Annotated in this window: 48 protein-coding genes and 1 pseudogene (1 of these 49 only partly in view); 26 read left to right on the top strand and 23 right to left on the bottom strand. The window is 60.4% G+C overall.

All coding sequences use genetic code 11. From position 1 onward, the window contains the following. On the bottom strand, positions 1-389 hold the 5' portion of the coding sequence (locus CE491_RS24095; RefSeq protein ID WP_110950827.1) for a rhodanese-related sulfurtransferase. It extends 1,192 nt beyond the left edge of the window; 389 of the gene's 1,581 nt are visible here — the first part of the coding sequence; it begins with the start codon at positions 387-389; its stop codon lies off the left edge, out of view. Further along, positions 389-994, bottom strand: coding sequence for a cysteine dioxygenase family protein (locus tag CE491_RS24100; protein ID WP_110950828.1), 606 nt, complete (start codon positions 992-994; stop codon positions 389-391). The genes CE491_RS24095 and CE491_RS24100 overlap by 1 nt, the downstream gene beginning before the upstream one ends. Positions 995-1,195: 201 nt before the next feature. Here CE491_RS24100 and CE491_RS24105 point away from each other — a divergent pair, with 201 nt between their 5' ends. Beyond that, positions 1,196-2,101 (top strand): LysR family transcriptional regulator, encoded by a 906-nt coding sequence (locus tag CE491_RS24105; protein ID WP_110950829.1) that lies wholly within the window; start codon positions 1,196-1,198, stop codon positions 2,099-2,101. Between the two features lie 123 nt (positions 2,102-2,224). Further along, positions 2,225-3,025, top strand: coding sequence for a class II aldolase/adducin family protein (locus CE491_RS24110; RefSeq protein ID WP_110950830.1), 801 nt, complete (start codon positions 2,225-2,227; stop codon positions 3,023-3,025). Between the two features lie 112 nt (positions 3,026-3,137). Here CE491_RS24110 and CE491_RS24115 read toward each other — a convergent pair whose 3' ends face one another. Next, the gene (locus CE491_RS24115; RefSeq protein WP_110950831.1) at positions 3,138-4,226 is read right to left on the bottom strand and encodes an LLM class flavin-dependent oxidoreductase; all 1,089 of its coding nucleotides are present in this window, start codon (positions 4,224-4,226) and stop codon (positions 3,138-3,140) included. Between the two features lie 286 nt (positions 4,227-4,512). Here CE491_RS24115 and CE491_RS24120 point away from each other — a divergent pair, with 286 nt between their 5' ends. Continuing rightward, positions 4,513-5,535 carry an ABC transporter substrate-binding protein gene (locus tag CE491_RS24120; protein ID WP_110950832.1) on the top strand — a complete coding sequence of 341 codons (1,023 nt, stop codon included), beginning with the start codon at positions 4,513-4,515 and terminating at the stop codon, positions 5,533-5,535. Between the two features lie 117 nt (positions 5,536-5,652). On the opposite strand, the gene CE491_RS24125 is transcribed toward CE491_RS24120, so the two are convergent. From CE491_RS24125 to CE491_RS24135, 3 genes are all read right to left on the bottom strand, one after another. Next, the gene (locus tag CE491_RS24125; RefSeq protein WP_110950833.1) at positions 5,653-6,063 is read right to left on the bottom strand and encodes a PA2817 family protein; all 411 of its coding nucleotides are present in this window, start codon (positions 6,061-6,063) and stop codon (positions 5,653-5,655) included. 111 nt (positions 6,064-6,174) lie between these two features. After that, complete coding sequence (locus CE491_RS24130; protein WP_110950834.1) at positions 6,175-6,378, bottom strand: hypothetical protein; 204 nt, start codon at positions 6,376-6,378, stop codon at positions 6,175-6,177. Positions 6,379-6,600: 222 nt separating this feature from the next. Further along, complete coding sequence (locus CE491_RS24135; RefSeq protein WP_110950835.1) at positions 6,601-9,045, bottom strand: acyl-CoA dehydrogenase; 2,445 nt, start codon at positions 9,043-9,045, stop codon at positions 6,601-6,603. A 506-nt stretch (positions 9,046-9,551) separates the two neighbouring features. Here CE491_RS24135 and CE491_RS24140 point away from each other — a divergent pair. Next, positions 9,552-10,484, top strand: coding sequence for an ABC transporter ATP-binding protein (locus CE491_RS24140; protein ID WP_110950836.1), 933 nt, complete (start codon positions 9,552-9,554; stop codon positions 10,482-10,484). Continuing rightward, positions 10,481-11,260 (top strand): ABC transporter permease, encoded by a 780-nt coding sequence (locus CE491_RS24145; protein ID WP_110950837.1) that lies wholly within the window; start codon positions 10,481-10,483, stop codon positions 11,258-11,260. Before CE491_RS24140 ends, CE491_RS24145 begins: the two co-directional genes overlap by 4 nt. 279 nt (positions 11,261-11,539) lie before the next feature. On the opposite strand, the gene CE491_RS24150 is transcribed toward CE491_RS24145, so the two are convergent. After that, on the bottom strand, positions 11,540-12,055 hold the full coding sequence (locus CE491_RS24150; RefSeq protein WP_110950838.1) for a DUF2062 domain-containing protein: 516 nt from the start codon (positions 12,053-12,055) through the stop codon (positions 11,540-11,542). A 154-nt stretch (positions 12,056-12,209) separates the two neighbouring features. Here CE491_RS24150 and CE491_RS24155 point away from each other — a divergent pair, with 154 nt between their 5' ends. The 8 genes from CE491_RS24155 to CE491_RS24190 all read left to right on the top strand — a co-directional run bounded on the left by CE491_RS24155 (position 12,210) and on the right by CE491_RS24190 (position 19,310). Continuing rightward, on the top strand, positions 12,210-14,426 hold the full coding sequence (locus CE491_RS24155) for a DNA internalization-related competence protein ComEC/Rec2 (RefSeq protein ID WP_110950839.1): 2,217 nt from the start codon (positions 12,210-12,212) through the stop codon (positions 14,424-14,426). A 92-nt stretch (positions 14,427-14,518) separates the two neighbouring features. Further along, positions 14,519-15,193, top strand: a complete 675-nt coding sequence (locus tag CE491_RS24160; RefSeq protein WP_199885238.1) for a MotA/TolQ/ExbB proton channel family protein — start codon at positions 14,519-14,521, stop codon at positions 15,191-15,193. Further along, entirely contained in the window at positions 15,190-15,621 is a 432-nt protein-coding gene (locus tag CE491_RS24165) for an ExbD/TolR family protein (RefSeq protein ID WP_110950840.1), read from the top strand. The genes CE491_RS24160 and CE491_RS24165 overlap by 4 nt, the downstream gene beginning before the upstream one ends. Beyond that, a complete protein-coding gene (lpxK, locus tag CE491_RS24170; RefSeq protein ID WP_110950841.1) occupies positions 15,621-16,616 on the top strand; it encodes a tetraacyldisaccharide 4'-kinase in 996 nt (331 codons plus the stop codon). Before CE491_RS24165 ends, lpxK begins: the two co-directional genes overlap by 1 nt. Before the next feature lie 17 nt (positions 16,617-16,633). Then, positions 16,634-16,819 (top strand): Trm112 family protein, encoded by a 186-nt coding sequence (locus CE491_RS24175; RefSeq protein ID WP_003174668.1) that lies wholly within the window; start codon positions 16,634-16,636, stop codon positions 16,817-16,819. Beyond that, on the top strand, positions 16,816-17,580 hold the full coding sequence (kdsB, locus tag CE491_RS24180) for a 3-deoxy-manno-octulosonate cytidylyltransferase (protein ID WP_110950842.1): 765 nt from the start codon (positions 16,816-16,818) through the stop codon (positions 17,578-17,580). Before CE491_RS24175 ends, kdsB begins: the two co-directional genes overlap by 4 nt. Before the next feature lie 46 nt (positions 17,581-17,626). Beyond that, positions 17,627-18,646, top strand: coding sequence for a UDP-N-acetylmuramate dehydrogenase (murB, locus tag CE491_RS24185; RefSeq protein ID WP_110950843.1), 1,020 nt, complete (start codon positions 17,627-17,629; stop codon positions 18,644-18,646). 70 nt (positions 18,647-18,716) lie between these two features. Continuing rightward, on the top strand, positions 18,717-19,310 hold the full coding sequence (locus CE491_RS24190; RefSeq protein ID WP_110950844.1) for a nucleotidyltransferase family protein: 594 nt from the start codon (positions 18,717-18,719) through the stop codon (positions 19,308-19,310). A 172-nt stretch (positions 19,311-19,482) separates the two neighbouring features. On the opposite strand, the gene rne is transcribed toward CE491_RS24190, so the two are convergent. Beyond that, positions 19,483-22,782, bottom strand: a complete 3,300-nt coding sequence (gene rne, locus CE491_RS24195) for a ribonuclease E (protein WP_199885239.1) — start codon at positions 22,780-22,782, stop codon at positions 19,483-19,485. A 716-nt stretch (positions 22,783-23,498) separates the two neighbouring features. On the opposite strand from rne, the gene rluC reads away from it, so the two are divergent. The 3 genes from rluC to sppA all read left to right on the top strand — a co-directional run bounded on the left by rluC (position 23,499) and on the right by sppA (position 26,365). Next, positions 23,499-24,458: a 23S rRNA pseudouridine(955/2504/2580) synthase RluC gene (rluC, locus tag CE491_RS24200; protein ID WP_110950846.1), complete on the top strand. Its 960-nt coding sequence runs from the start codon at positions 23,499-23,501 to the stop codon at positions 24,456-24,458. Continuing rightward, positions 24,448-25,119, top strand: coding sequence for an HAD-IA family hydrolase (locus CE491_RS24205; RefSeq protein ID WP_110950847.1), 672 nt, complete (start codon positions 24,448-24,450; stop codon positions 25,117-25,119). Before rluC ends, CE491_RS24205 begins: the two co-directional genes overlap by 11 nt. Positions 25,120-25,372: 253 nt before the next feature. After that, positions 25,373-26,365 (top strand): signal peptide peptidase SppA, encoded by a 993-nt coding sequence (sppA, locus tag CE491_RS24210; RefSeq protein ID WP_110950848.1) that lies wholly within the window; start codon positions 25,373-25,375, stop codon positions 26,363-26,365. Between the two features lie 64 nt (positions 26,366-26,429). Here sppA and CE491_RS24215 read toward each other — a convergent pair whose 3' ends face one another. Further along, positions 26,430-27,008 carry a Maf family protein gene (locus CE491_RS24215; protein WP_110950849.1) on the bottom strand — a complete coding sequence of 193 codons (579 nt, stop codon included), beginning with the start codon at positions 27,006-27,008 and terminating at the stop codon, positions 26,430-26,432. 106 nt (positions 27,009-27,114) lie between these two features. On the opposite strand from CE491_RS24215, the gene CE491_RS24220 reads away from it, so the two are divergent. The 9 genes from CE491_RS24220 (at position 27,115) to mltG (ending at position 34,801) form a co-directional block, all read left to right on the top strand. Next, positions 27,115-27,642 carry a YceD family protein gene (locus CE491_RS24220; protein WP_110950850.1) on the top strand — a complete coding sequence of 176 codons (528 nt, stop codon included), beginning with the start codon at positions 27,115-27,117 and terminating at the stop codon, positions 27,640-27,642. Between the two features lie 13 nt (positions 27,643-27,655). After that, positions 27,656-27,838, top strand: coding sequence for a 50S ribosomal protein L32 (rpmF, locus tag CE491_RS24225; protein WP_003179396.1), 183 nt, complete (start codon positions 27,656-27,658; stop codon positions 27,836-27,838). 4 nt (positions 27,839-27,842) lie between these two features. Beyond that, positions 27,843-28,850, top strand: a complete 1,008-nt coding sequence (gene plsX / locus CE491_RS24230) for a phosphate acyltransferase PlsX (RefSeq protein WP_110950851.1) — start codon at positions 27,843-27,845, stop codon at positions 28,848-28,850. 364 nt (positions 28,851-29,214) lie between these two features. Continuing rightward, positions 29,215-30,153 (top strand): ACP S-malonyltransferase, encoded by a 939-nt coding sequence (fabD, locus tag CE491_RS24235; protein WP_110950852.1) that lies wholly within the window; start codon positions 29,215-29,217, stop codon positions 30,151-30,153. A 13-nt stretch (positions 30,154-30,166) separates the two neighbouring features. Continuing rightward, positions 30,167-30,904, top strand: coding sequence for a 3-oxoacyl-ACP reductase FabG (gene fabG, locus CE491_RS24240; RefSeq protein ID WP_110950853.1), 738 nt, complete (start codon positions 30,167-30,169; stop codon positions 30,902-30,904). Positions 30,905-31,090: 186 nt separating this feature from the next. Next, positions 31,091-31,327, top strand: coding sequence for an acyl carrier protein (gene acpP, locus CE491_RS24245; RefSeq protein WP_087265500.1), 237 nt, complete (start codon positions 31,091-31,093; stop codon positions 31,325-31,327). 106 nt (positions 31,328-31,433) lie between these two features. Continuing rightward, entirely contained in the window at positions 31,434-32,678 is a 1,245-nt protein-coding gene (fabF, locus tag CE491_RS24250; protein ID WP_110950854.1) for a beta-ketoacyl-ACP synthase II, read from the top strand. Continuing rightward, positions 32,678-33,493, top strand: a complete 816-nt coding sequence (gene pabC / locus CE491_RS24255; protein WP_110950889.1) for an aminodeoxychorismate lyase — start codon at positions 32,678-32,680, stop codon at positions 33,491-33,493. The genes fabF and pabC overlap by 1 nt, the downstream gene beginning before the upstream one ends. Positions 33,494-33,496: 3 nt before the next feature. Beyond that, the gene (mltG, locus tag CE491_RS24260) at positions 33,497-34,801 is read left to right on the top strand and encodes an endolytic transglycosylase MltG (protein WP_110950855.1); all 1,305 of its coding nucleotides are present in this window, start codon (positions 33,497-33,499) and stop codon (positions 34,799-34,801) included. 221 nt (positions 34,802-35,022) lie between these two features. Here mltG and CE491_RS24265 read toward each other — a convergent pair whose 3' ends face one another. The 7 genes from CE491_RS24265 to CE491_RS24295 form a co-directional block, all read right to left on the bottom strand. Next, entirely contained in the window at positions 35,023-36,120 is a 1,098-nt protein-coding gene (locus CE491_RS24265; protein WP_110950856.1) for a sigma-54 interaction domain-containing protein, read from the bottom strand. 228 nt (positions 36,121-36,348) lie between these two features. After that, on the bottom strand, positions 36,349-37,155 hold the full coding sequence (locus tag CE491_RS24270) for an ABC transporter ATP-binding protein (protein WP_110950857.1): 807 nt from the start codon (positions 37,153-37,155) through the stop codon (positions 36,349-36,351). A 17-nt stretch (positions 37,156-37,172) separates the two neighbouring features. Beyond that, positions 37,173-37,940, bottom strand: a complete 768-nt coding sequence (locus CE491_RS24275) for an ABC transporter permease (RefSeq protein WP_110950858.1) — start codon at positions 37,938-37,940, stop codon at positions 37,173-37,175. A gap of 3 nt (positions 37,941-37,943) precedes the next feature. Beyond that, positions 37,944-38,693 (bottom strand): ABC transporter permease, encoded by a 750-nt coding sequence (locus tag CE491_RS24280; protein ID WP_110950890.1) that lies wholly within the window; start codon positions 38,691-38,693, stop codon positions 37,944-37,946. 53 nt (positions 38,694-38,746) lie between these two features. Further along, the gene (locus tag CE491_RS24285; protein ID WP_110950859.1) at positions 38,747-39,802 is read right to left on the bottom strand and encodes an ABC transporter substrate-binding protein; all 1,056 of its coding nucleotides are present in this window, start codon (positions 39,800-39,802) and stop codon (positions 38,747-38,749) included. A 69-nt stretch (positions 39,803-39,871) separates the two neighbouring features. Beyond that, positions 39,872-40,927: an ABC transporter substrate-binding protein gene (locus tag CE491_RS24290; RefSeq protein WP_110950860.1), complete on the bottom strand. Its 1,056-nt coding sequence runs from the start codon at positions 40,925-40,927 to the stop codon at positions 39,872-39,874. Positions 40,928-41,147: 220 nt separating this feature from the next. Then, positions 41,148-42,317 carry an LLM class flavin-dependent oxidoreductase gene (locus CE491_RS24295; protein ID WP_110950861.1) on the bottom strand — a complete coding sequence of 390 codons (1,170 nt, stop codon included), beginning with the start codon at positions 42,315-42,317 and terminating at the stop codon, positions 41,148-41,150. A gap of 342 nt (positions 42,318-42,659) precedes the next feature. Between CE491_RS24295 and CE491_RS24300 the strand changes: the two genes are divergently transcribed. Beyond that, the gene (locus CE491_RS24300; RefSeq protein ID WP_110950862.1) at positions 42,660-43,388 is read left to right on the top strand and encodes a class II aldolase/adducin family protein; all 729 of its coding nucleotides are present in this window, start codon (positions 42,660-42,662) and stop codon (positions 43,386-43,388) included. 55 nt (positions 43,389-43,443) lie between these two features. On the opposite strand, the gene CE491_RS24305 is transcribed toward CE491_RS24300, so the two are convergent. From CE491_RS24305 to CE491_RS24335, 7 genes and pseudogenes are all read right to left on the bottom strand, one after another. After that, positions 43,444-44,496, bottom strand: coding sequence for an ABC transporter substrate-binding protein (locus tag CE491_RS24305; protein WP_110950863.1), 1,053 nt, complete (start codon positions 44,494-44,496; stop codon positions 43,444-43,446). Between the two features lie 47 nt (positions 44,497-44,543). Beyond that, positions 44,544-46,754, bottom strand: coding sequence for a TonB-dependent receptor (locus CE491_RS24310; protein ID WP_110950864.1), 2,211 nt, complete (start codon positions 46,752-46,754; stop codon positions 44,544-44,546). Positions 46,755-46,999: 245 nt separating this feature from the next. Next, positions 47,000-48,199: an MFS transporter gene (locus CE491_RS24315; protein WP_110950865.1), complete on the bottom strand. Its 1,200-nt coding sequence runs from the start codon at positions 48,197-48,199 to the stop codon at positions 47,000-47,002. An 82-nt stretch (positions 48,200-48,281) separates the two neighbouring features. After that, entirely contained in the window at positions 48,282-49,697 is a 1,416-nt protein-coding gene (locus CE491_RS24320) for an aldehyde dehydrogenase family protein (RefSeq protein WP_110950866.1), read from the bottom strand. Positions 49,698-49,709: 12 nt separating this feature from the next. Beyond that, positions 49,710-51,302: a GMC family oxidoreductase gene (locus CE491_RS24325; protein WP_110950867.1), complete on the bottom strand. Its 1,593-nt coding sequence runs from the start codon at positions 51,300-51,302 to the stop codon at positions 49,710-49,712. A gap of 56 nt (positions 51,303-51,358) precedes the next feature. After that, complete coding sequence (locus CE491_RS24330; RefSeq protein WP_110950868.1) at positions 51,359-53,638, bottom strand: TonB-dependent receptor family protein; 2,280 nt, start codon at positions 53,636-53,638, stop codon at positions 51,359-51,361. Between the two features lie 465 nt (positions 53,639-54,103). Further along, a pseudogene (locus CE491_RS24335) lies at positions 54,104-54,193 on the bottom strand (ExbD/TolR family protein); the annotation flags it as partial.

Raw genomic sequence — 54,193 nt, forward strand, 5'->3', positions numbered from 1 at the left:
GCCAGCGACGGCGTGTGGCGATGATGCTCCACCAGTTCGCCGAATGCCTTGCTCGGTACGTTGACATCGATGAACAGCTCGCCGCCCGCGTCGCGCCAGCCCTGCAAGCCGCCTTCCAACACCTTTACGTCGCTGTAACCCAAATCCGCGAGGCGGGCGAGGGCAGGCTGAACCAGGCCTTCGCCGTTGTCGTAGAGGGTGATCTCGGTATCGCGACGAGGGATGCGCGACAGCACTTCCAGCTCCAGTTTCGACAGCGGGATATTGGCGGCGAACAGCGGGTGGGCTTCGGCGAACGGCGCTTCTTCGCGCACGTCCACCAAGGCTACTTCCTCACCGGCCAGCAGTGCTTTGCGAATATCGGCGAATGATCGTGTGCTTTGAGTCATTAGGCTTGGTTCTCTCTGGACAGGTCCCAAATGTTCGGGAGGTAGGCGTTCGAATAGCCGGAAATGAATAGTTTTTCGCTGCCGTCGGGTTGATAGACGGCACGCTTCACGGCCCCAATGTTGGCGCCGTAGACATGAATGCTGATCGATACCTGATCGTCGAACGCGTTGCTGACCTGGTGAATGTCGTTGCTGCGCGGCGACAGCGCTTCGACGTGACCGGGCTCAAGGCGAATGGCCGGGCCTTCCTGTTCCAGGCGGCCGTCGGCACTGCGGGCAAAGCCTTGCGAGTACTCGGCGCCACGCAACATGCCGATCAGGCCCCATACCCGGTGATCGTGAATCGGCGTGCTCTGACCCGGTCCCCAGACAAAACTGACAATGGAGAAGCGCTGGCGCGAATCGGCATGCAGCAGAAACTGCTGATAACGCGTCGGGTCGGGGATGGCGTATTCGTCGGGCAGCCAGTCGTCGTAGCGCACCAGTTGGCCCAACAGTTTGCCGCCGCGGTGCAGCAGATCGCTTTCACGCGGGTTACTGTCGATCAATTCGGCCAGGGCACCGATGAAGGCCCGGAGTCTTTCAGGGTGTCGGGGTTGGGTCATTTGGATTCCGTGGCAGGGACAGGCAAATTCGGTTGACTAATATAAGCATAATCCCAAAGCTTAATATGCTATTTATTGATGATTAGGTTATAACGAAAAAGCATTTCATAACCGCTGTGCAGGTTGCCGGGCTATCCAGCCAGCGCGTTTGGAATTATGCTTTTTGCCTATCTTGTTTTCCCCTTTCCATGTGCGTACCGAATGAAAATTGATGATATCGATGCCTTTGTCGCCGTGATTCGCTGCCAGTCGATCAGCCATGCGGCCGAGTCGCTGGAGCTAACGCAGCCTGCGATCACCCGTCGGGTGCAGAATTTCGAGCAGGCGCTGGGGGTCGAGTTGTTCGACCGCAACACCAAGCCGCTCAAGCCGACAGCGATGGGGATGCAGGTCTATCAGAAGTGTCTGGCCATCCTGCGGGAAATGGACTCGTTGCGTGAACTGGTGGCCAGCGATACTCCGCCCAGCGGTCTGTTGCGCCTGGGGGTGCCGCAAACCATTGGCGATGTGGTGCTGCTCGATGCCCTCAAGCATCTGCGTGGGCAATTCCCCGATTTGCGCGCGCAAGTGGTGACCGGTTGGGGCAGTCATCTGATCGGCAAGATCGAAAATGGCGAGCTCGACGCGGCGGCGGCGCTGTTCCCGGCAGGCAAGATTTTCCCCGAAGGCATCATCGGCGAATCCATCGGCAAGATGGAGTTGGTCGTGGTCTGTGCCAAGGACCGTCTGCCGAAGAAGCCGATCAAACTGGCCGAATGTCACGACCAGGGTTTTGTACTCAACCCTGACGGCTGTGGCTTCCGCGCAGGATTGCAGCGCACGCTGGCTGATCAGGGGCTGGGCATGAAAGTCAATCTGGAGACCTTCGGTACCGAGTTGCAATTGGGCCTGGTGGCTGATGGCGTGGGCCTGGGGTTGGTGCCGCGTCCGTTGTTCGAGCGCAGTGCGCATCGGGATCTGCTCGCGGTGATGCCGCTCAAGGATTTCAAACCGGTGATGGACCTGTGGCTGATCTACCCGCGTTTTCTCGGCAATCTGCAGGCGCCGGTGGCCTCGTTCGGTGCGCTGGTGGCCGACGCGTTGAAGCAGGCACGAGAGGCCGCATGAAACCGGTTTGGTAGAAATAAAAAATATTGATAATTAGCTTAGAAGAAAATGTGATTGTTAAACATTTTCCGACGCGCATAGGCTCCCTCGATACGTCTACTCACGACCTACAGGGAGTCATGCATGAGCAATGTCAGTTCTTTGCCCGTTCAATCCAGTTCAAACGATGTGCGGAACCGGGTAAGCCCCGAAGAGTGGGAAGTGCGGGTCAAGCTTGCGGCGGCTTATCGCATCGCCGCGCTCAAGCGCTGGACAGACCACATCTACACGCATTTTTCGGCGCGCGTGCCTGGCCCTGACGAGCACTTTCTGATCAACGCCTTTGGCCTGTTGTTCGACGAAATCACGGCGTCGAATCTGGTCAAGGTCGACATCGATGGCACCATCGTCGATGACCCTACCGGCCTTGGCATCAACCACGCAGGCTATGTGATCCACAGCGCCATTCATGCAGCGCGGCCCGATCTGCAGGCCGTGCTGCACACTCATACCCGCGACGGCGTTGCGGTTTCGGCGCAAAAGAACGGCCTGCTGCTGATCTCCCAGCATTCCCTGGGTTTCTCGGGCCGCGTGGCCTATCACGGTTATGAAGGCATCGCCCAGGATCTGGGCGAGCGCGAGCGGCTGGTCGCAGATCTGGGTGACAAGAACGTGATGATCCTGCGCAACCACGGCCTGCTCACGGCCGGCCTCAGCGTCGAGCACGCCTTTCAGTTGCTCCACAACCTGGAATACGCCTGCAACATCCAGATCGCCGCCCAGGCAGCGGGCAACGCCGAACTGATCTTTCCGCCGCAGGAAGTGGTGAAGAAAGTCGAGGAGCAAGCCAAGGTCTTCAAGAGCGGCACAGGCCCCGGTGTGGTGCGGCACTGGAATGCGTTGATCCGTGAGCTGGACCGGCATGGGACGGCGTATAAAGATTGAAGATGCAACGAGCAACAGCTGGCGCCGGACACCCGTAGCGGTCCGGCTCGCCGGCGGTGGCACCATCGAAATCGCTACCGCCGGCAAGCTGTCTACAGGTAGTCGATATCCCTCACGCCACCTTGTCATTCCTTTCCCGTTCACGCTTGGCGACCAGCTCGCGGGTCAGGGGGATAAGTTTCCTGCCGTAGTCGATCGCGTCTTCCAGCGGGTCGAAGCCTCGGATCAGGAAGGTGGTAATCCCCAGGTCGTAGTAATCGAGCAACGCCTCGGCCACCTGTTCGGCAGTGCCCACCAGCGAGGTCGAATTGCCTTTGGCGCCTAACAGTCCAGCGATGCCCGTCCACAGACGTTTGTCGAGTCGCGCCCCTTGCGCCGCCGCTGCCAGCAAACGCTTCGAACCCTCATTGGCGGGTTCGCGACGCTGGGTACCGGACGCCTGCGCGAGTGCTTTCGCACGTTCCAGAATGCTGTCCGCCCGGGCCCAGGCTTTTTCTTCGGTCTCGGCCAGAATCGGTCGTAGCGACAGGCTGAAACGTATCGTGCGCCCATGCTTGGCCGCTTCGGCCCGAACCTGTTTGACGATATCCCTGACCTGCTCATAGGTTTCACCCCACAAGGCATACACGTCGGCATGCTTGCCCGCGACCTCGATCGCCGCCTGCGATGCGCCGCCGAAGTACAACGGGATGTGCGGCAGTTGCGGCGATTTGACCAGCGAATGCGCGCCTTCGAACTGGTAATACGTGCCGTGATGATCGAAGGGTTTTTCCGCCGTCCATTCCTGACGCACCACGCTCAGGTATTCGTCGGTGCGCGCATAACGCTCGTCCTTGCCGATGAAGCTGCCGTCGGCGCGCAGCTCCTGATCGTCGCCACCGGTAATGATGTGCACGGCAGTACGGCCGCCATTGAACACATCCAGCGTCGCGAACTGCCGGGCCGCAACGGTCGGGGAAATGAAGCCCGGCCGATGGGCGATCAGGAACTTCAATTTCGTCGTCACGCTGGCGGCATGGGCGGCCACGAAAGCGCTGTCTGGGCTGTTGGAGTGATAGGCCACGAGCGCGCGATCGAAACCGGCTTGTTCATGGGCCCTCGCGACTTTTTCAACGTATTCGGGCTGAACCGTCTGACCGCTGCGCGGGTGGATTTCCGAGAAGGGCTGGGTGGCGATGTAACCGATGAATTCAACGCTCATGGGTATTTCCTTGTGTTTATAACCGGGGGCGCGCAGACATTCGCGCGAGGCCAGTCAGCAACATAGGGGTAAGGCACGACGCTGTGAAATTCGATTTGGCGCTAAGCTAATTATAAAAATAACGCATTAAAAATATTATCAAGATCAAAAAAGCTGAGTATTAGCTTATTTCTATTCGACATTTCACGATGCTTTTTTATGCGCTTACGATGGTTCGGATCAGCGGACTCGCGACGTTGAGCGTGTTCGTTTTCTGTTTCTATCTGACCTTCAAGGATGTCGTCGCATGGGTTTTATCAGTCGGGATTTGGCCCGTCAGAGTGTTGCGTTGCTGTTGTCGTTCACCGTACTGCTCCTGGCGGGGTGCGATGACGCAGGAGATAAACAGGCTTCGGCCGCCGAGGCGGTCGATTGGTCGAAAGTCAAGCTGATCCTCGGTGATCAGGCCAAGGGTTTGCGCACGGTGGTCGACGCGTCCAAAGCCTTCGATGGCATTCCGTATCAAGTCGAATGGGCCAACTTCCAGGGCGCCGCGCCACTGTTCGAGGCCCTGCGCGCCGGGGCTGTGGACCTGGCGCCGGCTGGCGATACGCCGGTGCTGGCGGCGGCAACCGGAGGCACTCCCTTGCGAATTGTCGCGGTACGTCGCGGTCAAGGGCGCAGCATCGGCATTCTGGTACCGCCCGATTCGGACATCAAAACCGTCGCTGACCTCAAAGGTCGCAGCGTCTCGATCTCTTCGGCGCGAGGCAGCATTTCCCAGTACCTGCTGATCCGCGCGCTGGAAAATGCAGGGGTCAAGGAGTCCGACGTCAACATAGGCTTCGTCATGCCGACCGATGCGTTGTCGGCCTTCCATGGTGGCAAGATCGACGCCTGGGCGACCTTCGGCATCTATCAGGCCTTCGCCGAGGAAAATGGCGCGCGAGTGTTGCTGAGCGGGGAAGGGATTAATACGGGATTGACCTTCATCACGGCTTCGGACAAGGCGCTGGCGGACAAGGTCAAGCGTCAGGCCCTCAACGATGTGTTGCAGCGCCTGGCAAAGGCGTTCGACTGGGCCAGGGCCAACCCGGAGCAGTACGCGCAGGTGTTCTCCAGCGCCAACAACGTGCCCTTGCCGGTGTCGCAGCGTTTGCAGAGTTGGGGGGTGGAGTCGTTGCAGCCGATCGAAGCGTCGGACGTCACGGCGTTGCAGGGCGTGGATGACCTGTTTGTGGCCAAGAAGATATTTGCGCAGGCGGTGCAGGTTTCAGGGCTGGTGGATCGGGAGGTGTTTCCGAACGCGCATGGGGTTTTGTTGAAATAGCTTAGCTGCCTGTTGGATGAGCATGCTTGCGTAGCAGTACGGCTTGCCGGCGGCGCCTTTGAAATCGCTGCCGCCAGCAAGCCGTGCTGCTATAGGGGAAGGCCATTCACTGATGGATCAGTGCCGCGCTCCTTCCTGACCCATCGCCAGCAGTTGCTTCTCCTGATCCCAATCGAACGGTTCTTCGTTCTGCTCGGCCTCGAAGCGACGCTCTTCCAGCGCGGTGTACAGGTCGATTTCCTCGTCCGGCATGAAGTGCAGGCAGTCACCGCCGAAGTACCAGAGCAGGTCGCGGGGCACCAGATGGGCGATTTGCGGGTAGCGTTGGATCACTTGGCACAGCAGGTCCTGACCCAGGTACTGGCTCTCGATCGGCTCGCGTGGCAGCAGCTCGATCAACTCGTCATAACGCTCCAGAAACAGCGCATGACTTTCTTCGGGCACCTGTTCGGCTTCACCCAGCGCGACCAGAATGCCGCGCAGGTGCGTCAGCAGGTTGAGAGTGCGGTCGAGATTGGCGTCGGCCATGATGAAGTCCTCAGAGACAAAAACAGGCGCGAGAGTATAGATCCCGCAGCTGGGCACCGATACCCCAATGAGGACTGGCGGTGATGGCCGACGCGTGGTCGCGGCGTCAGCTCAATGCCATAAACCGGCCAGATAACGATGCCCGGCCTCGGTCAGAGCCAGGTGCGCGTACGTGTGGTCGGCGCTGGGTTGGCGGGTTACGAAGCCGATGAGCAACAGGGTTTGCAGCGTCTGGGTGGGTTTGCCGCTGTGAAGGTCCTCCCCCGAGGCGATTTCAGCGAGCAGGCAGCGATGAGTCATGCGGTGGTCGATCATGATGCGTCCCCTTGGTGTTTCTTGTTGTTACCGGGGAGTGTAGGACAGTCTTCGGGAATGTGCAGGCTAGAGCGGTGGATTCGTGATGCTGATGCTAACTCAAGGAGTAGCGCAGAACCGTAGAAGCGAATTCATTGCGAAGCAGAGGTACAGCCCATGCATGTGCGTGGGATGTACAGGCCTCTCGCGAATGAATTCGCCCCCACAGGGTTGACTCCATATTCAGCGAACCTTGCCCTCCGAAGCCTTCAGCGCCTCCTTATCGAAATCATCTACATCGATCACCTTGCGCCGTGCCGCTTGCGCTGCGCGCAGTTTCTCGGCTTCGGCCGGTTGCAGCACGCCGACGTTGAGCGCCGCGTCGATCACGTGCTCCCCGCCCGCGGCCTTGACCTGGCCGCTCTTGACCCCGTGATGCAGCTTGCTGTGTAGCGCCTTGGCGCCAGTCAGCAGCTCCGCCGCATGTTGCAGAGCGCCGACCGGATCGTTTTCCGAGGTCGGGCGATAGCAACCGGCGAGCACCGATTCCAGCGCCGGGTCGCCCTTGCTGCGTCCGATGATTTCTGCGACCTCGGCATCCAGCCTGTCCGACGGTCCTTTGTGACGACGGCCCAGGGGGAACACGATGACCCGTAGCAGCCCGCCGAGAATCCGGTTCGGGAAGTTGCTGAGTAGCTCGTCCAGTGCGCGCTCCGACTCGCCGAGCGCTTCTTCCATCGACCAGCGGAACAGCGGCACCAGCGCCTCGGGATAATCCAGATCGTGGAAACGCTTGAGCGCCGCAGAAGCCAGGTACAGATGGCTCAGCACATCGCCCAGACGCGCCGACAGACGCTCGCGGCGTTTCAGCTCGCCGCCGAGCAGCATCATGCTCAGGTCGGCAAGCATGGCGAAGGCCGCAGCCTGGCGGTTGAGCGCGCGGAAATAGCCCTGACTCAGGCGATCCCCCGGCATGCTTTCGAAGTGACCGAAGCCCAGATTGAGCACCAGCGTGCTCGCCGCATTGCGCACCGCGAAGCCGATGTGTTGCAGCAACAGATCGTCGAATTCCACGACCGCGCGGTCATGATCCTCACGTCCAGCGAGGGCCATTTCCTTCAGCACGAATGGATGGCAGCGGATAGCGCCCTGACCGAAGATCATCAGGTTACGCGACAGGATGTTCGCGCCTTCCACCGTAATGAAGATCGGCGCACCTTGCCACGAGCGGCCCAGATAATTGTTCGGGCCCATGATGATGCCCTTGCCCCCGTGCACATCCATCGCATGGGTGATGCATTCGCGGCCACGTTCGGTCAGGTGGTATTTCAGAATCGCCGACAACACCGACGGCTTTTCGCCCAGGTCCACGGCGTTGGCAGTCAGCATGCGCGCGCTGTCCATCAGCCAGGCGTTGCCTCCGATGCGTGCGAGGGACTCCTGAATGCCTTCAAAAGCCGCCAGCGGCACGTTGAATTGCTCGCGAATCTGCGTGTACTGGCCGGTCACCAGACTGGTGTACTTGGCTGCGCCAGTGCCGACTGCGGGCAGGGAAATCGAACGGCCCACCGACAGGCAATTCATCAGCATCATCCAGCCTTTGCCGAGCATGTCCTGGCCACCAATCAGGTAATCCAGCGGGATGAACACATCCTTGCCGGAGTTGGGGCCGTTCATGAAGGCGGCGCCCAATGGCAGGTGGCGGCGACCGATCTCCACACCTGGGGTGTTGGTGGGAATCAGCGCCAGGCTGATGCCCAAATCCTCTTCCTCGCCCAGAAGATGCTCAGGGTCGAACGCCTTGAAGGCCAGACCAAGCAAGGTCGCGACAGGTCCCAGCGTGATGTAGCGTTTTTCCCAGTTCAGGCGCAGGCCGATGACTTCCTCGCCTTGCCATTGGCCCTTGCAGATGATCCCGGTATCGGGCATCGCACCCGCATCCGAACCCGCCAGCGGGCCGGTGAGCGCGAAGCACGGAATATCGTCGCCGCGCGCCAGGCGCGGCAGGTAATGGTTGCGCTGCTCGTCGGTGCCGTAATGCAATAGCAATTCGGCCGGGCCGAGAGAGTTTGGAACCATCACCGTGGAAGCCAGGTCGCCACTGCGGGTCGCCAGTTTCATCGCCACTTGTGAGTGGGCATAGGCCGAGAAACCCTTGCCGCCATACTCCTTGGGAATGATCAGGGCAAAGAAGCCGTGTTCCTTGATATGCGCCCAGGCTTCTGGCGGAAGGTCCATCGCCTGGCCGATTTCCCAGTCGCTGACCAGCGCACAGAGCTCATTGGTCGGGCCGTCGATGAAGGCCTGCTCTTCCTCGGTCAGCTGGCTTTTCGGGTAGGCGAGCAGGGTATCCCAATTCGGGCGACCGCTGAACAATTCGCCGTCCCACCAGACCGTGCCTGCGTCGATGGCATCGCGCTCGGTTTCAGACATAGGCGGCAGCACTTTCTGAAACCAGGCGAACATCGGCACGCTGAAATATCTGCGACGCAGATCGGGCAAGGCCAAGGGTAGCGCCACCGCCAGCCACAGCAGCCACGGGATCACCATCCAGCCGTGGGCATGGCTGAACGCCCCCATCACCAGCAGATACACCGCCACGATACCCAGGGCAGGGAAGGGGGCGGCTCGTCGATGGGCCAGCCAGGCCACGCCAATCACCAGAACCACGATCCACAACAACAGCATAAGAATCCCTCCGAGATGACGGCGAATCGAGCGCCATCGATACCACGGGCAGCCTCTCTGGCCCGCGCATCGATAATGACCCCGTGCCCTCGGCGGAGTTCGGGCGCTGGCCGATGCGCTTGAAGGTGTGGCTCGAATACCCCCTTCGCTATCCTGTCGGATAGACTGGCGGGCTGCTGGCATATGCCTGCAATGGCTGTTTTTTGAGGCTGCTTGAGTTCGAAAGAGGCCAGCGTGGTACGCAAATCGGGGGGTTGAAGAGATTCGTTCAACGTTCGACAAGCGCTGCGGTCAGAAGCAGAACTGGCTGACAGCGTTAGATTAATAACTACTATCAATAGAACTCGCTGTACTTGCGCGGCGTCGGCAAGCAACATTGGCATCTTCGCCCGCGTTTGCAACGGATTGTTTCGACGGTAGCTGTGTCAGCGAGCCATCGCAGTGCGACAAACCGGCTTTTGTATTCGTCTATTTCCTTTCTTTCCTTTATTGGTGTGTTTTCAGTCATGAGTTCAGCTCTGTCCATTCGGCAGCTAACCAAGACCTACGGCAACGGTTTCCAGGCCCTCAAGGGCATCGACCTGGACGTCGCCGAGGGTGATTTCTTCGCATTGCTCGGCCCCAATGGCGCCGGCAAATCCACTACCATCGGGATCATCTCGACCCTGGTCAACAAGACCACGGGCACGGTGAACATCTTCGGTCACGACCTGGATCGCAACCCGGCGCAGCTCAAGCGCTGCATCGGGGTGGTGCCGCAGGAGTTCAACTTCAACCAGTTCGAGAAGACCTTCGACATCGTCGTGACCCAGGCCGGTTACTACGGCATCCCGCCGAAGATCGCCAAGGAGCGCGCCGAGCAGTACCTGACTCAATTGGGGCTGTGGGACAAGCGCAACGTGCCTTCGCGTTCGCTGTCCGGCGGCATGAAGCGTCGTCTAATGATCGCCCGCGCGCTGATTCATGAGCCGCGTCTGCTGATCCTCGACGAACCGACTGCGGGGGTGGACATCGAGCTGCGCCGTTCGATGTGGACCTTCCTTACCGAACTGAATCAGAAGGGCATCACCATCATCCTCACCACGCACTATCTGGAGGAGGCTGAGCAGCTGTGCCGCAACATCGGGATCATTGATCACGGCACTATCATCGAAAACACCGGCATGAAGACCCTGCTCAACAAGCTGCATGTCGAGACCTTCCTGCTGGATCTGAAGGATCCGATTCGCACCGCGCCGCAACTCACCGGCTACCCGTCGCGGCTGGTGGATGATCACACGCTGGAAGTGCAGGTCGATAAAACCATCGGCATCACCGCATTGTTCAGCCAACTGTCGGTGCAGAACGTTCAGGTCCTGAGCCTGCGCAATAAAACCAATCGCCTTGAGGAGCTGTTCGTGGGCCTGGTCGAAAAAAATCTGGCGAAGGTGGCGATATGAGTTCGGAGCTGCGCCCCAATCTGATCGCCCTGAACACCATCGTGTACCGCGAAGTCCGCCGTTTCATGCGGATCTGGCCGCAGACCCTGCTCCCGCCTGCGATCACCATGGTTCTGTACTTCGTGATCTTCGGCAATTTGATCGGCCGGCAGATCGGCGACATGGGCGGCTTCACCTACATGCAATACATCGTGCCGGGCCTGATCATGATGTCGGTGATCACCAACTCCTATGGCAACGTGGTTTCCAGCTTCTTCGGCGCCAAGTTCCAGCGCTCGGTGGAAGAATTGATGGTGTCGCCAGTGTCGCCGCACACGATTCTGATCGGCTACACCCTGGGTGGCATGCTGCGCGGGCTGATGGTGGGCGTCATCGTCACCATTCTCTCGATGTTTTTCACCGACCTGCAGGTGCATCACCTGGGCGTGACCATCGTGGTGGTGGTGCTGACGGCGACGATCTTCTCGCTGCTGGGCTTCATCAACGCCGTATTCGCGCGCAACTTCGATGACATTTCGATCATCCCGACCTTCGTGCTGACGCCGTTGACCTACCTGGGCGGGGTGTTCTACTCGATCAACCTGCTGCCGCCGTTCTGGCAGACCATTTCGCTGGCCAATCCGGTGCTGCACATGGTCAACGCCTTCCGTTTTGGGATCCTGGGCGTGTCGGACATCAAAATCAGCGTCGCCCTGGCCTTCATGGTCGTTGCGACCATCGTCCTGTACCTCGGCTGCGCACGGTTGCTGGTAAGTGGACGCGGCATGCGGCAATGACATCACGCCGAATCATCTGATTTAAGAAATACCGGTGGGGAGCGAGCGCTCGCGAAGGCCATTCGGCAGCCTCGTGATGTGCGACGGCTGCCAAGGCCCTATCGCGGGCAAGCGCGCTCCTGAAGCTGCGTATCGGGTTGTGCTCTGAATCGAGTAGTGGTCCGTGGGAGACGTCGGAGGTGACGACGGCAGCGAACGCGGGTCGTCAGTCGCTAACGATGGAGCTGTCCCCGAGTTTTCGCGAGCAGGCTCGCTCCTGCAGGTTTCACATCGTGCGCATTATTTCCGGCTGGCCTTGCGCCGCCTCCACTGTCGCCCCACCCACCAGCGCCAGTAGGCCATCGTCCCGAAATACCCCGCCAACCCCAACACCACCCCCGCAACCACCGAACCCAATAGAAACGGCTGCCACAGCGTCGACAGCTGCCCGCTAATCCAGTCCCAACTCATCTCCTCCGCAAAGCTGCGTGGCGGCAGGCCCATCAGCAGTGCGCCGATCTTGTAGGTGCCATAGAACACCGGCGCCATGGTCAGTGGGTTGGTCAGCCAGCACAGGCTCACGGCAATCGGCATGTTGGCGCCCACCCGGATCGCCAGAAATGCCGCGAGCATCATCTGCAAGGGCATCGGCATCAGGGCTGCGAACAAACCGATGCCCATGGCCCTGGCCACCGAATGACGATTGAGGTGCCAGAGGTTCGGATCGTGCAGCAGCTTGCCGAGAAAGCGTAAGGATTTATGTTCCCGGATGCTGTTCGGATCGGGCATGTACCGCTTGATCAGGTGACGTGGCATACAGGAAATCCGGGGCGGGGACGGGAAAATCCGGGCAAGTATGCATGGATAGTCACAGATGGAAATTCAGACATTGTGACAATTAATAAATACGCGGCCTGCTCGGTGAGCTAGTCATGAGGGTGAATTTCATCGGTCGATAAGGGAACGCCTCATGCGCACAGGGATGGTGGCGCTTGCGCTTGGAATGCTGGTTCTGCGTTTTTTACCGGTATTACCGCCGGTCTGGTTGATGCTGACGATGCCGGTGGTGGCGCTGATGGCGCTGCCGTTTCGCAGTTATCCGCTGGCGTTTTTTCTGTTCGGGTTGACTTGGGCCAGCGTGTCGGCGCAGTCCGCACTGGACGACCGTTTGCCCGAACGACTCGACGGCCAGACGCTCTGGCTTGAAGGCAAGGTCGTGGGCTTGCCCCAGAGCGCCGATGGAGTGGTGCGTTTTCAGCTGGAAGATGCCATTTCACGCCGTAGTCGCTTGCCCGGGCGGATGCGCATCGCCTGGTACGGCGGCCCCGCGCTGAACAGTGGCGAACATTGGCGGCTGGCGGTCAAGCTCAAGCGCCCTGGCGGTCTGGCCAACCCCGGCGCGTTCGACTATGAAGCCTGGCTGCTGGCTCAACGCATCGGCGCCACGGGCACGGTGGTCGACGGGCAGTTGCTCAAACGGTCATCAGAGCCTTGGCGTGACGGGATTCGACAGCGCTTGTTGGCGGTCGATGCTCAGGGGCATGAAGGCGGATTGGCGGCGCTGGTGCTCGGCGACGATTCGGGCTTGAGCCCTGCCGACTGGCAGGTGTTGCAGGACACCGGGACCGTGCATCTTCTGGTGATTTCCGGCACCCACATCGGCCTGCTGGCCGGTCTGCTTTACGGCTTGGTGGCGGGACTGGCGCGCTGGGGTCTGTGGCCGCGTTTGCTGCCCTGGCTGCCCTGCGCCTGTGTTCTGGCCTTCAGCGGTGCATTAATCTACGGTTTTCTGGCCGGATTCGAAGTCCCGGTGCAGCGCGCTTGCGTCATGCTCGGGCTGGTGCTGCTCTGGCGGCTGCGCTTCCGTCATCTGGGCGTGGTGTTGCCGCCGCTGATCGCACTGAATCTGGTGCTGATCGCCGAACCTCTGATCAGCCTGCGTCCTGGGTTCTGGCTGTCCTTCGGCGCCGTGGCGATCCTGATGCTGATTTTCAGCGCCCGCCTTGGCGCCTGGAGTTGGCTGCGCAGTTGGTCCCGGGCGCAGTGGCTGATCGCGCTCGGCTTGCTGCCGATGCTGCTGGCGCTGAATCTGCCGGTCAGCCTGAGCGGTCCCTTGGTGAATCTGATCGCGGTGCCCTGGGTCAGTGTTCTCATCTTGCCGCCGGCACTGTTCGGCACGTTCTTTCTGGCGATCCCTCCGATTGGCGAGAACTTGCTCTGGTTGGCTGGTGGCTCGATGGACGGGCTCTTTCGTTTTCTGAGTCTGACTGCCGAGATCATGCCTGCGTGGACAGGTCCTACTGTGCCGCTCTGGGTCTGGCCGCTGAGTCTGCTCGGCACATTGCTGCTCCTGCTGCCCAATGGCGTGCCATTGCGCCCGCTGGGTTGGCCAATGTTGCTGCTGTGCGTATTCGCGCCGCAGAAAAGCATCGCCGTAGGCAAAGTCGAAGTGCTGCAGTTGGACGTCGGCCAAGGATTGGCGATTCTGCTACGCACCCGTGATCACGCGTTGCTGTACGACGCCGGCCCGCGCTTGGGCGAGTTCGACATTGGCGAGCGTGTGGTGTTGCCAGCGATTCGTCGCGCCGGCGTCAGGCGGCTGGACCTGATGCTGCTCAGTCACGCCGACGCCGATCATGCCGGTGGAGCGCCGGCGATTCAGCAGGCGTTGCCGGTGTCGAGAATCCTGGGCGGCGATACCGAGCGAATGCCGCCGACGCTGGCGGTGGAGCCTTGTCGAAACGGCGAGACCTGGACCTGGGACCAAGTGACCTTTTCCACCTGGATCTGGGAGGACGCAGCAGAAGGCAACCAGGCCTCCTGCGTGCTGAGCGTCGACGCGGGCGGCGAGCGTCTGCTGTTGACCGGCGACATCGACGTCCATGCCGAACGGGCGATGCTGGAAGAGGGCTTCGATGTGCGCGCCCAATGGCTGCAGTCGCCGCATCACGGCAGCCGGACCTCGTCCTCCAAGCGCTTTTTGCAAGCGGTATCGCCTCGTGGCGTGCTCATTTCTCGCGGCCGGAACAACGCGTTCGGCCACCCGCATCCGCTGGTGATGTCACGCTATCGCTGGCTGAATGTGGAGACGCACGACAGTGCCGAACTCGGGGCCATCGCCTTGCAATTAGGGACCTTCGGCGAAGTGCGTAGCGAGCGCGCGGTCCGACGCTTCTGGCGTGAATGATTGGCGTTTATTCATCGGGTTTGGCGAGTCAGCGATGCGATGCGCCGGCCATATGTTAGAGTAGCGCCACTTTTTTTCAGGGGGTGGTTGCTGTGTGGGAGCTGGTCAAATCTGGTGGCTGGATGATGCTACCGATCATTTTGAGTTCCATCGCCGCCGTCGGAATCATCATCGAGCGTCTGTGGACCTTGCGCGCCAGCCGCATCACGCCACCGCATTTGCTCGGTCAGGTGTGGCGCTGGATTCAGGACAAGCAGCTTAGCAGCGACAAGCTCAAGCAATTGCGCGCCGATTCGCCTCTGGGTGAGATCCTCGCCGCAGGCCTGGCCAACTCTCGTCATGGTCGCGAGATCATGAAAGAGTGCATCGAAGAGGCCGCGGCAAGGGTCATCCATGAGCTGGAACGCTACCTGCCGACCCTTGGCACTATTGCCGCGATGGCGCCGCTGCTGGGTCTGCTGGGCACCGTGCTCGGCATGATCGACATCTTCAGTTCGTTCACCAGTAGCGGCATGACCGGCAACGCAGGCATGCTCGCCGGTGGTATCGCCAAGGCGCTGATCTGTACCGCGTCTGGCCTGACCGTTGCCATTCCCACCATCTTCTTCCATCGCTACCTGCAAAGCCGGGTCGACGAGCTGGTGGTCGGCATGGAGCAGGAAGCGATCAAATTGGTGGAGGTGGTGCAGGGCGATCGCGATGTCGACCTGACCGACGCCAAGCCTGACCTCAAGGCCGCCGCCCGGGGCGAGGGCCGTAAGAAGTGAAATTCCGCCGTCGTAAACCTCGGGAGACCATCGACATCAATCTGGTGTCGCTGATCGACGTGGTGTTCATTCTGTTGCTGTTCTTCGTGGTCACCACGACCTTCACTCGCGAGACTCAACTGCGTGTTGACCTGCCTCAGGCGGCCACCGGCGCCTCGGCCGACGATGTTGATAAGAAGCACGTGGACATCACCATCAATGCCGACGGCGTCTACTCGGTGAACAACACACTGTTGACCGACAGCAAGCTCGGCACCCTGATCGACGCGCTGCAGAAGGAATCGGGCGGCGACACCAGCCTGCCATTGTCGATCAGCGCGGACGGCAAGACCCCCCATCAGGCCGTGATCACGGCGATGGATGCAGCGGGCAAACTGGGTTTCGCCCATTTGCGAATGACCACCGTCGAGGCCGCATCGGCTAACTGATGGCACTGACCGACCGTTTGCTTGACGCCTGGTACAACGGCCATCCGGCGCTGACCCTGTTGCGGCCGCTGGAAGCCTTGTATCGCCGCGTGGTCGACGCCAAGCGGGCGCGCTTCGTCGCCGGGCAGGGCGCTATCTACAAGGCGCCGGTGCCGGTCGTCGTCGTTGGCAATATCACGGTGGGCGGCACCGGCAAGACGCCGCTGATCCTGTGGATGATCGATCATTGTCGCCAGCGCGGCCTGCGGGTTGGCGTGGTTAGTCGTGGCTACGGGGCCAAGCCGCCGAGCCTGCCGTGGCGTGTGCAGGCGCAACAGAGCGTCGATCTGACCGGTGACGAGCCGCTGTTGATCGTCAAGCGCACTGGCGTACCGCTGATGATCGACCCCGATCGTTCCCAGGCCGTGCGCGCCTTGCTGGCCGAAGAACCCCTGGATCTGATTCTGTCCGACGATGGCTTGCAGCACTATCGACTGGCCCGTGATCTGGAACTGGTGCTGATCGATGCCGCGCGCGGGCTGGGCAATCGCCGTTGCCTGCCTGCCGGGCCGCTGCGTGAGCCGATTGAGCGTCTGCAAAGCGTCGATGCGCTGCTGTACAACGGCGCTGGCGCTGACCGCGAAGATGGCTACGCCTTCCAATTACAGCCCTCTGCGCTGGTGAATCTGCGCAGTGGTGAGCGTCAACCCGTGGATTATTTTTCCCCCGGGCAGGCGCTGCATGCGGTCGCCGGAATCGGTAACCCGCAACGTTTCTTCAACACCCTCGAAGGACTACACTGGCGGCCTGTTCCCCATGCATTCGCCGATCATGCCGAGTTCAGCGCAGAGGCCTTGGCGTTCACGCCAGCCCTGCCGTTGGTCATGACCGAAAAAGACGCCGTGAAATGCACCGCCTTCGCGGCACCCGACTGGTGGTATCTGGCTGTGGAGGCCGTGCCATCCGCGGCGTTCGTCAGTTGGTTCGATTCGCAGTTAACCCGGCTTCTGCCATGACTCGCTCAGGATTTCTTATGGACACTAAATTGCTCGACATCCTCGCTTGCCCGATCTGCAAAGGTCCGCTCAAGCTCAGCGCCGACAAAACCGAGCTGATCAGTAAAGGCGCCGGCCTGGCCTATCCGATTCGCGATGGCATCCCGGTGATGCTGGAAAGCGAAGCACGTACACTGACCACTGACGAGCGTCTGGACAAATGACTGCGGCGTTTACCGTTGTGATTCCCGCGCGCTACGGTTCCAGCCGGTTTCCTGGCAAGCCGTTGAAAACCATTGCCGGCAAGCCGATGATCCAGCACGTCTGGGAGCAGGCGCGTAAAAGCAGCGCCGAGCGCGTGGTGGTGGCCACTGACGATCAGCGCATCGTCGAGGCCTGCCAGGCGTTCGGGGCCGAAGTGCTAATGACCCGCGACGACCACAACTCCGGCACCGACCGTCTGGCCGAAGTGGCCTCGCTGTTGGGGTTGGCCAACGACGCCATCGTGGTCAACGTGCAGGGCGACGAGCCGATGATCCCACCGGCGGTCATCGATCAGGTCGCCGACAATCTTGCGTCGCATCCTGAAGCCCGCATGTCGACCCTGGCCGAACCTATCGACGATATGACCGCTTTGTTTAACCCGAACGTGGTCAAGGTCAACTCGGACATCAATGGTCTGGCCCTGACCTTCAGCCGCGCACCGCTGCCATGGGCGCGAGACGCACTGGCCAAGAGCCGCGATCAGTTGCCGGAGGGCGTGCCATACCGTCGCCATATCGGCATCTACGCCTACCGTGCCGGTTTCCTGCATGACTTCGTCAGCTGGGGCCCATGCTGGCTGGAAAACACCGAAAACCTCGAACAGTTGCGTGCCCTCTGGCACGGCGTGCGCATCCACGTCGCCGATGCGCTGGAAGCACCGCCAGCGGGGGTCGACACTGCCGAAGATCTGGAGCGCGTACGGCGCTTGCTGGAGGTTTGATGGTCATGGCCCGCTGTATTCAGGTGCCGCTCGTGCAGGTTCTTGTATGAGCCTGCAGATTCAAACCAATGTCTCGCTCAAGCCTTTCAACACCTTCGGCGTGGACGTCCGCGCGCGGCTGTTTGCCGAGGCGCATACCGATGCCGACATCCGCCAGGCTTTGGCCTATGCGGCGGAGCACAAGGTTGAGTTGCTGGTCATCGGCGGCGGCAGCAATCTGCTGCTGACCGGCGACGTCGATGCGCTGGTGCTGCGTATGACCAGTCGCGGCATTCGCATTGTCCACGAAGACTGCGACACTGCGATCGTCGAAGCCGAGGCGGGTGAACCCTGGCATCCATTCGTTCAGGAAACGCTGGCGCGAGGGATGTCGGGGCTGGAAAACCTCAGCCTGATTCCCGGCACCGTCGGCGCGGCACCGATGCAGAATATCGGCGCCTACGGGGTCGAGTTGAAGGATGTGTTCGACAGCCTGATCGCGCTCGACCGCCAGACCGGCGAAACGCGGGAATTCTCGCTGATCGAGTGCGCCTTCGGTTATCGCGACAGCGTGTTCAAGCACCAGGTCGACCGTTGGTTGATTCTGCGGGTGCGCTTTCGTTTGAGCTTTTCCGCCAAACTGAAACTCGATTACGGCCCGGTGCGTCAACGGCTTCAAGAGCAGGGCATCAAGACGCCGACGCCGATTCACGTCAGCCGGGCGATCTGCTCGATCCGCAGCGAAAAGCTTCCGGATCCTGCGATGCTCGGTAACGCCGGCAGCTTCTTCAAGAATCCGCTGGTCACGGCTGAACTGGCCGCGCGCATTCGCGAAGCTCACCCTGGCGTAGTGGCCTATCCACAAGCCGACGGCCAGGTGAAACTGGCGGCTGGCTGGCTGATCGAGCAGGCGGGCTGGAAAGGTTTTCGTGATGGCGATGCTGGCGTGCATGCTCTGCAATCGCTGGTGCTGGTCAATTACGGCGCAGCGTCCGGGCTTGATTTGCTGAGGCTGGCAAAACGGATTCAGGCAGATATCCTCGAGCGTTTCGGGGTCTCGTTGGAAATGGAGCCTAACCTCTATTGAGGTGGGCTAGACGTTCTGGCTTGGCCTTTGCATTTGCGCTGTAAGACAAATCCCGAATCAGAGGCAGAGCATGAGTCAGACCCTATGCGCCATTGTCCTCGCCGCCGGTCAGGGAAGCCGTTATCGAGCGGTAGCCGGTGCTCATCGCAACAAGCTTCTGGCGCAATGCACGGGGCGTGATGGCGTCGAACGCTCGGTTCTTGAGCATGCTCTGGTCAGTTTGCACGCGGTCGTCGACAAGGTTGTGCTACTGACCCGCCCTCAATATTCCAGTGTTGCCGAGCTAGGCTTGCACCATGGCTGCGAGGTGGTGGTGCTGGATTCGCCAGGTATGGGCGACAGCATCGCGGCTGCGGTCTCGGCTAGGCCGGATCACGATGGCTGGTTGATTGTGTTGGGCGATATGCCGTTCATTCAGCTGGGCACTCTCAAACGAGTGGCTGAATCCCTGGAACCCGACGCTATCAGTGTGCCGGTGCATAACGGTGCGTATGGACATCCGGTAGGGTTCGGTCGCGGCTTCGGGCCCGCGTTGATGGGGCTGGCAGGGGATAAGGGCGCGAAGCGGTTGTTCAAGGGGGCGAGGGTAAACGAGGTTGTGGTCGACGATCCTGGTGCGCTTTGGGATGTGGATGTGCCTGCGGCGCTGGATTTCGATCCTTAGCCACTGCGCAATACCAGCCGTAGGAACGCGTTTGCCCTCGATTGGGGCCGGTTTGCATAAGTGTTTCGGACGGATCGCTATCGCGGTCAAGCGCACTCCTGCAGCAGTGGATCTAACAGGTACAAAAAAGCCCCACCTGTTTGCACAGGTGGGGCTTTTTATTGACTGAAGTTTACGAAAGCGGTTTAGGCTCTTTGCTTTCTTCGACTTCTTCACCGTGCTCGGTCACGGCTTCCTTCACCGGCGTGACGTGCTTGTCAGCCGGAGCAGGGGCGACGGCTTCTGCCGCGGCGGACGCTTCGACCTGTGGAGCTGCAGCGGCACTAGCTTCGGCTTCTTTCTGCAGGCGCTCGGCCTCCAGACGACGGCGGCGAACTTCACGAGGATCGTTCGGCGCGCGACCGGTGCTGGCCATCGGCAGGGCAGGCTTTTCAGCTGCGACTGGCGCTGGTGCCGGAGCAGGTTCAACAGCGGCAGGGGCAGCGACGATTTCCGGCGCGGCAGTTTGGGTCGGCGCTTCGATGACCGGCGCTTTTGCCACCGGCGCCTCAACGACTGGCTCAGCGGCTTTCGGTGCTTCTACAGGCGCTGCTGGTGCTTCGACGACCGGTGCTGGAGCGGGGGCTTCAACCGGGGCTTCAGCGGCAACCGGGACTTCAGCCACAACAGTGGCTTCTACCGCAGCGGGCGTTTCAACCTGCTCAGCTTCGGCCGCGGCTTTCACCTGACGCTCGAATGGGCTCAGGGAGGCGTCAAACTGCGCCACTTCAACTTCCGGCATGACCGAACGCTTGGTGGTGGCAGCCTGGTCTTCCACGACAGGGGCTTCGACGACCGGGCTTTCTACGACCGGAGCTTGCACCGCTGGCGTCTCGGCTGTCTCGGCAGGCGCCGCTTCAACCGCCTGGGCTTCGACCGGGGCTGTAGCGCGTTCGGCCTGACTATGAGCATCGGCTTCTGCCGGAGCGCTGATCACGGTTTCTGCGACAGCCGTCGTTACAGCCAGGCCTGCCGCGATTTCCGCGCTGTTACCTTCGCTGCGAACGCCTTCGTTCGAGGCTTCGACAGCTTCTTGAGCGCCTTCGCCTTCTGCGCCTTCGATCACATCACCGTTGGCATCACGCTGACGCTCACGACGATTGCTGCGACGACGCTGGCCACGGGAACGACGACGAGGACGATCGCCTTCGGCGTGCTCCTGGCTGTCATCCTGCTGTTCTTCGTCGTTCAGCAGTGTTTCGTCTTCGGCAGCGACTGCAGCCTGCTCGGTACGTAGTTGACGCTCTTCGCGCGGCGGACGCGGCTGGCGCTCTTCACGGGGAGCGCGCTCAGGACGCTCTTCACGAGGCACGTTGACCGCCGGAGCGGCGTCCAGTGGCTCGCGCAGTTCACGCACGCGCTCTTCGCGAGGCTTGCGATCTTCACGACCGCCGCGAGGTGCGCGTTCGGCACGTGCCGGACGCTCTTCGCGTGGCGCAGCGGTTTCATCACGGGATTCACGCGGCTCACGGGCAACGCGTTCTTCACGCGGTGCGCGCTCTTCGCGAGGGGCTCGTTCTTCACGCGGGGCCCGCTCTTCGCGCGGTGCGCGTTCTTCACGCTCGGTACGCGGGGCCCGCTCTTCTCGAGGCTTGCGCTCTTCATCGCGGCGGCCATTACGGCTACGGCTCTGCTGGCGACCGTTACGGCGCTCTTCGTTGCGGGCAGGGCGCTCGGCAGCCGGTTTTTCAACCACTGCGGCCGGGGCGACAGGCTCTTCCTTGGTGGCGAACAGGCTGACCAGGGATTTCACCAGGCCTTTGAACAGGCTTGGCTCATGGGCCACGGGCGCCGGAGCGACCGGCGCGGCGACTTCGGTCGGAACCGGAGCGTTTGCGCGTGCCGGGGCAGTCTTGACCGCTGCTTCCTGACGAACCAGGGTGCGGGTAGCGGCGGTCGGCTGGACTTCTTCCACTTCGGCAGCAGCAGCGATTTCGTAGCTGGACTGCAGGCTGTGGGCTTCCGGGCTGTCATCGCGCAGGCGCTGCACTTCGAAGTGCGGCGTTTCGAGATGATCGTTCGGCAGAATGACGATGCGCGCCCGGGTGCGCAGTTCGATCTTGGTGATCGAGTTGCGTTTTTCGTTGAGCAGGAACGCGGCAACCGGGATCGGTACCTGAGCGCGTACTTCGGCAGTACGGTCTTTCAGGGCTTCTTCTTCGATCAGGCGCAAGATCGCCAGCGACAACGACTCGACGTCACGGATGATGCCGGTGCCGTTGCAACGCGGGCAGACGATGCCGCTGCTTTCGCCCAGGGATGGACGCAGGCGCTGACGGGACATTTCCAGCAGGCCGAAACGCGAGATGCGGCCAACCTGCACGCGGGCACGGTCAGCTTCCAGGCTCTCGCGGACTTTCTCTTCCACGGCGCGCTGGTTCTTGGCAGGGGTCATGTCGATGAAGTCGATGACGATCAGGCCGCCGATGTCACGCAGACGCAGTTGACGGGCGATTTCCTCAGCCGCTTCAAGGTTGGTCTGCAGGGCGGTTTCTTCGATGTCGCTGCCTTTGGTGGCGCGTGCCGAGTTGATGTCGATGGACACCAGAGCTTCGGTCGGATCGATGACGATGGAGCCACCGGAAGGCAGTTCGACGACGCGCTGGAAGGCGGTTTCGATCTGGCTTTCGATCTGGAAGCGGTTGAACAGCGGAACGCTGTCTTCGTAGAGCTTGATCTTGCTGGCGTACTGCGGCATCACCTGGCGGATGAAGGTCAGGGCTTCTTCCTGGGCTTCTACGCTGTCGATCAGCACTTCGCCGATGTCCTGGCGCAGGTAGTCGCGGATAGCGCGGATGATGACGTTGCTTTCCTGGTAGATCAGGAATGGCGCGGCGCGATCCAGGGACGCTTCCTTGATGGCGGTCCACAGTTGCAGCAGGTAATCGAGGTCCCACTGCATTTCTTCGCTGCTACGGCCGAGACCGGCAGTACGCACGATCAGGCCCATGTCGGCAGGGGCGATCAGGCCGTTGAGCGCTTCACGCAGTTCGTTGCGCTCTTCGCCTTCGATGCGGCGGGAAATGCCACCGGCACGCGGGTTGTTCGGCATCAGCACCAGGTAACGACCGGCCAGGCTGATGAAGGTGGTAAGGGCTGCGCCCTTGTTGCCGCGCTCTTCTTTCTCGACCTGAACGATGACTTCCTGGCCTTCGCTCAGGACGTCCTTGATGTTGACGCGACCTTCCGGGGACTTTTTGAAATATTCGCGGGAGATTTCCTTCAGCGGCAGAAAGCCGTGACGCTCGGAGCCGAAGTCGACGAAAGCCGCTTCAAGGCTGGGCTCGATGCGCGTGATCCGGCCTTTGTAGATGTTGGCCTTCTTCTGTTCGCGGGCCCCGGATTCGATGTCCAGGTCGTATAGGCGCTGGCCGTCTACCAGCGCAACACGCAACTCTTCGGGTTGAGTTGCGTTAATCAGCATTCTTTTCATGTAGTACCGTCGGTTTCCGGGCTGCCGGAAACGGCGTTCGGCACACACGACTTCTCACGGTCGGTGTCAGGGCGCGTCAGGAGTGCTTGGACACTCCAGTGTCTAGCGATATCCGGCCAGCGGGGCCGTAGTCGCGACGACGTTTCCTGCTTGCTGTGGTGACAAATGACACCCTGTCAGCAAAAGCTTTGTCAGGAGGAGGAATCAACCATCGGTAGCGGACGATATGAAGCGTCTTGAATAAAACCTTTTGCTACACAGTCCGACGGTTGTGCGTCTCCACCCCACACGTATCCCTGATAATTCGGGTGCTGCCGCGCGCTGAATCCGCAGCGGGTTTGCATTTACGCGAGCTTCGATGGGAAGTTCGCGCCTCATGGCTCAAATTAAGGCGTGGTTTCCGAAACATTCGCCCGGAGCGATCGCCAGCGACTGCACTTTGTGAACTGGCCTTGAACGTGGGCCTCGATGGCGAGTGTTTCACTCTGCGATCGGGCTTGTTTCAGGCCTCATGTCACCTGCGCTCGTTACGCTCACTGATCTTCCGTTGTCACCGAAAGCCTCGTAGGACGGCCTCGCGCCCTCGTGAATTGCGTTGGTCAGGGCCGGTTGTCATACCGTTTGTCCTCTGTCCGGGCCGCTTTTGGCGGCGTTCGCGACTATAGCAGCAATCATTAAGTGCTTCAAATCCATAAAAAATTGTTATGATTTGCGCCATGACGAATATCACCCCCCCAACCCCCGGCGTCCAGCTGGTAGAGGTTGCGCCGGAACTTGCCGGTCAACGCATCGATAATTTTCTGATCACGTACCTCAAGGGTGTTCCCAAGACCTTGATTTACCGCATATTGCGCAAAGGCGAAGTGCGGGTGAACAAGGGGCGGATCAAGCCCGAGTACAAGCTTCAGGCAGGCGATATCGTGCGCGTTCCACCCGTTCGGGTGCCTGAGCGCGACGAACCCGTGCCGGTGGCCCAGGGTCTGTTGCAGCGCCTGGAAGCTGCCATCGTCCACGAAGACAAAGGCCTGATTGTCCTCAACAAACCCGCTGGCATCGCGGTTCACGGCGGCAGCGGCCTTAGTTTCGGCGTCATCGAAGCCTTTCGTCAGTTGCGTCCCGATGCCAAGGAGCTGGAACTGGTTCATCGCCTGGATCGCGACACGTCCGGCCTGCTGATGATTGCGAAGAAACGCAGCATGTTGCGTCATCTTCACGAGCAGTTGCGCGGCGATGGCGTCGACAAACGCTATATGGCGTTGGTCCGTGGCAATTGGCCAACCTCGCAAAAACAGGTTCGCGCGCCGTTGCTCAAGAGCAACCTGCGTTCCGGCGAACGGATGGTCGAGGTCAACGAAGAGGGTAAAGAGGCGTTGACCCTGTTCAAGGTGCTGCGTCGCTTCGGCGATTTCGCGACCATGGTGGAGGCGCGTCCGATTACTGGGCGTACCCATCAGATTCGCGTGCATGCGCTGCATGCCGGGCACAGCATCGCCGGTGACAGCAAATACGGCGATGAAGACTTCACCCGCGAGATTCGCGACCTGGGCGGCAAACGTCTGTTCCTGCATGCTTACGCCCTGACCGTGCCGCTGCCCGATGGTAGCGAGCTGAAACTGGAGGCGCCCGTCGATGAGATGTGGGCCAAGACCGTGGAGCGATTGCTGAGTGCGCCCTGATTACGAACTGCTGATTTTCGACTGGGACGGCACGCTGTCCGACTCCATTGGACGTATCGTCGATGCGATGCGTCAGGCTGCGAACCTTGCCGGCCGCCCGGTGCGTGACGATCTGGCGGTGAAGGGCATCATCGGTCTCGGTCTGCCCGAGGCGATCCGCACCTTGTACCCGGACATCACGGCCAACGACCTGATCGATTTCCGTCAGCACTATGCCGACAGCTATATGGCGATGGATGCGGATCCGTCGAAGCTGTTCGACGGCGTGCTGGAATCGCTGGAGGCGTTTCGTGCCGAGGGCTATCGCATGGCGGTGGCGACCGGCAAGGCGCGGCGCGGGCTCGATCGCGTGCTCAAGGCCCATGGCTGGCTCGATTACTTCGACGCCACCCGCGCCGCAGATGAGACTGCAAGCAAGCCTGATCCGCTGATGCTCAACGAAATCCTGCAGCACTGCGGCGTTGCCCCGCAAAAGGCGCTGATGATCGGCGATGCCTCGTTCGATCTGCTGATGGCGCGCAACGCCGGGATGGATTCGGTAGCGGTGGGGTATGGTGCCCAGGCGCTGGAGTCCCTGCTGCAGTACGAGCCGCGGGTGGCGATCAGGCATTTTTCCGAATTGCGTACCTGGCTGGGTGCGCGCACGTACCAAGGTGTGTAGAAACGTCACGAGCGAAGGCCAGGCGAGGCGCAACGAGCTCTGCGAGTAGCAGCCGAAGGCTGGCCCGAGGGGCGAGCGTCAGCGAATAAAAAGAGGCGAAAACGGCCGGAGTCGCATCCGACTCCAAGTGTTCTAAGTGAGCATTTTTCGCCTCTCTTCAACGCAGCATTACGTGCGTAACGCCGAAGGCGCTCAGCCTGCGGTAGTTTTTACACATTTTGGGTCGAATCTTCGTTGTTGGGGTAATTGATCTATGTCGGATGAATGGAAATCACCGTCTTCGCAAGAGCGCGAAGATGCAGGTGAAGCAAAAAGCTGGAAGCTGCTGGAAAAAACGCTGCTGGCCAATGTTCAAGAACATCGTCGCACCCGCCGCTGGGGAATTTTCTTCAAATCGCTGACCTTTATTTACCTGTTCGCGGCGCTGGCCATGTTTTCGCCGCTGATGGATCTCGGTAAAAGCGCCTCGCGCAAGACTAGCCACACCGCGCTGATCGAAGTGAAAGGCATGATCGCCGACACCGAAGCGGCCAGCGCCGACAACATTGTCGGCAGCCTGCGCGCGGCGTTCGATGACGAGAAAACCAAGGGCGTGATCCTGCGCATCAACAGCCCGGGTGGCAGCCCCGTGCAGTCCGGCTACATCTACGATGAAATCCGCCGCCTGCGCGCCAGGAAACCGGACATCAAGGTGTACGCGGTGATTACCGATCTCGGGGCTTCGGGTGCCTATTACATCGCCAGTGCCGCTGATCAGATCTACGCCGACAAGGCCAGTCTGGTCGGCTCCATCGGTGTGACCGCGGCCGGTTTCGGTTTCGTGGGCACGATGGAGAAGCTGGGCGTGGATCGTCGGACCTACACGTCGGGTGAGCACAAGGCGTTTCTGGACCCGTTCCAGCCGCCAAAACCCGACGAAACGGCCTTCTGGCAAAACGTCCTGGACACGACCCATAAGCAGTTCATCGCCAGTGTGAAGGCGGGTCGTGGCGATCGCTTGAAAGACAAGGATCACCCAGAGCTGTTTTCCGGTCTGGTCTGGACCGGCGAGCAGGCTGTGGCGCTGGGGCTGGTGGACGGCCTGGGCAGCGCCAGCTACGTCGCACGCGACGTGATCGGAGAGAAGGAAATGGTCGACTACACCGTGCAGGAGTCGCCGTTCGACCGCTTTTCGAAGAAGCTGGGTTCCAGCGTTGCCGAGCAGATCGCGATGTGGGCGGGCTTCAATGGGCCGTCGCTGCGCTGATGGTGTTGTGGATTAAAGGAAAACCCGGCCATTGGTCGGGTTTTTTGTCGCGATCATTAGCCAATTACGGAACATCCACACCTTCAGCCGCCAGCATATCCACCAGCCTTATTAAAGGAAGGCCGATCAGGCTGGTGGCGTCAGGGCCTTCGGTGCTGCGGAACAGGCTCACGCCCAGCCCTTCGGCCTTGAAACTGCCGACGCAATCATATGGCTGTTCGGTGTGGAGGTAGCGGCTGATGCGCGCCTGATCCAACTTGCGCATGTGTACGGTGAAGGGCACGCAATCGATCTGGCACTGCCCGCTGCGGCTGTTATACAGCGCAAGGCCGGTCAGGAAACTGACGCTTTTGCCGCTGCTGGCGCTCAGTTGCTGCAAGGCACGCTCGAAGGTGTGGGGTTTGCCGAGGATCTGTTCGCCCAGCACTGCCACTTGATCGGAGCCGATGATCAGGTGGTCGGGAAACTGCGCCGCCAGCGCCATGGCCTTTTCCCGCGCAAGACGCTTCACCAGCTCGGCGGCCGATTCCTGCGGACGGTGGCTTTCATCGATGTCTGGCGACGCGCAGACGAACGGCAGGCGCAGGCGATCGAGCAATTGCCGGCGATAAGGCGAGCTGGAAGCGAGGAGCAGAGGCAGCATGGGATTCTCCGAAACATGAAAGTCGAGTGTAATCAGCAGGTCAGGTTGCGAACAGCCCCGAATTTCCTTTGACAGTCGTCGGGGTCGTCCCTAGAATGCTGCGCCTATGTTGAATGACCCGATTCCACCTCACGTTGACCCGCGCAAATTAGCTGATCGTGGCACTACTCTTCAGGGAGAGCTGCTGCTGGCTGATTTGGAGAGACTCTGCGACCCGCTTGCTGACAATCTCGGTACAGTGCAGGCGAAATTCGTTTTTGAAAAAGACGAGCGACGCGCCGTGGTTATCCACAGCGAAATCGACGTCGAAGTCAAAATGGTTTGCCAGCGTTGTCTTGAGCTGGTCACCCTGCCGATCCACAGCGAATGCAGTTACGCCGTGGTGAAGGAGGGTGCAAATACCCAGTCGTTGCCGCAAGGCTATGACGTGCTGGAACTCGGCGAAGATCCATTGGATCTGAAGGCGTTGATCGAGGAGGAGCTTCTGCTCGCCTTGCCCATTGTGCCTGTTCATGATCCGAAAGAATGCCAGCAGCCGGCGGGCGCCGATGAGCCCGAGCCGAGCGTGGACGAGGTAACGCGGTCCAACCCGTTCAGTGTATTGGCGCAGTTAAAGCGTGACCCAAACGTTTAGGAGTTAATCAATTATGGCTGTTCAGCAGAACAAAAAATCCCGCTCTGCCCGTGACATGCGCCGTTCGCACGACGCTCTCGAGGCTAGCACCCTGTCTGTAGAAAAAACCACTGGTGAAGTTCACCTGCGTCACCACGTATCGCCAGAAGGCGTATACCGTGGCCGTAAAGTGATCGACAAGGGCGCTGACGAGTAATTTCTTGTCCGCTCCGGTCATCGCGATCGACGCAATGGGCGGGGACTTCGGTCCCCGCAGCATTGTTCAGGCCAGCATTGCCTGCCTGCTCGCTACACCCTCGCTTCATCTGACCCTCGTCGGTCAAGCCTCCCTTCTTGAAGAACTCATTGCACGCCACTCCGGTGTCGATCGGTCGCGCCTGCTCGTCGTCAATGCCAGCGAAGTCATTACCATGGATGACCGTCCGTCCCTGGCACTGCGCAGCAAGCCAGACTCGTCCATGCGCGTGGCGCTACGTCTGGTGGCCGAGGGCAACGCTCAGGCCTGCGTCAGTGCCGGTAATACCGGCGCGTTGATGGCATTGTCGCGGCTCGTGCTCAAGACATTGCCCGGCATCGACCGTCCGGCAATGGTGGCCGCCATTCCGACGCAGCGTGGTTATTGCCAGTTGCTGGATCTGGGCGCCAATGTCGATTGCAGTGCGGAAAACCTCTATCAATTCGCGGTGATGGGTTCGGTAGCGGCGGAGGCGCTCGGGGTGGCGCGGCCAAAGGTCGCACTGCTCAACGTCGGTACCGAAGACATCAAGGGCAATCAGCAGGTCAAGCTGGCTTCCAGCCTCCTGCAGGCGGCGCCGGGACTCAATTACATCGGCTTCGTGGAGGGCGACGGGCTATATCGCGGCGAAGCGGACGTAGTGGTTTGCGATGGTTTCGTGGGCAATATCCTGCTCAAGTCCAGCGAAGGCTTGGCGACCATGATCGGTGAGCGAATCGAAACGCTGTTCCGGCAGACTTTGCTGTCCAGGGCTGTAGGTGCGATGGCGCTGCCGTTGCTCAAGCGGCTGAAGGCGGATCTGGCACCGGCGCGGCACAACGGGGCGAGTTTTCTCGGCTTGCAGGGTATCGTGGTCAAAAGCCATGGATCTGCGGGCGTACAAGGCTTCCAGAGTGCAATTCAGCGGGCCTTGATCGAAATCCAGGAGAATCTGCCAGACCGTCTTCATGGCCGTCTGGAAGAGCTGCTATAGGGTGCCTTGCGTACAGCGTATGAAAAAACGACATGAGCGAAGGTGAGGCAAGGCGCGACTCGCTCTGCGAGTAACCGCCGAAGGCCGGCTCGAAGGGAGAGCGTCGGCGATTGAAACAGGCGAAAAACGGCCGCTGCGTGACCGACTCCAGTGCTGTATATGAGCATTTTTCGCCTGTTTTTAATGCAGCGTCACATGCCTAACGCCGGAGGCGCCCAGCGTGCAGTAGTTTTTATACAGTCTGGCTAGAATGTGACCCTTGTGACTGCTGGGTCATCCTACTGACCGATCGCAACAATTTGAATTACCTCGCGTTCGGCATGGCCGGACGTACTTTTTGACGACAATAATCAGGGGCTTGTCAATGTCTGCTTCCGTCGCATTCGTCTTTCCGGGCCAAGGCTCGCAGTCCCTCGGCATGCTGGCCGAGCTGGGCGCGCAGTACCCGCTGGTCCTGGACACGTTCAAAGAAGCCTCCGATGCTTTGGGTTATGACCTGTGGGCGCTGACCCAGCAGGGCCCGGAAGAAAATCTCAACCAGACCGATAAAACCCAGCCGGCCATCCTGACCGCCTCGATCGCCTTGTGGCGTCTGTGGCTGGCAGAAGGCGGCGTGCGCCCGGCATTCGTCGCCGGTCATAGCCTGGGTGAATACAGCGCGCTGGTTGCCGCCGGCAGCCTGTCGCTGGCTGACGCGGTCAAGCTGGTGGAGCGTCGTGGTCAGTTGATGCAGGAGGCCGTGCCTGCGGGGCAGGGTGGCATGGCCGCGATTCTCGGTCTGGAAGATGCCGATGTCATTGCCGCCTGCGCCGAAGCGGCTCAGGGCGAAGTGGTCAGCGCCGTGAACTTCAACTCGCCGGGGCAGGTGGTGATCGCCGGGGCCAAGTCTGCGGTCGATCGTGCCATCGAAGTGTGCAAGGCCAAGGGCGCCAAGCGCGCATTGCCGCTGCCGGTCAGCGTGCCATCGCACTGTGAGCTGATGCGCCCGGCTGCCGAACGCTTCGCCGAAGCCGTCGCCGCTATCGGCTGGCAGGCGCCGCAAATCCCGCTGGTGCAGAACGTCAGTGCCAGTGTGGTTTCGGATCTGGAAACACTCAAAGCTGATTTGCTGGAACAGCTGTACAAGCCGGTGCGTTGGGTTGAGTCGGTCCAGACGCTGGCCGCCAATGGCGCATTGCAGCTGGTGGAATGCGGTCCAGGCAAGGTTCTGGCCGGGCTGAACAAGCGTTGCGCCGAAGGCGTGGTCACTCACAACCTCAATACCCCGGAAGCTTTCGCCGCCACTCGCGCGGCGCTGGCCTGATAAGGAGAACACCATGAGTCAGGGTAAAGTTGCACTGGTCACCGGCGCGAGCCGTGGCATTGGCCGGGCTATCGCTCTGGAACTGGGTCGTAACGGCGCGATCGTCGTGGGCACTGCCACGTCCGAAGCCGGTGCCGAAAAGATCACCGCCTACTTCAAGGAAAACGGTGTCGAGGGCTTCGGTCTGGCCCTGGATGTCGGCAGCGACGAGTCCGTCAGTGCCGCGCTGGCACAAATCAACGAGCGTGTTGGTGCGCCATTGATCCTGGTCAACAACGCTGGCATCACCCGTGACAACCTGATGATGCGCATGAAGGATGACGAGTGGCATGACGTCATCAACACCAACCTGAGTAGCCTGTATCGCCTGACCAAGGGCGTTCTGCGCGGTATGACCAAGGCCCGTTGGGGTCGGATCATCAGCATCGGTTCGGTAGTGGGTGCCATGGGCAACGCCGGTCAAGTAAACTACGCCGCCGCGAAAGCGGGTCTGGAAGGTTTCAGCCGCGCGCTGGCGCGTGAAGTCGGTTCGCGGGCAGTAACGGTGAACTCGGTAACCCCGGGTTTCATCGATACCGATATGACTCGTGAGTTGCCAGAAGCACAACGTGATTCCCTGACGGCTCAGATTCCTCTGGGTCGACTGGGGCAGGCCGAAGAGATCGCGCACGTGGTCGCTTTTCTTGCCTCGGAAGGTGCAGGCTACGTTACCGGGGCTACAATCCCCGTGAACGGCGGCATGTACATGTGACTTCCCGTATCGAAAAAAATGTCATACGGGCTGTCTAAAATCCGTTATAAAGCTGAAATCTATCAATGGGCAGAGGGTCATGGGCGTTGCGGGAATTGCGTTTAGCTTGAAATGCGCAAAACCTCTTCTATACACTTACCCATCGGCCAGCTGCCTGAATTTGTCCACTAGGAGTTAAAACACGGTATGAGCACCATCGAAGAGCGCGTCAAGAAAATCGTTGCTGAACAACTTGGCGTCAAATCTGAGGAAGTGGTCAACACTGCTTCTTTCGTTGAAGACCTGGGTGCCGACTCCCTTGACACCGTTGAGCTGGTGATGGCTCTGGAAGAGGAATTCGAGACCGAAATCCCTGACGAAGAAGCCGAGAAGATCACCACTGTTCAAGCTGCTATCGATTACGTTACTGCCCACCAGGCGTAAGCTTTTGTAATCGTTGCTCGCTGTCATGGAAAAACCGCACTGCCTCAGGCGTGCGGTTTTTTCTTTAACAGGACAGCGTTTCGTCAATAGAAAAAAGGAGAGTCCTGTGTCGCGTAGACGCGTCGTGGTCACCGGTATGGGTATGCTGACGCCATTGGGCAATGATGTGCCCAGCACCTGGCAAGGCATTCTGGCTGGCCATAGTGGCATTGGCCTTATCGAACACACGGACCTTTCGGCTTACACGACTCGCTTCGGCGGCTCGGTCAAAGGATTCAAGGTCGAGGATTATCTGTCGCCCAAAGAGGCGCGCCGTCTCGATCTCTTCATTCAATACGGCCTGGCTGCCAGCTTTCAGGCAGTGCGTAACTCGGGCATCGAAATCGCTGATGCAAACCGTGAGCGCATCGGCGTTGCCATGGGGTCGGGCATCGGCGGTCTGACCAACATCGAAAATACCAGCCGTCTTCTGCATGAGCAGGGGCCGGGCAAGATCTCCCCGTTCTTTGTGCCGGGTTCGATCATCAACATGATTTCAGGTTTCCTGTCGATCCACCTGGGCGCACAGGGGCCGAACTACGCCATCGCTACTGCGTGTACCACGAGTACGCATTGCATTGGCATGGCTGCACGCAACATCGCTTATGACGAAGCCGATGTGATGATCGCCGGTGGCGCCGAAATGGCGGCCTGTGGTCTGGGCATGGGCGGGTTCGGCGCATCACGCGCGCTGTCGACCCGTAACGACGAACCGACCCGTGCCAGCCGTCCGTGGGACAAGGGCCGTGACGGTTTCGTGTTGTCCGACGGTGCCGGCGCACTGGTTCTCGAGGAGCTGGAGCATGCCAAGGCACGCGGCGCGACCATCTATGCCGAGCTGATCGGTTTCGGCATGAGCGGCGATGCGTTCCACATGACCTCGCCTCCAGAGGACGGGGCCGGTGCTGCACGCTGCATCACCAATGCGTTGCGTGATGCCAAGGTCCGCCCGGATGAGGTCCAGTACATCAACGCTCACGGGACTTCGACCCCGGCCGGCGATTTGGCGGAAGTACGCGCGATCAAGTCGGTGTTCGGCGAGCACGCTTACAAGCTGGCAGTCAGCTCGACCAAATCCATGACCGGCCACTTGCTGGGCGCCGCGGGTGCCATCGAAGCGATCTTCAGCGTACTGGCGATCAATGGCCAGGTGGCGCCACCGACCATCAACCTCGATGAGCCAAGCGAAGGTTGCGATCTGGACTTCGTGCCCCACGAACCCCGTAACATGCCGATCGATGTCGTGGTTTCCAACTCCTTCGGGTTTGGCGGCACCAATGGTTCGCTGGTGTTCCGTCGGTTCGCGGAATGATCCTGAGCTGGATCGATGGCGCGCCCGCTGACTCCCTGTCCATCAAGGATCGGGGGTTGGCCTACGGTGATGGTTTCTTCGAGACCATGCGGATAAAGGCTGGCGCACCGTTGCTGTTCGAGCGTCACCTGCAACGTCTGGCGCTGGGCGGCAAGCGTTTGGCCCTGGCGCTCGATCTGCCTCTGATCGAAAGCGAATGCCGGGCGTTCGCGGCGCAGATGGGCGAAGGGGTGATGAAGCTGATCGTGACCCGTGGCGACGGCCAGCGCGGTTATGCGCCAAGCTCTGGCCTGCAAGCCCGACGTATCCTGCAAGCCAGCCCATTGCCTGCGTATCCGTCCGCGAATGCCGATCAAGGCATTCGTCTGTTCCCGTGTCGTACTCGTCTTGCCGAGCAGCCGCTGCTGGCGGGCCTCAAGCATCTCAATCGTCTGGAGCAGGTGATCGCCCGCAATGAATGGCACGACACCGGACATGCCGAGGGCTTGATGCGCGATACCACCGGGCGTCTCGTCGAGGCGGTCTACAGCAATCTGTTTCTGATCAAGAGCGGCGTGCTGCTCACCCCGGACCTGACTCGTTGCGGTGTGGCCGGCGTCATGCGTGCTCAGTTGCTGGAAATGGCCGAGCAGATAAACATGCCGGTGCGTGCGCTGGACCTGCACATGTCCGATCTGCGGCGGGCCGATGAGGTCTTCGTCTGCAACAGCGTTTATGGCATCTGGCCGGTGCGTGCTTTCGAGCAACTGAACTGGCCGGTTGGCCCCGTCACCCGTAAACTGCAAAACCTTGTTCGCGGGCTTCTGGATATCTGATTCGTGATCCGAAAATTATTTGTCTTGCTGGAAACAGGTGTGGTTCTGGCGGGGCTGTTACTGGGTCTGGCCGTCTGGCAACAGAACAGAGCGCTGCAACAACCCCTTAAGCTGACTCAAGAGCAATTGCTTGACGTGCCATCGGGCGCGTCGCCTACCGGAGTACTCAGCCGCCTGCAGGCCGATGGCGTAATCAGGGATGCGTTCTGGCTGCGCTTGTACTGGCGCTTCAACCTGTCCGGCCAATCCCTGCACAGCGGTGAATACCGCATGACGCCGGGGATGAACGCCATTTCGCTGCTGGGGCTGTGGGAAAAAGGCGAGGTCGTGCAATACAGCCTGACCCTGGTGGAAGGCTGGAATTTCCGTCAGGTCCGCGCGGCGCTGGGCAAGCAGGCGAAGCTGGAGCAAACCCTCGGCAACCTTAGCGACAGCGAGCTGATGGCAAGGATTGGCCATCCGAACGTCTTCCCCGAAGGACGCTTCTTCCCCGATACCTATCGCTACGTACGTGGCATGACCGACGTCGAATTGCTCAAGCAGGCGTACAACCGTCTTGATGAGGTACTGCAGGAAGAATGGGACAAACGCGCCGCGGATGTGCCTTATGTCGACCCCTATCAGGCGCTGATCATGGCCTCGCTGGTGGAAAAGGAAACCGGCGTGCCCCAGGAGCGCGGGCAGATTGCGGGGGTCTTCGTGCGGCGCCTGCAGCAGGGCATGTTGCTGCAGACCGATCCTACCGTCATTTACGGTCTCGGCGAGCGCTACAACGGCAAGATCACGCGCGCGTTCCTGAAAGAAGCCACGCCTTACAACACCTATGTAATCTCCGGGCTGCCGCCGACGCCGATTGCCATGGTCGGGCGTGAAGCCATTCATGCGGCGATGAATCCAGTGCCGGGCACCAGCCTGTATTTCGTCGCCCGTGGTGATGGCAGTCACGTGTTCTCTGCCGATCTCGATGCGCACAATGCGGCGGTCAAGGAATTCCAACTCAAACGCCGGGCCGATTACCGCTCAAGTCCCGCGCCCATCGTATTGCCGACGCCGGGGGTCGATCCAGTCCCGACGGCAGAAAAGCCTGCGTCGGAGCCGGCGCCCGCATCTGTGCCTCAGGTGCCGTTGCCCGAGCGGAAATCACCGGAGCAGAATGCTTCCGAGCCGAAAAAGCCTGAGCCATCGGACGCTGAACAACCGGGTACGGCAAAGCCTGACACTACCAAGCCTGCCCCTGAAAAAGCAGGCGCCGAGCCATCGACCGAGGCCAGTGGCGAGGCCGAGAAGGACGAATCAAGTCCGCAATGAGTCTGATGAAGGACCGGGCTCCTTCACGTTTAGGTTTTCTCTCATACTGCTCGTCCGTGTCCCGTTTACCAAGCCTCCATCCGGTCCGACTGTTTTCAACAGAATCGGCCGGAATCAGACAGTGGTGGCAGACGTCGGTGTCGTATGACAACTGCTGCGCCATAGTGGGGGCGATACCATGTTAACGTCGCACGCCCGCTCACGAGTCGTCGCTGTATTGGCTATAACTTCAGAGTTCCATGGCTGGCGCTGCGTGGTGATTGAGCAATCTCGCCGATTTTCTCCAGCCGGGCGCGGACGATATTACGGCTGATGCCCAGCACCCGGCCGGTTTGCAATTGGTTGCCGTGGCAATAGCGATAAGCCTCGCGAAAAACGGTTTCTTCTATGTGATCGTAAAGATTTGGCAAGTTCTGCTCGAACAAACGGTTCAGGGCGTCTTGCAGGCTGTTCGACGACGATTCGTCGGGCAGCGCAGGGTAGGCCGGTGGCGCGGAGATTTGCGAGACAGGACTGCGCATGTCGACCACGTGCAGGTCTTCCGGCTGTACACGCTGATTGCGGCAGACCAATAGGGCGTGATGAATAGAGTTTTCAAGTTCGCGAATATTGCCCGGCCAACTGTGGGAGAGCAACTTGCGCTCGGCTTCCGGGCTGAGCGTGGCGCGAGTGTAGCCGAGGCGTTGGCAGTGTTCCTCGATGAAAAACTCTGCGAGCGGCAATATATCGCCTGGCCGTTCGCGCAGTGAGGGCAGGCGCAGGGTCGCTACATGCAATCGGTAGAACAGGTCCTGCCGGAAGTTACCAGCCACGACTGCATCGGCCAGGTTGACGTTCGTGGCGGCCACCAGCCGCACATTAATCGGAATAGGCGTCCGGGAACCTAGCCGAACAACTTCGCGCTCCTGTAGTACGCGCAGCATCTTGACCTGCATGCTTAACGGCAGGTCGCCAATCTCATCGAGAAACAACGTGCCGCCTCGCGCCGCTTCGAACCAGCCTGCCTTGCTACTGGTTGCACCGGTGAAAGCGCCTTTCTCATGGCCGAATAACTCACTTTCGACTAGCGATTCAGCGAACGCACCGCAGTTCACCGCCACGAACGGTTCGTTACGGCGGTTGCTGAGGCCGTGAATATGCCTGGCGACCAGTTCTTTGCCTGTCCCTGTTTCGCCCATGATCAGCGTATTGGCTTCGCTGGGGGCCAACCGTTCGATGCGGTTAAGTAACTCCACTGAACGTGGGTCCTTAAAGACAAGTACCGTGGCCCTTACTGACTTTGTCAGTTCACGAGCGTGGGGGTGAGTGATCAGTGACATGATGAGTTCCCGAAGCTAAAGCGCAGAGGAATCATGCACGAATTCAAGTTAGATAAAAAACTTCTTAATTGGCATGTGCATAGTTCGTAAGTGAATATCGATGGTGTTGTTTCGATGTTGCCTCGCCAACAGTTAGTATTCCCCGCCCACGCAGTGTTGGCAGCCATTAAAAATTGATTAAAAGCCAAATAAGGTAACGCCTTTTTAGTTACTTTAACGTTGTTATGTTTATTTATCGGCATCGCTCCCAGCGAGTTCCGTCAGTAATATTTCTTTCAGTTCCTGGAGCCGTGGTGCGTGGCGTTCTCTCGGATGGGGCAGATCAACATCGATTTCATACTTTATTCGCCCGGGCCGTGCGTCCATGACGATCACCCTGTCCCCCAGGTAAAGTGCCTCCTCGACGTCGTGCGTCACCATGATCATCGTGCTGCGGTGCTGGACCCATATTCGCTGCAGCTCCCTTTGCATGCTGATCCGCGTCAGCGCGTCCAGAGCACCGAAAGGCTCGTCAAGCAACAGCAACTTAGGCTGAGTGATCAAGGCACGGGCGATAGCGGCGCGTTGTGCCATACCGCCAGACAGTTGATGGGGGTAGGCGTTCTCAAAGCCTTGCAGGTTGACCAGGCGGATGTGCTCGGCAACACGCAGGGCCTTTTCCTGCCGGGTCAGGGGCGAACGCTTCAAGGCAATGGCGATGTTTTGCGCCACCGTTTTCCAGGGGAACAACCGATGGTCCTGAAACACGATGCCGCGTTCCAGGCTGGTGGTTGTGATGGCCTTGCCATCCAGTTGCATGTCGCCGCTGTAGTCGCTTTCAAGTCCTGCGATCAGACGCAGCAACGAGGACTTTCCGCACCCGCTAGCGCCGACGATGCTGACGAATTCCCCCGGCTTGACGCGAAGGTCGATCCCTTTGAGCACTTCCATCGGCTGGCCGTCGAGCAGGTAGTGTTTGCTCAATTCACGGATTTGCAGCGCACCGGGTGAGTGTGAGGTGGATGCCAGCCAACGCTGGTCGAGTGATGCATTCATGGTCTATTTCGTCCTGGTCAAATGTCGCGCCAGCGCAGCAGGTGCCGGGTGAGGCGCGAAAATAACTGGTTCATCGCGTATCCCATGAGGCCAATGCAAACGACGCCGATCACGACGATCTCCATGCGTGCTCCCGCTTCGGCATTCATCATGAGATTGCCCAGTCCTGAGCCTGTGGACAGGAATAATTCGCTGCCCACCGAACTGACCCATGCAAACGCCAGCGCATGCAATATCCCGTTGGCGATCGACCGTAACGCGCCAGGAAGCAAGACCTGGGTGAATACCTGCCAGGTATTCCATTCCAGGACCCTGGCGACTTCACGGTAACGCCGATCGATGTGAGTGAAGCCCTCGAACGTGTTCAGGGTCATGGGGTAAAAGGCCGCCAGGCTGACGATCAATAATTTGGCACCTTCCTGGCTGCCAAACCACAGGGCGATCAGCGGAATCAGCCCAAGTATCGGGACCTGACGCAGCATGTGATAAAGCGGCGCGAGCAGGCGCTCTGCAATCGCGGAGAGCGCCATGGCTGCGCCCACCAGCAGCCCGGCGATCACGCCGATCAGCAGGCCTATACACGTGCGCTGCAGGCTGGCCAAGGTGCTGATAAGCAGGTCGCCATTGCGAATGAGCTCAGTCAGGCCCTGGCCGATGACACTCAGCGGCACGAAAGCGTAGGCCTGCGAAGCGCCCTGATGCGAAGCGACCTCCCATGCGGCGACCAACAGCGCGGGCAGTAGCAGCCCACGGGCCCGGCGTGCATGAGATAACAAGTTATTCATGCGTTACTCCTTAATGGCCTTCCAGCGAAACAGACGGCGTTCCAGCAAGCGCAGGCTGCTGTCCAGCACGAAACCGATCAGGCCGATAGTGATGACGCCGACCATCACCACATCGATGCGCATCATCTGTCGACCCATCTCGATCATCTGGCCCAATCCGCTGTCGGCAGCCAGCAATTCGGCGGCCACCAGAACCATCCACGCGCGTGTCAGGCCGACGCGCAAACCGGTCAGAATGGGGGGTGCAGCGGCGGGGAAGACGACGTCCAGCAGCAGGGAATACCTGGGCAACCGATAAAGCCTGGCGACCTCGAAGTGGCTGCGGGGAATTGCCTTGATACCCTCGCTGGTCGCGAGTGCCACCGGGAAAAACACCGCTTTGGTGACCAACAGGACCTTGAACGTTTCCTCTACACCGAAGACCAGGATGAACATCGGAATGAGAGCAATCGACGGCACTTGCCGCAGGACATGGAACATCGGCGCGCAGTAGACCTCGACGGTTTTGCTAAGGGCCAGTGCGGCGCCAAACAGCAGCCCGCCGCTGGCGCCCAGGACAAAACCGCTGGCCAGTCGGCGCAGGCTGAACGCTGCCCCCTCGAGCAGTTCGCCACTGTGCAGCAGATCCTTGAAGGTATGCCAGACGTCCGCGGGAGGAATCAGCAACTGCGCTGAGTAATGCCCCGAAGCCGCCACCAATGCCCAGGTTGCGAGTAACAGCAGCGGCGAGATCAACCAGGTCAACGCCAGCATGCGGTGCCCAACGGACACCCTGGAGCCGATTACGGCAGAGGCTGTGCTGATCATCAAATGGCCAGCCTGGTTTTACCGAGCACCGCAGCCAGCGGGCGCGGGTCAACCCATTCGCGGACGTCGAACGCCTGCTCGATGAAATGGTGTCGTTCCAGGAAGTTGGTCAGGTCCTGCAAGGCGAGCAACGATTGTTCTTCCAGGCGAGTGACCAGGCGTCGATGAGCATCTTCACCGTAGGCGGCGGCTACCCAATACTCACTGGTGTTCAGTTCCCGGGCGAGAAAGCGCCGGGTTTCGTCAGCGTGGCTCCAGGCCCATTGCTCTGCACGCAACACGGTTTCGACGATCAGCGCTGCGGCATCGAAGTGCTCATCGAGCATGTGCTGGTCCACGGTGAGGGTGCGCGGTGTACCGATGTTGCTGCGTACCATCGGATCAGGGTGCGACCCGGTGTCGATCAATACATGCAGGCCGAACTCGTCGGCCAATTGCACCGCGTGCGCGCCCTTGGCGAAGATGGCATCGATGTCGCCGCGCAACAGGCCAATCAGCTCATTGTTGCGTCGCCGTTCGTTGTTGCGATTGAGCGCGATCTGCGCGCCAAAGACATGCCGGATGGGCTCATCGCTGTGGGTGCCGCCGTAGGGGTAGTCGACCAGCTCGACGTCATTAAGGCTCAGGCCCTCCAGCCGCATCGCGTTTTCCAGCGCCCGCAAGGCCTGCGCACGCCCGAAATCGATTTGCACGTTGGCCCATTTGGGGATCCCGAAGCGTCGATCACGCAGGTCGCGGACATGTTTGAGACCGCTTTCGGGGGGGGTCAGGATCAGCTGAACTTCGTCACTCCAGGACAGACCCAGCACCCTCGTGTTCTTGCCATTGGCTCGGGCCCAGATGGCCGGGGTGTTGCCCCCGTGCCGCACGGAGTTATCCAGGTGATGGTCGAAGTGGGCTTCACGGGTTCCGCGATCGGAGGACTCGCGCAGCCCTTGTATGTTGGTGCCGTACGGGCGAAACGCCTCTGCCAGTCGACCAGACTCTACAGCGATGCCCAGGCCGGTGGGCACTGGGCTGTGGGTGTACCAGAGCGTTTCAAGGGGTTTACTCATGCAAGCAATCCAGACGTTTCATCACGCTAATGTAAGTCGGGCAGGTTGATGGCCCCTGCCCGTTGCAGGTCAGCTGGCGCGGGTCGCGACTGCGCTGCGCAAGGCCTCTTGCGGCCGCGTGTCTATCCAGTCGCTGGCGTTGAAGCGCTCAGGTATGAAGCCCCAGCGATGCAGGAACTCGGTGAAATCCTGGATGGCGTTGACCGAACGGCTATCCAGATTAGTCCGCAGGCGTTGATGCGCGTCCTCTCCATAGGCGGCCGTGACCCAGAATTCGCTGCTGTTGGTTTCGTGTGCCAGGAAGCGTCGGGTGTCCTCCGGATGCGTCCATGCCCACTCCTCCGCGCGTACCACTGAGGACAGGATCGCGACCGCAGTATCGAAATGCTCGTCGAGCAAATGGCTGTCGACGCTGAGGGTACGCGGCGTGCCGTTGTTGGAGCGGATCAGCGGCTCTGGATGCGAGCCCGTGTCGATGACGGTGTGCAGGCCGAACTGATGAGCCAACTGTGCGGCGTGTGCCCCTTTGAGGAAGATCGCGTCCACCTCACCGCGCAGCAGCCCGACCAGCTCGGCGTTCTGGCCACCGCTGCGGCGGCCCCCGAAATTGGCGATGCCGTTGACGACGTGGGTGGCCTCGTCGCTGAATGTGCCGCCGTACAGGTAGTCCACACGCTCTACGTCCGAGACCTCCAGCCCTTCCAGCTTCAAGGCGTTTTCCAGCCCCCGCAGTGCTTGCGCGCGGGTAAAGTCGATCTGTGCGTTGGCCCAGTGCGGCAGGCCAAAGCGGCGTCCCTTCAGATCCTTGACGGTTTTGATGCCGCTGGTGGGCAACGTCAGGATCAATTGAACTTCATCGGCCCAGGACAAGCCGATTACTCGTGTATCGCGCCCGCTGGCTTTCGCCCAGATGGCCGGGATGTTTCCGCCGTGGCGGACCGAATTCTTGAGTGTGTGATCGAAGTGCGATTCGCGAACGGATTGCTCATCCGAATCACGCAATGACTGGATGCGCGTCCCCTGACTGTCGAGTACCGACTCGAGCCAGCCTTTCTGGACGGCGATACCCAGGCCGGTTGGAACCGGGCAGCGGGTATACCAGAGCGTTTCAAGTTGTTTGGACATTGTCGAGTGTTCTCCAGGTGATCCGAGGTCCGAAGGTGGATGGCGGCGCCGTGAACGCTGCCGATAAAGCCTAATTGCAACCGCCATGCCACGCTGTTCGAACCCTGGGCCTGGCCCGTGATTGCTGGGTGGCTCGATGTGGTGGCGGTCTCTGTCGCAGGCCGTTGCTGCTGTGGCAGCAAACGATCAGCAATCGGGTTGTGTGGTCAGCAACACTCTGTCAGCCCAGGGCTTGCAGCGGTCGCGTGCCGGTACTGGTCTGAACCGAAGGCCGCTGATGAACCAGTGGCAGCACTTCCTGGCCGATGCGCAGGGCTTCTTCCAAATGAGGATTGCCTGCGAGGATGAAGGTCGAGAAACCGGCGTCGCGGTACTCCACAAGGCGCTCGGCGACGTTCTCATGGCTGCCAACCAAGCCGATGGTCGGCCCCGGTTTTGCTTTGCCGAAGCCAGCCCAGAGGTTGGGACCGATGATCAAATCTTCAAAGCGCGATGCGTTCTGGTGGTAAGCCGTCTGGCGCGCCGCGCCGACCGAGTCCGAGCCTGCCGCGAAGTGCTTGATGAAGTTGCTGGTCTTGTCATCAATGCGATCGTACTGGCGGCGCAGCTCGGACCAGGCGGCTTCTTCGGTTTCGCGGGCGAACAGATCGATGCGGATACCGAACCGCACTTCACGTCCCTGGCGGGCTGCGAGTTCGCGCACACGCTCCATGTGCGGTTTGAGTTTTTCCACCGGCTCGGCCCAGTTCAGGTAGACGTCGGCATGACGCGCGGCGACGTCGAGCGCCGGGTCGGAGAACCCTGAAAAATATACGCTGGGCTTGCGCTCGTGCGTCAGGCCGCGGGGCAACGCGCCGTTCTCCAACTGATAGACGTCGCCGTCATAGGAGAACGTCTCGTTTTCCCAGAGGCCCTGGATGATGTCGAGGAATTCACCGGTGCGCTTGTAGCGCAGATCGTGAGCGAGGAAGTCACCGTTGGCACGCTGGGCGGCAGGGTTGCCGCCTGTGATGATGTTCCAGTCCAGTCGGCCGTGACTCAGATTCTGCAGGATCGCCGCCTGCTGGGCGGCATAGGCGGGCAGCGTCCAGGTGGCCTGGAAGGCGATCAAAAATTTGATGCGGCGGGTTTCGCGTGCCAGCGCTGCCGCAGCGATCCATGGTTCGGGGCCGGTGGGCAACAAAGCGCCTTCGAAACCGGCCAGCTCCGCGGCCTTCGCCACTTGAGCGATGTAGTCGATGTAGGTGAAGCCGTCGGGCTCGCCGTTGGGCAACCGGCCGGGGGCAATGTTGCCGGGGCGATGTACAGCGGCACCACGGGTGTTCTTATCGGTTGCCAGGTAGTGGCCGTCACTGCCCAATGGCAGTCGCCAGAAGAATTCGGTACTCATGCGTCACTCCAGAGTGTCTGTGAGCCAGCCTCTCGGGGCGAGGATGGCGGTGGTCATGAGCTATTTTGCAACCGCTGTGCCAAGGGGGTCGGAGCCCCTATTCCGGGCGTTGGGCCGGACCTTGCCGTCACGCGATACGGCGATTGCTTCACCGGCAGCAGCCGATCAGCAACTCATGCTTGGTCCGCAGCAGGTTCGCGCCGCGGCCTGCACCGGATTCCGAAATCCGCTTCGAAGCTCAATCAAATCAGTAGGTTATGTGAGTGGCACAAGATGTGCTGAGCCGCTGTCATGCCCGGGCATCTGTCCGGCATTTCAAACCGACTTGATGGAGTGTCTGCCATGTCCCAATTGCTTACTGCTGAACAACAGAGCTTCCTGGAAGCCGCGCGCAACGATTTTTCGAAAGCTTTTCAGGTCTTGAAAAATTCACGCACGCTGACTGCGAGTCATACCTTTCAGATCTACCTGCGCGTGCCGCAGACCCGCTTGGTGATCGCCTTGCATGCACCCAGCCCGTGGGCCGATGACGAGCAGATCCGTGCAGTGGTCGCCGATTACGACGGCCAGGTGTATTTGAACGAGTCAGTCGACGGGCCGTTGAGCGGCGCGAAGGCGGGCGGCAACGGCAAGCGTTACGCCGCGATCTTTGCCGCTCGTCCCGAGGTCAACGTCGTCAGTCATGTGCACACGCCATGGCTGGGAGGTTGGGCCAGCGCCCATCGCGTCCTGCCAATCCGCTACGCCGCATCACAGCGCGTTACCCTGGCCCGTGAGCTGCCGATCTATATCGATCGACGTCAGCCGGAGGCCGAATTCATCGTCCAGACCGTGCAGGCCAACCCGCACATCCCTGCGATCCTTGAGGCCAACGGCGGGGCAACGTTCTGGGGAACGAGTATTACTCAGGTGTCGAAACTGATTTTGCTGATCGAGGAAGGCGCCTGGTTCCAGGGCCTGGCAGAGGGCCTGGGCGGCTCGAAAGAGTTTGGCCCGGGTGTGCTGCAGCAGCAATGGTCCATGACCGGTCTTTGGGAGGAAGGTAAAAAGCTGTTGGAAAACGCCGCCTGATACAAGCAGGCTCGGCACAGGCCCGGCTCAACACCGGGCCTTGCCTTTCAATCCGCTACCACTGATTTTCCAGCTGCAGATCCTTGAGCCCCTGCTTCACGAAGCGGTCATCAAGCAAGTCATCGACCTTGACATCATTGCGGATCAGCCGGGATTTGAGGCTGTAGGCAATACCGTCCTGGTAGTGCTGACGCAGGGTGTCATCGATCAACGGGCTGAAGTGACTGTTCCAGCTCTCTCCTTGCACCTCTCGCTGCAACACACTGACCGGCTGGCCGGACTGCGACAGCAAGTTGATGTACTCGTCCTTGTGCTGCTCCTCTGCGGCCCATTTCAATGCCTTCAGATAGGCATCGACCACCAGTTGCGTGACCTCCGGGTTTTGCGCGACGAAGTCGCTTGCACCGAACAGCTCGGCGCGCATTTTCCAGTCGGCAGGTGCCTGTTTGCTTGACCAGATGATCTTGCCGACCTTCTTGTCTTCCAGCAGGTAGGCATCGCTGAGGGTGAAGAAACCGTCTACCCGATTGGCGCTCAACGCAGCCGCACCGGCCTGAGGATTGAGGTTGAAGATGCGGAAGTCGTCGAACGCGAGGTGTCGGGAGTCCAGCAATTTGGCGAACGACAGCTCCCACGGTCGGCCCCGGTGCAGCGCTATGCGCTTGCCTTTGAGGTCGTCAATCGATTGCGCCGTAGAGTCTGGTGGCACCACCAGATAGACGTTGTTGCCCAATCCGCCCGAGGCAATGAGTTTGGTCGATACCCCGGAGGCATTGAGAATGATGTTTGGCAAATCTCCGTAGAACGCGAAGTCGATGCGCTTGTTGGCAAACTCCTCATTGACGAACGTGCCGACTGAAGCGGTTGCAGCCGGCACCCATTGCAGTTCGATACCGCGTTTGGCCAGTTGCTCCTTGAGCCAGGGGTCTTTGTCCATCAGGTAGGTAGGGCCGTTGAAGGTGACCTTGCCAGCATTGGACCAGGCGACGGTTGCGATCCTCACCGTGGTCAAAGGCTGGGCTGCGAGCAGGTGCTGGCTGACCAGCAAACCCAGCGCCAGTGAGAGCGGAGCGAGTAAGCGAGCGGGGGTGAAACGAGACAGGTTCATGGATTACGCCTTATCAGAGGGAGCGCCGGTAGCGCTCCCTGGAGGGATCAGAATCGAGTGGTCACCGACACGCCGAACGTGAGCGGGTCGCCGTACATCACGCCAGCGCTTTGATAGCCGCCGGGCAAGGTGTGGCTGCGGTATTCCTTGTTGGTGAGGTTATGCACGTAGCTCGTCACCTCAGTCTTGCCCCCTGGCAATTCATACGTCACACGGGCATTGCCGAGGGTGTAACCACCGGTGCGCATGTTCGCGGTCTGGTCGTTGGTGAAAAAATACTGCCGGGTGCGGGTGTCCCAGTCGGTGCCCAGGACAACAGCTCCGCCGACGTTGAGCGGGATTCGATAATCGGCGCCCAGCACGGCCGATACTCTCGGGGCGCGCACGAACGAATTGCCCGAGTAGTCGTTGCTGCCCGAGGTGTAGTCAGTGAACTCGGTGTGCAGCAGGCCAAGGCCGAAGTTGACGTGCAGATTCTCCAACGGTATTGCCTCGAGCTCGAACTCCCCGCCATAGGCTTCACCTTGCGCGCCATTAGCCAGTCGCGAAACGGTCTGGTTGTTGACCGCCGAGACGACGTTGAGCTGGATATCGGTGTAGTCGTAGTAAAAGATGCTGGCGTTGGCGTTCAGGCGGCCATCGAACCATTCGGATTTAAGCCCCAGTTCGTATGCCTTGAGAAACTCCGGGCTGACCGTGGCCACGGTTGCCTGAGTCGTGACACCGGCGTTATAGCCACCGGAGCGAAAGCCTTTGGAATAGCGAAAATACACGCGGGCGTTGTCTGAAATCCGGTATTCGGGAGTCAGGTCGTACGTCCAGTCACTCCAGGTGTTGTTCTCGTCCTGAGTGGCTGTCACTGCCAGCGGTGACGTCACGTCAGACGGCCTCCACCAGTCGCCGCCAGCGAAACTTGCCTGGCCGCTACTTGCCACTCGCCGAAGATCGATGCCCTTGCGTTCCTGAGTCCAGCGCAAGCCGCCGGTGAGGCTGAAGTCATCGGTGAAGTTGTAAGTCACGCTGCCGAAGACGGCATAGCTTTCGCTCTGTTGGGTGTAGGCAACCTGGTTATAGCTGCGCGAAACATAGGTGTCCTGTAAGGTCCCGTTGGCTTCTTTAGCGTCCAGGTCTTCATTGAAGTAGTGCAGCCCCGCGACCCAGTTCAGGCGATCAGTGCGGGGAGAGGCCAGGCGGATTTCCTGAGAAACCTGTCGGCTGTTCGCGTAGCTGTGGCTGCGTTGAAGCTCCAGTGCCGTACCATCGCTGTCGGACTGCGCGTGGCGGTCAAATGATTCGATGGCTGAAATAGAGGTCAGCTGAAAGTCGCCAAGTTGCCAGTTAAGCGTCAGGTCGGCGCCTTGTTGCTCGATGTTGGCGGTGTTTTTAGCGTTGTAATAAACGTCGCCTTGCTTGGGATCGACGTGGTAACCGAACAGGTTGCTGCCGTTTGACAGTAGCCCGTAATTGACTGTGGTGGCGCTGCCGGTGTCATGGTAGCGGCGACTGTGCAGATTGAGGTTCGCGTCCACGTTGTCTGACAGCGCTGCCATGAACTGCAGACGAATCGCGTCGTCTTCCAGTGCGCCCCGGTCGTTGCCGTCCGCTTTATTTTCGCTGTAACCGTCATTGCCCTGCTGGCGGAACGAAATGCGCGCTGCCAGTTTGTCGTCCACCAGCGCGCCGCCCAAGGCTCCTTCCACGGCATGGCTGTTGTAGTTGCCCGCGTCCAGTTTCAGATAGCCGTCTTCCTTGAAGGACGGTTTTCGGGAAATGAAGTTGATCGCGCCTCCCGTTGTGTTCTTGCCCCATAAGGTGCCTTGCGGGCCGCGCAGTACTTCAACCCGGTCCAGGTCAAACAAGGGGAAACCCGTGGCGCTGATGTTGGAGATGTACACATCGTCCATATAGATGCCGACCGGACTGACGGTATTGGCGCCCTGATCGCCAGTGCCCAGTCCCCGAATCCACCAGCGTGGTCGGCCATGACCGTCCACCGTGCCGGCCGAAGTATTGGGTATGTAGCGGGTAACTTCATTGGCCGAATTGAGTGATGCCTGGCGAACCTTGTCGCCGCTGAGTACGGCGATTGAAGAGGGTACTTCCTGAACGGTTTCCTCACGTTTCTGCGCGGTGACCGTGACTTTTTCTAGGGTGGAATCTGCGGTCTCGACTGGCGACTCGTCGGCCAGCGCTGTATTCAGATACAGGCTTCCCAGACTTAAAGCGACAGCAATCGATAACGTATTGCGAATGAACATAACCATCCCCATGGCGGCTGAATTCACACTCGAAGCGAGTGAGTTTCGGGCTTGTGAGTCGCCCGTCAGGGGGTGTATCGCAACAACCGTACCTAAAACGTCCAACTGGAAAAATTAGATAACTGTATGAAATATAAGAACTAAATTTTCAAGGTGCCGATCTTGAAGCAAATGTCATTGCTGCGCGTTTGCTGGCTACTAAGCACCTGCTGGAAGGGTGCTGCACTGGCAGCACCCCAAGGCGATCAGCCATGGGCCGCAGCTGCTTGGCCGGCTTGACCAGAACGCTCGGAGGTCAGTGGCAAGAGGAACAGCGGCAGCAGATTGGCGATCACCAGCACGATGAAGAACGGTGCCCGCGAGGTTAGGGCAAATAGTGGATACAGAAGCACCGGACCGAGAAACATCGACAGGTACAGCGCTTGTTCGGCGATGCCACCGGCGCCCATCAAGTCGCCGTTGCGGGTCATTTTCGGAATGCTGGTGAAAACCCACGCCACCACGAAGCTGCTGAAGAAGCCCTGGGCAATTTTCGCTGCAATCGCCACTTCGGTACTCACACCCGGTATGAACACGAGAACTTCCAGTGCCACCCCGATCACCGCCCCCGCGACTACGCTTAACGGGCCGATGACGCGCAGGTTGAGGACAAAACCGGCAAGCAGGCCGGCTGCGACACTGGACAGGATGCCGACCGTCGAAATCACGCCGATGGTCGCCGGCGCTACCTGCAGGACACCGATCAGGTAAGCGGGTGTGATAGTGATCAGGCCCAGCGAAACCGTCAAAGGCGCGCCGACCGCGGCCGCCAGCCTCAGCGCCTGCGGATCGGTGTATAGGCTGAAGACCTTCGACAAGGGTTTGCGCTCGGCGCGGTTGGCCAAATTTATCGACGGCAGCAGCGGTGTCAGCAGCAACAGCAACAGCAGGATGACGGCGTGCCCGCTGAACGCCAGGCGCCACTGGCTGTGATCGCCGCCGATGTATGGGGAAACGGCGAAAATCGCAATTGCGCCGCCCAGTGGCGACGCCACCGACCAGAACGCCAGCGCACTGGTGCGGCGTTTCCCTTCGGTTGTATGGATCAACAGGGCCAGGGCCGCCAATACCACGCTGATGTAACCAGCACCTTCAATGACGCGCAGCGCCAGCAGGGCGGTGAAGTCAGTGGAGCGACTGGCCAGGTAGCTACACAGAGCAGCGATGATCAGCCCGCCGATGATTGCCTTTCGCTCGCCGACCCGGGCGACGCCCCAGTTCACCAGGGGCGAGGCGAGGGCGGCCACGACCGCCACCGCCGAGACCACCCAGCTGGCGTGCGAAGGACTGACGGAATAGGCATTGGCGATGTCGCCAATCAACAGGATTGTTTTGCTGTGGCACGCCGCGATGATCACGGCGAACGCAAGGGTGAGCAGTATCGAGGGCCAGCTACCAGCACGCATGTAGAGCTCCTTTGCAGGTCGATCTTTCTGAGGATCAACCCTGGATGAACGTCGGACTGAATCGACGGGACGTCAGGCACCCTCAGGCGCCAGGACGAGCAATGTTTAGGACTTGCAACTCACTGAAGGCGTCGTAGCCGCGCTCGCCACCTTCGTAGCCAATGCCACTCCACTTGACTCCGCCTTTGGGCGCACCAGGGTGAATGTCCAGGTGTTGGTTGACCCAGGCCAGGCCTGCATCCAATCGGCGTGCCACGGCCTCGCCGCGCGCCAGGTCGGACGTCCATACCGACGCACCCAGCCCATAAGGGCTGGCGTTGGCCTGGCGTACGGCATCATCGATATCGGTGAACGCAATGACAGGAAGCACCGGGCCGAACTGCTCCTCATCGACCAGAGCCGTTCCCGCACCGATACCGCTGATGATGGTCGGCAGGTAAAAGTACCCCGGACGGTCGGGCTGCTCGCCGCCTGTGTGGACTACTGCTCCATGTGCCCGAGCATCGGCGACCAGTGCCTTGACCCGGTCCAGTTGCGCCTGATTAGTCAATGGGCCCAGTTCTGACTGGGGGTCGAGCCCGCTGCCAAGGCGGGTTCTGGCGGCACGTTCGACCAGCGCATCGATCACCGGCGCGAACAGGCTTTGATGGACATACAGCCGCTTGATCGCGAAGCACACCTGACCACTGTTCCAGAACGCTCCCCAAAACAGCGACTCGGCAATGGCCTTGGGGTCGGCGTCGTCAAGAACCAGGGCAGCGTCGTTGCCGCCCAGTTCCAGGGTCAGACGTTTGAGGTCATCGGCGGAGCCGGCATACAGGCGCTTGCCTGTGGCCACGCTGCCGGTGAAGGTCACGTGACGCACCTGCGGGTGACGGGCCAGGTGTTCGCCGACCTGGCCATCTCCAGCAATGATGTTGAGCACGCCGGCCGGAAACACATCCTTGAGCAGTTGACCCAGCAATAACGCCGACAGCGGCGTGTACTCCGACGGCTTGGCCACCAACGTGTTGCCTGCATGCAGGGCAGGGGCAATTTTCAGCACCAGCAGGATGATCGGCACGTTCCATGGCGCAATGGCTGCCACCACGCCCAACGGCCGACGCTCGATACGCACCAACCGCTGCGCATCGTCGCGCAGTACCTGTGGGGCAGGGGGCGTGAAGTTGGCATAGTGCTCCAGCGTCGCGGCAGCGCCTGCGACCTCGCCCAAGGCAAAATGCAACGGCCGACCTTGTTCGCGGCTGATCAGCTCGGCGATCGCCTGAGTGTTTTCGCGCACAACGGCTGCCGCCTGCGCCAGGGCCTGGCGCCTGGCGTCAGGGTCCTGCGCCCAAGGTTCGAAGGCTGCCTGGGCTGCATCGACTGCAGCGTCGATCTGTGCGCGGCTCGCCCTGGCGCTGTGACCGATGCTTTGTTCGGTGGCTGGGTCGAACACCTCGTCGTATTGCTCGGCAGGTTGCAGGGTTCCATCAATCAGTAGGTTGTAATGGCTCATGTGGGCAGTTCCTCAAGCGGACGCAAGAATCGCGTCGGACAGTTTTTCGGCGATCATCAAGGTCGGCAGATTGGTATTGGCGCGGGGGATGACCGGGATGACCGAGGCGTCGGCGACGCGCAGGCCGTGGACGCCGATCACCCGACCGTCGGCGTCTACCACGGCCAGCGGGTCATCGACCGAGCCCATTCGGCACGTGCCGCTGGCGTGCCACACGCCGCCGACGTTGGCGCGCAGGTAACGCTCGAGGCTGTCGTCGTTTTGCAGAAGCTCCGATAGTAACGGGCCGTCCAGCGACGCTTCGGCGAAGCGGGTCAGGCGCGGCGGGCCGCTGAACGCGGCAACGGCAGGGTGGGCAAAGGCTGCAGCCAATAGGCGCAGCCCTTCGCGCAGTCGGTCCAGGTCGCGGCGGTCGGACAGCAGGTTGAAGTCCGCTGCCGGATACTGCGCCGGGTCCTTGCTGCGCAAACGCAATTGTCCGCTCGACGAAGGCTTGTTTACCCACAGCACTGCACTGGCCGTGCCGAGGGCCCAGTTGCTGAGGATGCCCAGATACAGGTCCGAGGGCACGCTGGCGTCGACCCCGGAAGAGGCCCTGGCGGCGAGCAAGTGAACGGCGTTGGGTTCATCGTTGGGCAGCGGGCTTTCGTGCAACCTCGCAGACAATCCGATAGAGCTGTGCTCCCAGAGGTTCTGCCCTACACCCGGACGGTCGGCGATCACGGCGATACCCAGGTCGCGCAATTGATCCGCGGGGCCGATGCCTGCGCGCAGCAGCAACGCGGGCGTTTGCAGGGCACCTGCGGTAAGAATGACCTCGCCTGCGCTCACTGACAGCACCTGACTCCTGCGCTCAAGTTGCACGCCACTGATGCGATTGCCCGCTACGTTCAACCGGTTCACGTGGGAATCGGTCCACACCGTCAGGTTGGGCCGCTGACGAATTTCGGGGCTCAGGTAGCCGCGGGCGGCAGACACACGCTGATTGTTCTCGACCGCCACCGCAGGGGCGAAATAACCGTCTTCGAATCGCCCGTTCTGGTCCACGATGTCGTTCAGTCCCTGCGCTTGCAGTGCCAGCGCCGAGGCCTGGGTAAACCGTCCCCAGTGTTGCGAGTGAGTGCGCGCAATCGGGATCGGGCCGGTCTGGCCATGCAGCTCAGGGTCGCTGGAACCGAAGTCCAGGTCGCGCTCCAGCTTACGAAAATAGGGCAGCACGTCCGCCCAGCTCCAACCTTCGATGCCGTGCCTGGCCCACTCGTCGTAATCGGCTGGCAGGCCACGGTTGGCGACCATCATGTTGACGCTGGAGCCGCCGCCCAGAATGCGTCCCTGTTCATAGAGTTGCTCTCCACGCTCCACCTCAGGGTGCTCGCTGGCGCGCAGAATGTTCAACTTGGGCCAGATAAACCGTTCGCCGGCCACACGAGGCAGCCAAGGCTGTAGCCCGTCGAGTATTTCGGGCGGCGTGCTGTCGTGAGGCGTATCGGCACCGGCTTCGATCAACAACACGCGTTTATCGGCGCGCGCCGAGAGGCGATTGGCGAGGACGCTCCCTGCAGTGCCCCCGCCGACGATGACGTAGTCGTAATGATGGTCGCTCATACGGTTCTCCTCCAACGGCGAAGGGCCGCTGGTTGTTCAATGCTATGAATGGACGGTCAGAAGCCCAGGGACACAGATGCGACCAGAGAGCGTGGCTGGCCTTTGTAGTAGGTCGGCGCGCCATAGAAGTCTGTGTTGGCCGGGTCGGCATCGATGGTTCCGGACTTCACACCCGAGAGGTACTGCTTATCGAAGATGTTGTTCGCATTGAGGCTGACGGTGGTGTCCTTGATCCCAGGGATCAGGCCCTTGAAGCGGTAGCCCAGGTTCAGGTCAAACACGGTGTAGCCCGAGATTTTCTCGTTGTTCGCCAGGTCGCCGTAGTAGCTGCCGGTGTAACGCCCGAGGAAGTTGGTGTAGAACGCCTCGTTGTCGTAGCCGATTCCGGCGCTCGCCAATTGGTGAGGGGTGTCGTATAGCTGGTTGCCCTGGGTATCGGCAGTGGCGCCGCCCGCGCTGTAGTCAGAGCGCTGAGTAGAGCTGAGCGAGGTCCACGATGCGAAATAGTTGAAGTTCGCAGGTAACTTGCCGTTGACCGACAGCTCCAGCCCTTTGGTGACGACGTCTCCGGCGTTGAAGTACGACGTCACGCCGGTCAGCTGTTCGAACGCAGCCTGCCGATTCTTGAACTTGTCGTAGAACACCGCGGCACTCAGCAACGTGTTATCCGTGCTGTAGCGCCAGCCCAGTTCCTGGTTCCAGGTCAGCTCTGGCTTCTGCTTGTCGCCCCCGTCAATGCGCCCGTACACCGAGGCAATTGCCGGGACGCGCATGTTGGAGGTGGTGTTGTAGTAGAACTGGTTACGCTCATCGAGCTGATAACTGAGGCTCAGACTTGGCAGGAAACGGTTGTAATCCTCGCTGTTGCCGTAGGCGGTCAGGTGATCGTCACCTTCAAGCCGGGTGTGTTGCCAGGCCAGCCCGGTGGTCAGGGTCAAAGGTTCGGTAATGTTCCAGGTGTCCTGGACCCAGAGCTTTTGCGTGGTGATCTGATTCGACTGATTGGTCGCATAGACCTTGTTGCCGAGGCCATCGCGAATCGTCTCGCTGCCATCGATGCCCGCTGGCTTGCCATTGCCTTTGATCGGCGTGTACACGATCTGATTGCGCGCGTGGGTGTAGTCAGTCCAGAGGCCAAGTTGCAGCACATTTTTGTCGGTGAGAGTGAAGTCCAGGGTATTGCTGGAACCGATCCGGTATTGCGTGGGGAACAATTGCAACGAGGCAGGTACGACCGGATCGATGGCATCGCCGTCATGATTGACGTCGGTGCCCAGCGTGCCCTCGTTGACGGCGGCAGTGGCAATGGACGCCGTGCCATCGGTGACCCGCACGTAGTACGGGTTGACCTTGAGCTGGACGCCATCGGACAGATTGAATAGCCCGTTGAGCCCGTACGTCTGGATCTTGAAGTCGGCGCGCGAGTTGGCGGCGCTGGTGCCTGGAACCGTCACGTCGGCCACGCCAGCGGTGCCGCCTTCGGTCGGGTATTTCGCGGTCGGGTAGCCACTGTCGTACGAGCTGCCACGGTACTGCGCGAGTGTCGGGCTCTGGTAACTGTTGCTGCGCATCAGGAAGCTGGAGAACAGCGCGTTGATCTGGTTGCCGTCGCCCCATTTGTATTGAATATTGCCTTCGTAACGGTCGGACTCGAGCTTGCCGTCGGTGTCATCCCACAGATCGCCGGTGGTCCGCGATGCCGAAAGCCAGGCTGACAAGCCATTCCACTCGCCGGTGTTGACCCGCAGGAACGTACGATGGAGGTCGTTACTGCCCACGCTTTGCTTGAGGGTCACGCCACTCTCTGCCGTCGGCGCCACCGATTTGATTTCCACGCTGCCACCGCTTGCGGTCAGTGTCGGGGCATTGATCGATGACGAGCCGTACAGGACGTTCACCGACTGGTAGTTTTCCGGGTCGCCCATGAAGTCGGCGTGAGGCGTCAGGAATTGAGGGTCATTGAGGGGAATGCCGTCGCGGGTGAAGCCCAGTTGATCCTGGGAGAAGCCGCGGATGTTCAGCGAACCTTCGGTGATCCCGCTGGAGTCGCCGCCGCTGACGTGTACCCCAGGCACATATTTGAGCGCGCCGGTGACAGCGCTGTCGAGGCCGACGAACTTTTCAAGCTGCGCCTTGGTCAGGGTCCCGCGCGACTGCGGCGCTGTCTCTTTCTTGACATCGCCGACGTAGGTTTCAGTGGCTTGATCCTGGCCTTGAACCACGACTGCATCAAGCAGTGGTTCGTCGGCCTGAGCCATCGCGTAGCCAGAAATCAATAATGTGCTGGTCAGCGAGAATGCCAGTTGGCGGCGCTGGAAGCCTCTTGTGTAAAGCATGTGTATCCCCAGGTATGTAGGCAGTGAAGGGGATATAGCAAGCGATATGCCACTGCTTGTTGAGCCAATGATTGCGGGGGATGCAGCCTGTACTCGGGCGAAGGCTGCTGTTTTAGCAGCACCGCCCCCAGAGAGGCAGTTGCTGGGGCAGCACACCATCAGCACGGCAGTCGTGAGTAAATCTGGTTGCCCGCGAGCTCACGCTCCCACGGGGACAGGCGTGCAGTTGTGATGATTGTGGATAGGGGTTTTCAGCGAAACTGCAGGAGGGTAAATGGGATCGATGTCGGCGGGAATGACACCTTCCTGGCCCGGGATAGCCGCAGGCCGGGAAAAGCATGCCACACCCAGACTGACATCTGCGGGTTGCCTCGATTCCGGCCTCGCCTGGGCTGGCATTCGTGGTCTGCTCTCGATCCGGCAGCTCCTGCGCCCTTCGGGCAGAAGCCATGTCACAGACATCCGCTACTTCGCGGTTATCACCGACAACTTGGTAATCCCGGCTTTCTCGATCGAGGCCATGGCCCGGGCCACTTCGCCATAATTCACGCCGTT

It is taken from the genome of Pseudomonas bohemica, from assembly GCF_002934685.1.
Taxonomy (GTDB): Bacteria; Pseudomonadota; Gammaproteobacteria; order Pseudomonadales; family Pseudomonadaceae; genus Aquipseudomonas; species Aquipseudomonas bohemica.

Coding starts and splice junctions, on each gene's coding strand:
- CE491_RS24310 (WP_110950864.1), bottom strand. CDS start 46,754: ATGTTCATTCGCAATACGTTATCGATTGCTGTCGCTTTAAGTCTGGGA.
- CE491_RS24325 (WP_110950867.1), bottom strand. CDS start 51,302: ATGAGCGACCATCATTACGACTACGTCATCGTCGGCGGGGGCACTGCA.
- CE491_RS24175 (WP_003174668.1), top strand. CDS start 16,634: ATGGACACTAAATTGCTCGACATCCTCGCTTGCCCGATCTGCAAAGGT.
- CE491_RS24320 (WP_110950866.1), bottom strand. CDS start 49,697: ATGAGCCATTACAACCTACTGATTGATGGAACCCTGCAACCTGCCGAG.
- CE491_RS24295 (WP_110950861.1), bottom strand. CDS start 42,317: ATGAGTACCGAATTCTTCTGGCGACTGCCATTGGGCAGTGACGGCCAC.
- CE491_RS24315 (WP_110950865.1), bottom strand. CDS start 48,199: ATGCGTGCTGGTAGCTGGCCCTCGATACTGCTCACCCTTGCGTTCGCC.
- CE491_RS24275 (WP_110950858.1), bottom strand. CDS start 37,940: ATGAATAACTTGTTATCTCATGCACGCCGGGCCCGTGGGCTGCTACTG.
- kdsB (WP_110950842.1), top strand. CDS start 16,816: ATGACTGCGGCGTTTACCGTTGTGATTCCCGCGCGCTACGGTTCCAGC.
- CE491_RS24125 (WP_110950833.1), bottom strand. CDS start 6,063: ATGGCCGACGCCAATCTCGACCGCACTCTCAACCTGCTGACGCACCTG.
- CE491_RS24215 (WP_110950849.1), bottom strand. CDS start 27,008: ATGCTGCCTCTGCTCCTCGCTTCCAGCTCGCCTTATCGCCGGCAATTG.
- murB (WP_110950843.1), top strand. CDS start 17,627: ATGAGCCTGCAGATTCAAACCAATGTCTCGCTCAAGCCTTTCAACACC.
- CE491_RS24105 (WP_110950829.1), top strand. CDS start 1,196: ATGAAAATTGATGATATCGATGCCTTTGTCGCCGTGATTCGCTGCCAG.
- CE491_RS24305 (WP_110950863.1), bottom strand. CDS start 44,496: ATGAACCTGTCTCGTTTCACCCCCGCTCGCTTACTCGCTCCGCTCTCA.
- CE491_RS24285 (WP_110950859.1), bottom strand. CDS start 39,802: ATGAGTAAACCCCTTGAAACGCTCTGGTACACCCACAGCCCAGTGCCC.
- CE491_RS24270 (WP_110950857.1), bottom strand. CDS start 37,155: ATGAATGCATCACTCGACCAGCGTTGGCTGGCATCCACCTCACACTCA.
- lpxK (WP_110950841.1), top strand. CDS start 15,621: ATGGCACTGACCGACCGTTTGCTTGACGCCTGGTACAACGGCCATCCG.
- CE491_RS24100 (WP_110950828.1), bottom strand. CDS start 994: ATGACCCAACCCCGACACCCTGAAAGACTCCGGGCCTTCATCGGTGCC.
- fabG (WP_110950853.1), top strand. CDS start 30,167: ATGAGTCAGGGTAAAGTTGCACTGGTCACCGGCGCGAGCCGTGGCATT.
- rne (WP_199885239.1), bottom strand. CDS start 22,782: ATGAAAAGAATGCTGATTAACGCAACTCAACCCGAAGAGTTGCGTGTT.
- CE491_RS24155 (WP_110950839.1), top strand. CDS start 12,210: ATGCGCACAGGGATGGTGGCGCTTGCGCTTGGAATGCTGGTTCTGCGT.
- CE491_RS24115 (WP_110950831.1), bottom strand. CDS start 4,226: ATGAGCGTTGAATTCATCGGTTACATCGCCACCCAGCCCTTCTCGGAA.
- rluC (WP_110950846.1), top strand. CDS start 23,499: ATGACGAATATCACCCCCCCAACCCCCGGCGTCCAGCTGGTAGAGGTT.
- acpP (WP_087265500.1), top strand. CDS start 31,091: ATGAGCACCATCGAAGAGCGCGTCAAGAAAATCGTTGCTGAACAACTT.
- rpmF (WP_003179396.1), top strand. CDS start 27,656: ATGGCTGTTCAGCAGAACAAAAAATCCCGCTCTGCCCGTGACATGCGC.
- CE491_RS24300 (WP_110950862.1), top strand. CDS start 42,660: ATGTCCCAATTGCTTACTGCTGAACAACAGAGCTTCCTGGAAGCCGCG.
- CE491_RS24110 (WP_110950830.1), top strand. CDS start 2,225: ATGAGCAATGTCAGTTCTTTGCCCGTTCAATCCAGTTCAAACGATGTG.
- CE491_RS24135 (WP_110950835.1), bottom strand. CDS start 9,045: ATGCTGTTGTTGTGGATCGTGGTTCTGGTGATTGGCGTGGCCTGGCTG.
- fabD (WP_110950852.1), top strand. CDS start 29,215: ATGTCTGCTTCCGTCGCATTCGTCTTTCCGGGCCAAGGCTCGCAGTCC.
- CE491_RS24290 (WP_110950860.1), bottom strand. CDS start 40,927: ATGTCCAAACAACTTGAAACGCTCTGGTATACCCGCTGCCCGGTTCCA.
- CE491_RS24330 (WP_110950868.1), bottom strand. CDS start 53,638: ATGCTTTACACAAGAGGCTTCCAGCGCCGCCAACTGGCATTCTCGCTG.
- CE491_RS24120 (WP_110950832.1), top strand. CDS start 4,513: ATGGGTTTTATCAGTCGGGATTTGGCCCGTCAGAGTGTTGCGTTGCTG.
- sppA (WP_110950848.1), top strand. CDS start 25,373: ATGTCGGATGAATGGAAATCACCGTCTTCGCAAGAGCGCGAAGATGCA.
- CE491_RS24220 (WP_110950850.1), top strand. CDS start 27,115: ATGTTGAATGACCCGATTCCACCTCACGTTGACCCGCGCAAATTAGCT.
- CE491_RS24280 (WP_110950890.1), bottom strand. CDS start 38,693: ATGCTGGCGTTGACCTGGTTGATCTCGCCGCTGCTGTTACTCGCAACC.
- CE491_RS24145 (WP_110950837.1), top strand. CDS start 10,481: ATGAGTTCGGAGCTGCGCCCCAATCTGATCGCCCTGAACACCATCGTG.
- CE491_RS24150 (WP_110950838.1), bottom strand. CDS start 12,055: ATGCCACGTCACCTGATCAAGCGGTACATGCCCGATCCGAACAGCATC.
- CE491_RS24130 (WP_110950834.1), bottom strand. CDS start 6,378: ATGATCGACCACCGCATGACTCATCGCTGCCTGCTCGCTGAAATCGCC.
- CE491_RS24140 (WP_110950836.1), top strand. CDS start 9,552: ATGAGTTCAGCTCTGTCCATTCGGCAGCTAACCAAGACCTACGGCAAC.
- CE491_RS24190 (WP_110950844.1), top strand. CDS start 18,717: ATGAGTCAGACCCTATGCGCCATTGTCCTCGCCGCCGGTCAGGGAAGC.
- CE491_RS24265 (WP_110950856.1), bottom strand. CDS start 36,120: ATGTCACTGATCACTCACCCCCACGCTCGTGAACTGACAAAGTCAGTA.